Source organism: Micromonospora sp. NPDC051300 (assembly GCF_044455315.1).
Classification (GTDB): Bacteria; Actinomycetota; Actinomycetes; order Mycobacteriales; family Micromonosporaceae; genus Micromonospora; species Micromonospora robiginosa.
In genome coordinates this window covers 212,906-269,569 of sequence record NZ_JBITEP010000002.1, presented here as the reverse complement: position 1 = coordinate 269,569, position 56,664 = coordinate 212,906, and the positions used below count along the sequence as shown (strand labels likewise).

52 protein-coding genes (2 of these 52 only partly in view) are annotated in these 56,664 nt (G+C 75.3%); 26 read left to right on the top strand and 26 right to left on the bottom strand.

Translation table 11 applies throughout. The features are described from left to right. From ACIA5A_RS04325 to mraZ, 4 genes are all read right to left on the bottom strand, one after another. A protein-coding gene (locus tag ACIA5A_RS04325) for a peptidoglycan D,D-transpeptidase FtsI family protein (protein ID WP_396756284.1) crosses the window boundary here: on the bottom strand, positions 1-971 show its beginning. Its footprint begins 1,231 nt before the window's first position; the window shows 971 of its 2,202 coding nt (coding positions 1-971); its start codon is at positions 969-971; the stop codon falls past the left edge of the window. Between the two features lie 3 nt (positions 972-974). Then, a complete protein-coding gene (locus ACIA5A_RS04320; RefSeq protein WP_396756282.1) occupies positions 975-1,559 on the bottom strand; it encodes a hypothetical protein in 585 nt (194 codons plus the stop codon). After that, positions 1,556-2,614: a 16S rRNA (cytosine(1402)-N(4))-methyltransferase RsmH gene (gene rsmH, locus ACIA5A_RS04315; RefSeq protein ID WP_396756280.1), complete on the bottom strand. Its 1,059-nt coding sequence runs from the start codon at positions 2,612-2,614 to the stop codon at positions 1,556-1,558. Before rsmH ends, ACIA5A_RS04320 begins: the two co-directional genes overlap by 4 nt. A gap of 205 nt (positions 2,615-2,819) precedes the next feature. Further along, the gene (mraZ, locus tag ACIA5A_RS04310) at positions 2,820-3,251 is read right to left on the bottom strand and encodes a division/cell wall cluster transcriptional repressor MraZ (protein WP_091060154.1); all 432 of its coding nucleotides are present in this window, start codon (positions 3,249-3,251) and stop codon (positions 2,820-2,822) included. 356 nt (positions 3,252-3,607) lie between these two features. Here mraZ and ACIA5A_RS04305 point away from each other — a divergent pair, with 356 nt between their 5' ends. Genes ACIA5A_RS04305 through ACIA5A_RS04290 form a run of 4 tightly spaced genes read left to right on the top strand, consistent with a single transcriptional unit; the run spans position 3,608 to position 7,043 of the window. Continuing rightward, on the top strand, positions 3,608-4,855 hold the full coding sequence (locus ACIA5A_RS04305; protein ID WP_396756504.1) for a MurT ligase domain-containing protein: 1,248 nt from the start codon (positions 3,608-3,610) through the stop codon (positions 4,853-4,855). After that, positions 4,845-5,567: a type 1 glutamine amidotransferase gene (locus ACIA5A_RS04300; RefSeq protein ID WP_396756278.1), complete on the top strand. Its 723-nt coding sequence runs from the start codon at positions 4,845-4,847 to the stop codon at positions 5,565-5,567. The genes ACIA5A_RS04305 and ACIA5A_RS04300 overlap by 11 nt, the downstream gene beginning before the upstream one ends. Further along, a complete protein-coding gene (locus ACIA5A_RS04295) occupies positions 5,564-6,280 on the top strand; it encodes a TVP38/TMEM64 family protein (protein WP_396756276.1) in 717 nt (238 codons plus the stop codon). The genes ACIA5A_RS04300 and ACIA5A_RS04295 overlap by 4 nt, the downstream gene beginning before the upstream one ends. A 1-nt stretch (position 6,281) precedes the next feature. Beyond that, complete coding sequence (locus ACIA5A_RS04290) at positions 6,282-7,043, top strand: phosphotransferase (protein ID WP_396756274.1); 762 nt, start codon at positions 6,282-6,284, stop codon at positions 7,041-7,043. Between the two features lie 111 nt (positions 7,044-7,154). Here the strand turns inward: ACIA5A_RS04290 and ACIA5A_RS04285 are convergent, their stop codons facing one another. Both ACIA5A_RS04285 and ACIA5A_RS04280 read right to left on the bottom strand, forming a co-directional pair. Further along, positions 7,155-7,811: a response regulator gene (locus tag ACIA5A_RS04285; protein WP_396756272.1), complete on the bottom strand. Its 657-nt coding sequence runs from the start codon at positions 7,809-7,811 to the stop codon at positions 7,155-7,157. Continuing rightward, positions 7,808-9,001: a sensor histidine kinase gene (locus tag ACIA5A_RS04280; protein ID WP_396756270.1), complete on the bottom strand. Its 1,194-nt coding sequence runs from the start codon at positions 8,999-9,001 to the stop codon at positions 7,808-7,810. The genes ACIA5A_RS04285 and ACIA5A_RS04280 overlap by 4 nt, the downstream gene beginning before the upstream one ends. A 132-nt stretch (positions 9,002-9,133) precedes the next feature. On the opposite strand from ACIA5A_RS04280, the gene ACIA5A_RS04275 reads away from it, so the two are divergent. After that, entirely contained in the window at positions 9,134-9,865 is a 732-nt protein-coding gene (locus tag ACIA5A_RS04275) for an ABC transporter ATP-binding protein (RefSeq protein ID WP_396756268.1), read from the top strand. Then, positions 9,862-10,656 carry an ABC transporter permease gene (locus tag ACIA5A_RS04270; RefSeq protein ID WP_396756266.1) on the top strand — a complete coding sequence of 265 codons (795 nt, stop codon included), beginning with the start codon at positions 9,862-9,864 and terminating at the stop codon, positions 10,654-10,656. The genes ACIA5A_RS04275 and ACIA5A_RS04270 overlap by 4 nt, the downstream gene beginning before the upstream one ends. A gap of 49 nt (positions 10,657-10,705) precedes the next feature. Here ACIA5A_RS04270 and leuS read toward each other — a convergent pair whose 3' ends face one another. Continuing rightward, the gene (gene leuS, locus ACIA5A_RS04265) at positions 10,706-13,546 is read right to left on the bottom strand and encodes a leucine--tRNA ligase (protein ID WP_396756264.1); all 2,841 of its coding nucleotides are present in this window, start codon (positions 13,544-13,546) and stop codon (positions 10,706-10,708) included. Positions 13,547-13,896: 350 nt separating this feature from the next. On the opposite strand from leuS, the gene ACIA5A_RS04260 reads away from it, so the two are divergent. The 3 genes from ACIA5A_RS04260 to ACIA5A_RS04250 are packed head-to-tail and all read left to right on the top strand — an operon-like array spanning position 13,897 to position 18,734. Beyond that, positions 13,897-14,949: a MoxR family ATPase gene (locus ACIA5A_RS04260; protein ID WP_181569536.1), complete on the top strand. Its 1,053-nt coding sequence runs from the start codon at positions 13,897-13,899 to the stop codon at positions 14,947-14,949. Between the two features lies 1 nt (position 14,950). Next, positions 14,951-16,249, top strand: a complete 1,299-nt coding sequence (locus ACIA5A_RS04255; RefSeq protein WP_396756262.1) for a DUF58 domain-containing protein — start codon at positions 14,951-14,953, stop codon at positions 16,247-16,249. A 16-nt stretch (positions 16,250-16,265) separates the two neighbouring features. Continuing rightward, positions 16,266-18,734 carry a DUF3488 and DUF4129 domain-containing transglutaminase family protein gene (locus ACIA5A_RS04250; protein WP_396756260.1) on the top strand — a complete coding sequence of 823 codons (2,469 nt, stop codon included), beginning with the start codon at positions 16,266-16,268 and terminating at the stop codon, positions 18,732-18,734. Between the two features lie 486 nt (positions 18,735-19,220). On the opposite strand, the gene ACIA5A_RS04245 is transcribed toward ACIA5A_RS04250, so the two are convergent. The 9 genes from ACIA5A_RS04245 to ACIA5A_RS04205 form a co-directional block, all read right to left on the bottom strand. Further along, entirely contained in the window at positions 19,221-19,622 is a 402-nt protein-coding gene (locus ACIA5A_RS04245) for a DUF3040 domain-containing protein (RefSeq protein WP_181569539.1), read from the bottom strand. A gap of 115 nt (positions 19,623-19,737) precedes the next feature. Continuing rightward, positions 19,738-21,000 (bottom strand): DNA polymerase IV, encoded by a 1,263-nt coding sequence (locus ACIA5A_RS04240; RefSeq protein WP_396756258.1) that lies wholly within the window; start codon positions 20,998-21,000, stop codon positions 19,738-19,740. Positions 21,001-21,039: 39 nt separating this feature from the next. Continuing rightward, a complete protein-coding gene (locus tag ACIA5A_RS04235) occupies positions 21,040-22,197 on the bottom strand; it encodes an alkaline phosphatase family protein (protein WP_396756256.1) in 1,158 nt (385 codons plus the stop codon). Further along, positions 22,194-22,943, bottom strand: coding sequence for a class I SAM-dependent methyltransferase (locus tag ACIA5A_RS04230; protein ID WP_396756254.1), 750 nt, complete (start codon positions 22,941-22,943; stop codon positions 22,194-22,196). Before ACIA5A_RS04230 ends, ACIA5A_RS04235 begins: the two co-directional genes overlap by 4 nt. A gap of 34 nt (positions 22,944-22,977) precedes the next feature. Continuing rightward, positions 22,978-23,157, bottom strand: a complete 180-nt coding sequence (locus ACIA5A_RS04225; protein WP_089157237.1) for a hypothetical protein — start codon at positions 23,155-23,157, stop codon at positions 22,978-22,980. 96 nt (positions 23,158-23,253) lie between these two features. Continuing rightward, entirely contained in the window at positions 23,254-26,619 is a 3,366-nt protein-coding gene (locus ACIA5A_RS04220; protein WP_396756252.1) for an error-prone DNA polymerase, read from the bottom strand. A 105-nt stretch (positions 26,620-26,724) separates the two neighbouring features. Beyond that, positions 26,725-28,425, bottom strand: coding sequence for a DNA polymerase Y family protein (locus ACIA5A_RS04215; RefSeq protein WP_396756250.1), 1,701 nt, complete (start codon positions 28,423-28,425; stop codon positions 26,725-26,727). After that, the gene (locus tag ACIA5A_RS04210; RefSeq protein ID WP_396756248.1) at positions 28,422-29,180 is read right to left on the bottom strand and encodes a hypothetical protein; all 759 of its coding nucleotides are present in this window, start codon (positions 29,178-29,180) and stop codon (positions 28,422-28,424) included. Before ACIA5A_RS04210 ends, ACIA5A_RS04215 begins: the two co-directional genes overlap by 4 nt. A gap of 124 nt (positions 29,181-29,304) precedes the next feature. Then, entirely contained in the window at positions 29,305-29,832 is a 528-nt protein-coding gene (locus ACIA5A_RS04205) for an SAV_6107 family HEPN domain-containing protein (protein ID WP_396756246.1), read from the bottom strand. A gap of 546 nt (positions 29,833-30,378) precedes the next feature. Here ACIA5A_RS04205 and ACIA5A_RS04200 point away from each other — a divergent pair. From ACIA5A_RS04200 to ACIA5A_RS04155, 10 genes are read left to right on the top strand one after another with little or no spacing between them, the layout of a single operon-like run. Continuing rightward, entirely contained in the window at positions 30,379-31,776 is a 1,398-nt protein-coding gene (locus tag ACIA5A_RS04200; RefSeq protein WP_396756244.1) for a ferric reductase-like transmembrane domain-containing protein, read from the top strand. Between the two features lie 20 nt (positions 31,777-31,796). Then, complete coding sequence (locus tag ACIA5A_RS04195) at positions 31,797-32,333, top strand: FMN-binding protein (RefSeq protein WP_396756242.1); 537 nt, start codon at positions 31,797-31,799, stop codon at positions 32,331-32,333. Then, a complete protein-coding gene (locus ACIA5A_RS04190) occupies positions 32,330-33,127 on the top strand; it encodes an FAD:protein FMN transferase (RefSeq protein ID WP_396756240.1) in 798 nt (265 codons plus the stop codon). Before ACIA5A_RS04195 ends, ACIA5A_RS04190 begins: the two co-directional genes overlap by 4 nt. Positions 33,128-33,164: 37 nt before the next feature. Beyond that, positions 33,165-33,983: a TetR/AcrR family transcriptional regulator gene (locus tag ACIA5A_RS04185; RefSeq protein WP_396756238.1), complete on the top strand. Its 819-nt coding sequence runs from the start codon at positions 33,165-33,167 to the stop codon at positions 33,981-33,983. 50 nt (positions 33,984-34,033) lie between these two features. Next, positions 34,034-34,528, top strand: coding sequence for a YbaK/EbsC family protein (locus ACIA5A_RS04180; RefSeq protein ID WP_396756236.1), 495 nt, complete (start codon positions 34,034-34,036; stop codon positions 34,526-34,528). Further along, the gene (locus ACIA5A_RS04175) at positions 34,525-35,256 is read left to right on the top strand and encodes a monooxygenase (RefSeq protein ID WP_396756234.1); all 732 of its coding nucleotides are present in this window, start codon (positions 34,525-34,527) and stop codon (positions 35,254-35,256) included. Before ACIA5A_RS04180 ends, ACIA5A_RS04175 begins: the two co-directional genes overlap by 4 nt. Continuing rightward, positions 35,253-35,813 carry a GNAT family N-acetyltransferase gene (locus ACIA5A_RS04170; protein ID WP_396756232.1) on the top strand — a complete coding sequence of 187 codons (561 nt, stop codon included), beginning with the start codon at positions 35,253-35,255 and terminating at the stop codon, positions 35,811-35,813. Before ACIA5A_RS04175 ends, ACIA5A_RS04170 begins: the two co-directional genes overlap by 4 nt. Beyond that, positions 35,810-36,616: a carotenoid biosynthesis protein gene (locus ACIA5A_RS04165; protein WP_396756230.1), complete on the top strand. Its 807-nt coding sequence runs from the start codon at positions 35,810-35,812 to the stop codon at positions 36,614-36,616. Before ACIA5A_RS04170 ends, ACIA5A_RS04165 begins: the two co-directional genes overlap by 4 nt. Further along, the gene (locus tag ACIA5A_RS04160; protein ID WP_396756228.1) at positions 36,613-37,740 is read left to right on the top strand and encodes a glycosyltransferase; all 1,128 of its coding nucleotides are present in this window, start codon (positions 36,613-36,615) and stop codon (positions 37,738-37,740) included. Before ACIA5A_RS04165 ends, ACIA5A_RS04160 begins: the two co-directional genes overlap by 4 nt. A 12-nt stretch (positions 37,741-37,752) precedes the next feature. Next, entirely contained in the window at positions 37,753-39,240 is a 1,488-nt protein-coding gene (locus ACIA5A_RS04155; RefSeq protein WP_396756226.1) for a phytoene desaturase family protein, read from the top strand. 66 nt (positions 39,241-39,306) lie between these two features. On the opposite strand, the gene ACIA5A_RS04150 is transcribed toward ACIA5A_RS04155, so the two are convergent. Beyond that, on the bottom strand, positions 39,307-39,996 hold the full coding sequence (locus ACIA5A_RS04150; protein WP_396756224.1) for a CDP-alcohol phosphatidyltransferase family protein: 690 nt from the start codon (positions 39,994-39,996) through the stop codon (positions 39,307-39,309). A 45-nt stretch (positions 39,997-40,041) separates the two neighbouring features. Next, the gene (gene metF / locus ACIA5A_RS04145) at positions 40,042-40,959 is read right to left on the bottom strand and encodes a methylenetetrahydrofolate reductase [NAD(P)H] (protein WP_396756222.1); all 918 of its coding nucleotides are present in this window, start codon (positions 40,957-40,959) and stop codon (positions 40,042-40,044) included. 224 nt (positions 40,960-41,183) lie between these two features. Between metF and ACIA5A_RS04140 the strand changes: the two genes are divergently transcribed. Beyond that, positions 41,184-42,593: a helix-turn-helix domain-containing protein gene (locus tag ACIA5A_RS04140; RefSeq protein WP_396756220.1), complete on the top strand. Its 1,410-nt coding sequence runs from the start codon at positions 41,184-41,186 to the stop codon at positions 42,591-42,593. Beyond that, on the top strand, positions 42,590-43,672 hold the full coding sequence (locus ACIA5A_RS04135) for a polyprenyl synthetase family protein (protein WP_396756218.1): 1,083 nt from the start codon (positions 42,590-42,592) through the stop codon (positions 43,670-43,672). The genes ACIA5A_RS04140 and ACIA5A_RS04135 overlap by 4 nt, the downstream gene beginning before the upstream one ends. 108 nt (positions 43,673-43,780) lie before the next feature. Here ACIA5A_RS04135 and ACIA5A_RS04130 read toward each other — a convergent pair whose 3' ends face one another. Beyond that, positions 43,781-44,161: an Rv2175c family DNA-binding protein gene (locus tag ACIA5A_RS04130; protein WP_396756216.1), complete on the bottom strand. Its 381-nt coding sequence runs from the start codon at positions 44,159-44,161 to the stop codon at positions 43,781-43,783. A gap of 143 nt (positions 44,162-44,304) precedes the next feature. Here ACIA5A_RS04130 and pknB point away from each other — a divergent pair, with 143 nt between their 5' ends. Together pknB and ACIA5A_RS04120 are read left to right on the top strand one after the other, a co-directional pair. Beyond that, complete coding sequence (gene pknB, locus ACIA5A_RS04125; protein ID WP_396756214.1) at positions 44,305-46,290, top strand: Stk1 family PASTA domain-containing Ser/Thr kinase; 1,986 nt, start codon at positions 44,305-44,307, stop codon at positions 46,288-46,290. A 129-nt stretch (positions 46,291-46,419) separates the two neighbouring features. Beyond that, positions 46,420-47,283: a deoxyribonuclease IV gene (locus ACIA5A_RS04120; RefSeq protein ID WP_396756502.1), complete on the top strand. Its 864-nt coding sequence runs from the start codon at positions 46,420-46,422 to the stop codon at positions 47,281-47,283. A gap of 18 nt (positions 47,284-47,301) precedes the next feature. Here ACIA5A_RS04120 and ACIA5A_RS04115 read toward each other — a convergent pair whose 3' ends face one another. The 3 genes from ACIA5A_RS04115 to ACIA5A_RS04105 form a co-directional block, all read right to left on the bottom strand. Continuing rightward, complete coding sequence (locus ACIA5A_RS04115; RefSeq protein ID WP_396756212.1) at positions 47,302-48,321, bottom strand: threonine aldolase family protein; 1,020 nt, start codon at positions 48,319-48,321, stop codon at positions 47,302-47,304. Positions 48,322-48,451: 130 nt separating this feature from the next. After that, entirely contained in the window at positions 48,452-49,858 is a 1,407-nt protein-coding gene (locus ACIA5A_RS04110) for a class II 3-deoxy-7-phosphoheptulonate synthase (RefSeq protein ID WP_396756210.1), read from the bottom strand. Between the two features lie 91 nt (positions 49,859-49,949). Then, positions 49,950-50,435 carry a hypothetical protein gene (locus ACIA5A_RS04105; RefSeq protein WP_396756208.1) on the bottom strand — a complete coding sequence of 162 codons (486 nt, stop codon included), beginning with the start codon at positions 50,433-50,435 and terminating at the stop codon, positions 49,950-49,952. Between the two features lie 211 nt (positions 50,436-50,646). Between ACIA5A_RS04105 and ACIA5A_RS04100 the strand changes: the two genes are divergently transcribed. Beyond that, entirely contained in the window at positions 50,647-51,621 is a 975-nt protein-coding gene (locus tag ACIA5A_RS04100) for a helix-turn-helix domain-containing protein (protein WP_396756206.1), read from the top strand. A gap of 96 nt (positions 51,622-51,717) precedes the next feature. Here the strand turns inward: ACIA5A_RS04100 and ACIA5A_RS04095 are convergent, their stop codons facing one another. Beyond that, a complete protein-coding gene (locus ACIA5A_RS04095; RefSeq protein ID WP_396756204.1) occupies positions 51,718-53,358 on the bottom strand; it encodes a glycosyl hydrolase family 18 protein in 1,641 nt (546 codons plus the stop codon). A gap of 143 nt (positions 53,359-53,501) precedes the next feature. Between ACIA5A_RS04095 and ACIA5A_RS04090 the strand changes: the two genes are divergently transcribed. Further along, positions 53,502-53,990, top strand: a complete 489-nt coding sequence (locus ACIA5A_RS04090) for a glutathione peroxidase (protein ID WP_396756202.1) — start codon at positions 53,502-53,504, stop codon at positions 53,988-53,990. 60 nt (positions 53,991-54,050) lie between these two features. Here the strand turns inward: ACIA5A_RS04090 and ACIA5A_RS04085 are convergent, their stop codons facing one another. After that, positions 54,051-54,854: an SGNH/GDSL hydrolase family protein gene (locus ACIA5A_RS04085; protein WP_396756200.1), complete on the bottom strand. Its 804-nt coding sequence runs from the start codon at positions 54,852-54,854 to the stop codon at positions 54,051-54,053. Positions 54,855-55,069: 215 nt separating this feature from the next. Between ACIA5A_RS04085 and ACIA5A_RS04080 the strand changes: the two genes are divergently transcribed. Next, positions 55,070-55,753: an NADPH-dependent F420 reductase gene (locus ACIA5A_RS04080; protein WP_396756198.1), complete on the top strand. Its 684-nt coding sequence runs from the start codon at positions 55,070-55,072 to the stop codon at positions 55,751-55,753. Positions 55,754-55,808: 55 nt separating this feature from the next. On the opposite strand, the gene ACIA5A_RS04075 is transcribed toward ACIA5A_RS04080, so the two are convergent. Further along, entirely contained in the window at positions 55,809-56,159 is a 351-nt protein-coding gene (locus ACIA5A_RS04075) for a DUF2203 domain-containing protein (RefSeq protein WP_396756196.1), read from the bottom strand. A gap of 34 nt (positions 56,160-56,193) precedes the next feature. Further along, on the bottom strand, positions 56,194-56,664 hold the 3' portion of the coding sequence (gene proC, locus ACIA5A_RS04070) for a pyrroline-5-carboxylate reductase (RefSeq protein ID WP_396756194.1). 339 nt of this gene lie beyond the right edge of the window; only the last 471 of its 810 coding nucleotides appear in the window; its start codon lies beyond the right edge, outside the window; its stop codon occupies positions 56,194-56,196.

Sequence of the window (56,664 nt, the reverse complement as noted above, 5' to 3'; positions counted from 1 at the left end):
AGGCCGTTCATGTCCTGGCTGACGAAGCCGATCATGTTGGCGGCCAGGTCGCCGCCGGGCACCTCACGACGCTCGTCCCGGTGCACGTTGATGCCGGCCAGGTCCAACGCCATGATCTGCTTGGCGGTGCCGATCTCCACGCCCCGGGCCAGGTAGACGAACTCGGTGTCGCGTGCGGTGCCGGGCACCTTGCGGCGCTGCATCTTGTCGGCGAGGTCGGACACCGGCACGCCGAGCAGCGGGGAGAGCGCCCGCGCGGTGGCGAACCGGTCCTTGACCAGGGTCGGATCGGCGAAGACGTAACGCGCCTCGACGCTGTGCGCCAGCGGCTCGCCGTCCCGGTCGAGGATGGCGCCGCGCGGGGCCGGCAGCTCGATCACCTTGACCCGGTTGGGCAGGCCGCCGTCGGCGTACGCCGGGCTGTCCGCCGTCTGGAGATAGACCAGCCGGACGCCGATGCTGGCGAACAGCGTCAGGGCCAGCACCGTGGCGAGCCGCAGCCGCCGGCGCGGGTCGCCCAGTCGGGGCGGCCGGCGGGGCTTGCGGACCGGCCGGCGGGCCGCCGGGCGGCGCGGGCCGGGCCGGCGGCGCGGCGGCGGGTCGTCCTCGTCGTCGAACGGCTCGTGCACCGGGCGGGTGGAGACGGTCCGCACCACGCCGGCGCGACCGCCCGCCGTCCGGCGGCCGGCCCGGGCGCTCTCCCCGGCCGTGGCCGGCTCCCGCCGGCCGGCGCGGGCGGCCCGGCCGCCGTCGACCACCTGCAACGCCGGCCGGAACGGGTCGCCGGAGCGGCTGCTGCGCGGGGTACGACGTTGCTCGGCGCCACCCTCGCGGACGGTGCGCCCGCGCGGGGTGTACGCCCGCGCGTCGGAGATCCCGCCGACGCCCGGCTCACGCGGCTCGGACCCACGCGACGAGCCGCGCCGGGAGCCCGTGGCGTCCCGGCGCGGTTCGTCAGATCTCGGCGGCACTGCTCAGCCTCCGTTGCCCTGCTGGCCGGAACCGGCCGGCGCGCCCTCCGCGGGGTGCGGCACGCCGATCGTCCGCCCGTCCGGCAGCCGGATGTACGCCGGGTCGTCCGACTCCACCAGGCCCAGCTTGCGGGCGTTGGCGGTGAGGTTGCCCGGCGCCTTCTGGTCGGCGATCTCCTTCTTCAGCTCCTGCTCGTCCACGTCGAGCTTGGCCTGCTGCTGCTCCAGCCGCTCCAGCCGGAAGGCGTTCTCGTTGATCTTGGTGTTGACCGCCAGGATGCCGAGCACCCCGCCGACCACGAGCACCAGGATCATCCCGACGAAGGGCGCCCGCGGCACCCGGATCGGCGGCGGCGGGGCGACCCGCAGCCGCGGCGCCGCCGGCGCGGTGACCCGGGCCCGCTCGGCCGGACGCAGCGCGGCGGTGCCCGCCGTCGGGTACTCGCGCGCCCCCCGGGCGCGGGTCCCCTCCGGCCGGTCGGCCGCGGTCGTCGTGGTGTCTCGCATGGTGCGCGCCGTGGTCCGGCCCCCCGACCGCGGTGCGCGCTGCCCGACGGCCCCCCGGCCGTCGCGCTTCTCGACGTTCATGTCCCCTCCCCCTCCTCGTCCGTCCCGTTCCCCGGTTGGTGCATCGCCTTCTCCCGGCGGCGGTACCGTTCGCGGTCGGTACGCCCCTGCCGGGTCGCCTCCGGATCGAGCCGTTCCGCGGCCCGCAGCCGCACCGAGGCGGACCGCGGGTTCGCGGCCACCTCCGCCTCCCCGGGAAGCTCGGCGCCCCGGCTCAACAGCCGGAACGTCGGACCCGACCCGGGCAGTTCGACCGGAAGGTCGACCGGGCCCTTGCTGCGGACCCGGTCGGCGAGCGCCTGCTTGGTGAGCCGGTCCTCCAGCGAGTGGTAGGACAGGACCACCATGCGGCCGCCCACGGTGAGCTTGTCCAGAGCGGCCGGCAGCGCCGTCTCCAGCGCTGCCAGTTCTCTGTTTACCTCGATCCGTAAAGCCTGAAACGTTCTCTTTGCCGGGTGTCCGCCAGTTCGTCGGGCCGGCGCCGGAATCGCGTCCCGGACCAGCTCGGCCAGCCGGGCCGACGACGTGATCCGGGCCCGCTCGCGCTCCCGGATGATCGCCGAGGCGACCTTCCCGGCGAACTTCTCCTCGCCGTACACCCGCAGCAGGCGGGCCAGCTCCGGGTGGCCGTAGCTGTTGACCACCTCCTCGGCGGTCACCCCCCGGGTCTGGTCCATCCGCATGTCCAGCGGCGCGTCCTGCGCGTAGGCGAACCCGCGGTCGGGCGCGTCCAGTTGCAGCGACGAGACGCCGAGATCGAACAGCACGCCGTCGATCGCCGGATAGCCGAGCCGGTCGAGCACCTCGGGCAGCTCGTCGTAGACGGCGTGCTCCAGGTGGATCCGGTCGGCGAAACGGGCCAGGCGGACCCGTGCGTGGGCGAGCGCCTCGGTGTCCCGGTCCAGGCCGACGAGGATCGTCTCCGGGTGCGCCGTGAGCACCGCCTCGGCGTGCCCGGCCAGGCCGAGCGTGGCGTCGACGTGCACGGTGCGGCCGGGGCGGCCCAGCGCGGGGGCCAGCAGCTCGAGACACCGCTCGAGCAGCACCGGCACGTGCGTGCCGCGCAGCTCCCCCATGTCGACCCCCACTGCTCGAAAACCGAATCCGTCCACGTGTCCGTCGCCGTCACGACGCCTCGCCATACCGCCAGATCCCCATCCGCTCCCCGCCCGCCGGAGGCCGCGGCCCTCCGTGTCGGATCGTGCGCCTGGCACCGGGGAAGGGGTGCCAGGAACTCGAAAGCAGCTGGAGATCTCGCAGTACGTCGGGCGCCGTCACGCCCTACAGACCGCCGGGCAGCACCCCCTCCTCGATGTCGGCGAAGTCGTCTTCGCTCTCCGCGAGGTAGGCCTCCCAGGCCGCCCTGTCCCAGATCTCCACCCGGGTGCTCGCCCCGATCACGACCAGCTCCCGGTCGAGGGCCGCGTACGACCGCAGGTGCCCGGGAATCGTGACCCGGCCCTGCTTGTCCGGCACCTCGTCGTGCGCGCTGGCGAAGAAGACCCGGCTGTAGGCCCGGGCCGCCTTGCTGGTCATCGGTTGCGCGCGCAACTGGTCGGCGATGCGCTGGAACTCGGGCATCGGGAAGACGTAGAGGCAGCGCTCCTGCCCTTTGGTGATCACGACACCCCCCGCCAGCTCATCCCGGAACTTGGCCGGCAGGATCAACCGGCCTTTGTCGTCCAGGCGCGGAGTGTGGGTGCCGAGGAACATCGGCCCAACCCCCTCGCCCTGAGCGGCGTTCGCGGCGCCGCTGACCCCCCGGGCCGGTGTGGCCCTCCCGGCCTCACCATCGCGCCCCACTCTACTCCACTTCCCTCCACCTGCAACCAGAATCGCCGCTTCGGCGCGGCGTGTCCGCGCGTAAAACCGCACGTCAATGCGGGTGGGGCGGAGTGGAGGGGGTGGACACCCCCGCCGCGGCGTCCACTACCCGACATCGACCGCCGCCGTCCGGAGGAACACGCTCCGGCCGTCCACCGCGCGCTCCCCGGCCGAACGGTTCGCCGTCGGCGGCGATCTGGCGGCGGTCGTGGTCCGGTAACCTCGCTCGGGTGACGGACGCGAAGATGCCCATGCGGGCAAAGGTGGCCAGCTCCGTGTCGCGCACCGCCGCGGCGCTGTCGCGGGCCGCGGGTCGTGGCGACGGCTCGGTGATCGGCGGCTGGATCGGCCTCAAGATCGACCCCGACCTGCTCGCCCACCTCTCGGCCGGGCGCGCCATCGCCCTGGTGTCCGGCACCAACGGCAAGACCACCACCACCCGGCTGACCACCGCCGCGGTCGGCGTGCTCGGCCGGGTCGCCTCCAACGCCTTCGGCGCCAACATGCCCACCGGGCACACCTCGGCGCTGGCCAAGGCCGGCAGCACGCCCTACGCCGTGCTGGAGGTGGACGAGCACTACCTGGCCCAGGTGCTGGAGGCGACCGAGCCGCACGTGGTGGCGCTGCTCAACCTCTCCCGCGACCAGCTCGACCGGGCCAAGGAGGTCGCCATGATGGCGCAGCTCTGGCGCGCCGCCCTGGTCCGGCACCCGAAGGTGCGGGTGGTCGCCAACGCCGACGACCCGATGGTGGTCTGGGCCGCCACCCCGCCGGCCGACCCGGCCCAGGGGCACGTGCCGCCGCACGTCACCTGGTTCAGCGCAGGCCAGCGGTGGCACGACGACTCGTGGGTCTGCCCGGAGTGCGGCGCCACCATCCAGCGCTCCGGCGGCCAGTGGTGGTGCACCGGCTGCCCGCTGCGCCGCCCCGAGCCGCAGTGGACGGTCGAGGACGACGGCGTGCTCGACCCCACCGGCGCCTGGCACAAGATCCAGCTCCAGCTTCCCGGCAAGGTCAACCTCGGCAACGCGGCCACCGCGCTCGCGGTCGCCGCCGAGTTCGGCGTACGCCCGGTGGACGCGGTCTCCCGGCTGGGCACGGTCACCTCGGTGGCCGGCCGCTACGCCCAGGTGGAACGGGACGGGCGCAACATCCGGCTGCTGCTGGCCAAGAACCCGGCGAGCTGGTTGGAGGCGTTCGACATGGCCGACGTCGCGCCGACACTGCTCTCGATCAACGCGCGCGACCCCGACGGGCTGGACACGTCGTGGCTGTTCGACGTCGACTTCTCGCCGCTGGCCGGGCGGCAGGTGCTGATCACCGGCGACCGGGCGTACGACCTGGCGGTGCGCCTCGACGTCAACGGCGTGCCGTTCCGGCACGTGCGCACGTTCGACGAGGCGGTCCGGGCGGTGCCACCCGGCCGGCTGGAGGTCATCGCCAACTACACCGCCTTCCAGGACATCCGAGCGGAGCTGGACCGTGTCAACTGAGAGCCTGCGCATCGTCTGGGTCTATCCCGACCTGCTGTCCACCTACGGAGACCGGGGCAACGCGCTGATCCTGGCCCGCCGCGCCCAGTTGCGCGGCATGCCTGTCGAGATGCTGGAGGTCCGCTCCGACCAGCGGCTGCCCGCCACCGCCGACATCTACCTGATCGGCGGCGGCGAGGACGGCCCGCAGGCGCTGGGCGCCCAGCGCCTGCTCGCCGACGGCGGCCTGCACCGGGCGGTCGCCCAGGGCTCGGTGGTGTTCGGCGTCTGCGCCGGCTACCAGTTGCTCGGCACCTCCTTCTTCGCCAAGGGCACCCGCTGCGCCGGCCTGGAACTGCTCGACCTCTCCTCCGACCGGGGCCCGACCCGGGCGGTCGGCGAGCTGGCCGGCGAGGTCGACCCGCGGCTGGGCATCCCGCACCTGAGCGGGTTCGAGAACCACGGCGGGCGCACCCACCTCGGCCCGGGCGTGTCGCCGCTGGCCCGGGTGACCGCCGGGATCGGCAACGACGGCGCCACCGAGGGCGCCTGGCGGGGCAAGCTGCTCGGCACCTATTCGCACGGCCCGGCGCTCGCCCGCAACCCCGACCTGGCGGACCTGCTGCTGCGCTGGGCCACCGGCATCCACCAGCTCCCGCCGCTCGACGACACCTGGGCCGACCGGCTCCGGTCCGAGCGCCGCTCCGCGGTGGCCGCCGCCGCCCGGGCATGACCGGCGCCGCCCGACCGGGGCGGCGACCGGTGACCCGCCGGCTCGTCGGGCTGCTGCGGCAGCCGTCGGCGCGCCGGTTCGGGCTGTTGCTCCTGCTGCTCGCCGCGTTCGCGGTCACGCTGCTGGTGATCCCCCGGCCGGACGCGGCCGACCTGCCCCGGCTCGCCGACACGCTCGGCGGCTACGCCCCGGTCGCGGCCGTCGTCGGGGGCGCGCTGCTGCTTGTCGCACTGGTGCCCCGGACGTTCGTCACGCTGGCCGCTGGCGCGATCTTCGGCCCGGTGCAGGGCGCCGCGTACGCGCTCGGCGCGGCGCTGCTCGCGGCCGCGCTCGGCTTCGCGGTCGGCCGGCTGCTGGGCCGCGACTTCGTGGCCGAGCGGGTCCGCGGCCGGCTGGCCCGCCTCGACGGGTGGTTCGCCCGGCAGAGCGTGTTCGGGGTGATCACCGTGCGGCTGCTGCCGATCGCCGGCTTCGGGCTGGTCAGCTACGGCTACGGCACCACCGGGGCGCGGGTGCTGCCGTTCCTGGCCGGCAGTGTGATCGCCTCCGCCCCCACCGCCATCGGCTACGCCGCGATCGGCGCGGCGGTGAGCACTCCCGGTTCGATCAACTGGTACGCGGCCGCCCCGGCCAGCCTCGGCCTGATCGCCAGCGTGCTGATCATCCACCGCTGGTGGCGGGCCGAGCGGCAACGCCGGCTGGGGCCGAGCTGACGTGGCCGACAGCGGGGAGACGATGCCCGGCGGGTTCGTCGCCGAGGTGGTCCGGATCGGCGACACGGTCCGCCGCACGCCACCTGCCGCCGCCGACTTCGCCGCCGCGCTGCTGCGTCACCTGGCGGCGACCGCGCCCGGCGTCGCGCCCGCGTACCTCGGCACGGACGAGCAGGGGCGGCAGGTGCTCTCGCACGTCGACGGGCTGGTGCCCTGGCGCGACCGGGAGGACCCGGCCTTCTTCGCCGACGCCGCGCTGACCCACCTGGCCGGGTTGATCCGCTCGGTGCACGACGCCTGCGCCGGCACCGCCCTGGCCGGCGGCGCGGAGACGGTCTGCCACCGGGACCTGTCGCCGAAGAACACCGTCTACCGGGTCGGACCGGCCGGGCCGGTGCCGGTGACGCTGCTCGACTGGGACCTCGCCGGTCCCGGTCGGCGGATCGAGGACGTCGCGTTCGCCGGCTGGCACTGGGCCGCCCTCGGCGGCGACGCCGACCCGACCGAGCTGGGCCGCCGCTGCCGGCTGCTCTGCGACGCCTACGAGGGGCCGAGCGGCCACCTGCTCCCCCGCGACGAGCTGACCGGTGTCCTGCTCGACCAGGTCGGGGGCACCTGGCGGGGCATCGCCGCCGGTGCCGACCGAGGCGAGCCCGCGATGCGCCGGCTGCGCGCCGCCGGCGTGGTCGAGACGGTACGCGGTTGGCACGACTGGCTGCGCCGGCACCGCCCGACGATCGAGGCCGCGCTCGGCACGGGGTGAGAGCCGGCACGGCAGGGGCCGCCGGCGATCCGGCACCGCCGACGTCCGCGTCCGCTCGACAGCCCGCAGCGGTGGCACCGCACGGGCGGTCGGCCCGCCCGGCGGATCCGGTCAACGCGGCGGCACCACCAGGCCGGCCTCGTACGCGGCGATCACCAGGTGCACCCGGTCGCGGGCGTCCAGCTTGGTGAAGAGCCGGGCCACGTGCGCCTTGGCGGTGGCCGGGCTGATCACCAGCTCCGCCGCGATCTCCGCGTTGGACAACCCGCGCGCCACCAGACCGAGCACCTCCCGCTCCCGGTCGGTGACCCCGGGCAGGCCCCGGGGCCGGGGCGCCGGGGCGGGCCGGCGGGCGAACTCGGCGAGCAGCCGCCGGGTGACGCCGGGCGCGATCAACGCGTCGCCGGCCGCCACCACCCGCACCGCGCCCAGGATCTCCTCCAGGGCCATGTCCTTGACCAGGAAGCCGCTCGCCCCGGCGCGCAGCGCGGCGTGCACGTGCTCGTCGTCGTCGAAGGTGGTGAGCACCAGGACCCGGGTGGCTCCACCGGCCGCGACGATGTCCCGGGTGGCCGCGATCCCGTCGGTGCCGGGCATCCGCAGGTCCATCAGGACCACGTCGGGCGCGAGTTCCCGCGCCGACCGGACCGCCTCGGCGCCGGTTCCCGCCTCGCCGACGACCACCAGGTCCGGCGCGTCGGTCATGAGCACCCGCAGCCCGGCCCGCACCAGCGGCTGGTCGTCGACGAGGAGCACCCGGATCGTCACGCCGGTCCCACCGGCAGCACCGCGTCGACCCGGAAGCCGCCCTCCGGGCGTGGCCCGGCGACGCATCGACCGCCGAGCAGCGCGGCCCGCTCCCGCATGCCGACGATCCCGTGCCCCTCGCCGCCGACCGGGCCGCCGCGACCCTCGTCGACGACCTCGACGCGTACCCCGTCCGGCGCGTGCCGCACGGTCACCCGGCACCTGTCCACCCGCGCGTGGCGTACCACATTGGTCAGTGACTCCTGCACGATGCGGTACACGGCCAGCTCCACCTCGGCGGGCAGCGGGGCCGGCTCGCCGTCGACGGTGAGCGTCACCCGTACCCCGGCGTCGGCCCCGGCCGCGACCAGCCGGTCGAGGTCGGACAGTCCGGGCGCGGGGTCCAGCGACGCCGGCGCGCCGTCGGGGCGGCGCAGCGCGCCGAGGGTCCGCCGGAGCCCGGCCAGCGTCTCCCGGCTGGTCGTCTCGATGGTGGTGAGCGCGGCCCGCGCCTGCGCGGGTTGGCTGTCGATGACCCGGGCGCCGACGCCCGCCTGGATGGCGATCACGCCGATGCTGTGCGCCACCACGTCGTGCAGCTCCCGGGCGAGGCGCAGCCGTTCGGCGGTGACCGCCTCGGCGGCGGCGTGCGCCCGCAACTGCTCGGCGTGCGCGCGGCGGGCCAGCACCGAGTTGCCCACCACCCACGCCGCGAGGACCGCCGGCACGGAGAGGGTGGCCCGGTCCAGCGCGTCGGCGGCCGGGTTCACGAAGGCGGCGACCACCTGCACCAGAAGCACCATGACCGCCGCGGGCACCGACACCCGACGCGGCCCGCGGGCCGCGACCGCGCCGAGCATCACGTCCACGACGAGGAACTGCAGGTACCACAGACCGGCCAGGTAGCCCTGCTCCCACGCGTTCGTGGTGGCGGTGACGAGCGACGCCCCGGCGAGCATGAGGCCGAGGGCGAGCAACGGCCGGCGACGCAGCAGGCCGGCGGGCAGCAGCACCGCCAGGACCGGCACGAGGTAGCGCACCGGGAGCCCGGGCACGCTGTGGTCGGGGGTGGGCACGACGAGCACCGGCCCGCCGGCGCCCGAGGTGACCGCGAGCAGCAGCGCCACCGGCAGCAACGCCACCGCCGACCAGATCAGGACCGTCCGCACCCGTCGGGAAACGACGCGCGGACGCGGGACGACCGCCTCCATGGGCACACCGTAGCCAGCGACCGGCCTCCCGGTCATCGGCCCGGGGGCGTACGCCCAAGGGCGGGGTGTCACCGGCCGGGTGTGGTCCCCGGCACGACGACCCGGCGGCCGGGACACGGGATCGTCGAGGCCATGATCGAGCTCAGGGACCTCACCAAGCGGTACGGCGGGACGACCGCCGTCGACCGACTGACCCTCACCGTCCGACCCGGACACGTCACCGGGTTCCTCGGACCGAACGGCGCCGGCAAGTCCACGACGCTCCGGCTCGTCCTCGGCCTGCACCGGCCGACCGACGGCACCGCCCTGGTGGACGGGCGACCGTTCGCCGACCGACCGCGGGGGCTACGGTACGCCGGCGCGCTGCTTGACGCCGGTGACGTGCACGGCGGACGGAGCGCACGGGCGCACCTGACCGCGCTGGCCCGCAGCAACGGGATTCCCCGCTGCCGGGTGAGTGAGGTGCTGGACCAGGTCGGCCTGGCCGAGGTGGCGCGGCGGCGGATCGGCGGCTTCTCCCTCGGCATGCGGCAGCGGCTCGGGATCGCCAGCGCCCTGCTCGGCGACCCGCCGGTGCTGCTCTTCGACGAGCCGTTCAACGGCCTGGACCCGCACGGGGTGCGCTGGGTGCGCGGGCTGTTCCGCCGGCTCGCCGGTGAGGGCCGGACCGTGCTGGTATCCAGTCACCTGATGAGCGAGATGGAGCAGACCGTGGACCATCTCGTGGTGATCGGGCGCGGAGAACTGCTCGTCGACGAGAGCCTGGCGGCCTTCGCCGGGGCGAACTCCGGCGCCGCCTCGCTGGAGGAGGCGTTCATGGACCTCACCGCCGACCGACTCGACTACACCGCCGGAGGCCGATGATGGTCGCCCGGTTCCGCGACCTGATCGCCGCCGAGTGGATCAAGCTGTGGTCGCTGCGCTCCACGTACGGGTCGATGGCGCTGATCGCGGTGTCGGCCGTGCTGTTCAGCGTCCGCGCCGCGCTCGCCGACCACCACAACTGGCCGGGCTACTCCGCCGAGCGCCGGGCCTCGTTCGACCCGATCCACGACGCGTTCCCGGAGGAGGGCTGGTTGTTCATCATGCTCGCGGCCGGGGCGGTCGGCGCGCTGATGATCGCTGGTGAGTACGCCAGCGGCCAGATCCGCACCACGCTGATCGCGGTGCCGGACCGGCGGGCCGTGGTGACCGCCAAGGTGGTCGTGCTGGCCGCCGTCATGCTGGTGGTCGGCGCGGTGGCCGCCGCCGCGTCGTTCGGGGTGTCCCAGGCGATCCTCGCCGACGTGGGCGCCGGCGCGTCGATCGGCGAGCCCGACGCGCTGCGCGCCGTCGCGGCCTCGACGCTGCTGCTACCGGTCTGCGCGCTCATCGGGTTCGGCGTCGGCGCCCTGGTGCGGCACACCGCGCCGGCCGTCGTGGTCACCACGACGCTGCTGCTGCTCGCCCCGCTGGCCTTCGACATCACCGACCCGTGGACCGCCGCGGTCCACAACGCGCTGCCGGTGCCGGCCTGGGAACGCCTGGTCGGGAACCCGTACGTGCTGCCGAACCTGCACGTGGCGACCGTGCCCGGCTCCTGGGCGGTGTTCGTCGTCTGGCCGGTGGTGGCCGCGCTGCTCGCCGCGGTCGTCGTGCACCGCCGCGAACCCTGAGCCGCCGGTGGGTGGGCGCGCCCGCACCGGGCGCGCCCACGCACCGGCCTCAGGCGACGACCGAAACCATCCGGCCCTTCACCACGATCACCTTGCGCGGCTCCTTGCCGGCCAGCGCGCCGGCGACCGCCTCCAGCGCGGCCGCCCGGACCGTCTCCTCGGGCGCGTCGGCCGCCACCTCGACCCGGCCCCGGACCTTGCCGTTGACCTGCACCGGGTAGGTCACCGTCTCGGCCACCAGCAGCGCCGGGTCGGCCACCGGGAAGTCCGCGTACGCCAGCGAGGTGTCGTGGCCCAGCCGGCGCCACAGCTCCTCGGCCAGGTGCGGGGCGAACGGGGCGACCATCAGCACCAGCGGCTCGGCCACCTCGCGGGGCGTCTCGGCCAGTTGGGTCAGACCGTTCGTCAGCTCGATCAGCTTCGCGATCGCGGTGTTGAAGCGGATCCCGTCCATGTCGGCGCGGACCCCGTCGACCACCTTGTGCAGCAGCCGCCGGGTGGCCTCGTCGGCCGGCGCGTCGGTGACCCGCGACTCCCCGGTCCGCTCGTCCACGACCGCGCGCCAGACCCGCTGCAGGAACCGGTACGAGCCGACCACCGCCCGGGTCTCCCAGGGGCGGGACACCTCCAGCGGGCCCATCGACATCTCGTACACCCGGAACGTGTCGGCGCCGTAGGCCGCGCACATGTCGTCCGGCGTGACCACGTTCTTCAGCGACTTGCCCATCTTGCCGTACTCGCGTCGGACCTCGGTCTCGCCGTGGAACCAGCGGCCGTCGACCTCGACGACCTCCTCGGCGGGCACGTAGGCGCCCCGGCTGTCGACGAACGCGTACGCCTGGATCATGCCCTGGTTGAACAGCTTGCGGAACGGCTCGAACGACGACACGTGCCCCAGGTCGAACAGCACCTTGTGCCAGAAGCGGGCGTACAGCAGGTGCAGCACGGCGTGCTCGGCGCCGCCGACGTACAGGTCGGTGCCACCGCAGTCACCGGCCCGCCGCGGCCCCATCCAGTACGCCTCGTTCTCCGGGTCGACGAACCGGTCGGAGTTGGTCGGGTCCAGGTAGCGCAGCTCGTACCAGCAGGAGCCGGCCCACTGCGGCATCACGTTCGTCTCCCGGGTGTAGCGCTTCGGCCCGTCACCCAGGTCCAGCTCGACCTCGACCCAGTCGCGCCGCCGTGACAGCGGGGTCTCCGGGTTGCTCTGCGCGTCCTCCGGGTCGAACGTCTTCGGCGAGAAGTCGTCCACCTCGGGCAGCTCGACCGGCAGCATCGACTCCGGCAGCGCGATCGCCGCGCCGGACTCGTCGTACACGATCGGGAACGGCTCGCCCCAGTAGCGCTGCCGGGAGAACAGCCAGTCGCGCAGCCGCCAGGTGACCGCGCCGGCGCCGTGCCCGTTCGCCTCCAGCCACTCGATGATCCGGGCCTTGGCCTCGGTCACGCCCAGGCCGTCCAGGTCGACGCCGCGGTCCGGGGCGGCGCTGTTGATCGCCGGCCCGTCGCCGGTGAACGCCTTGCCGTCGAAGCCCTCCGGCGGCGCCACGGTGCGCACGATCGGCAGGTCGAAGACCTCGGCGAAGTCCCAGTCCCGCTCGTCCTGCGCGGGCACCGCCATGATCGCGCCGGTGCCGTAACCGGCCAGCACGTAGTCGGCGACGAAGATCGGGACCTGTCCGCCGGTCACCGGGTTGGTCGCCCAGGCGCCGACGAAGACGCCCGTCTTCTCCCGGCTGTCCGCCTGCCGCTCCAGGTCCGTCCGGGCGGCGGCGACCTTCCGGTACGCCTCGACGGCCGCGCGCGGGCTCGCGTGCCCGCCGGTCCAGGCGTCCTTCGTCCCCTCCGGCCAGGCGGCCGGCACCAGCGCGTCGACCAGCTCGTGCTCGGGCGCCAGCACCATGTAGGTGGCCCCGAAGATCGTGTCCGGCCGGGTCGTGAACACCCGCACCGGGCCGGCGGTGGTGGGGAAGTCGATGTGCGCGCCGGTCGAGCGGCCGATCCAGTTGCGCTGCTGCAGCTTGATCGGCTCCGGCCAGTCCAGCGTGTCCAGGTCGTCCAGCAGCCGGTCGCCGTACGCGGTGATCCGCATCATCCACTGCTTCAGGTTGCGCTTGAAGACCGGGAAGTTGCCCCGCTCGGAGCGGCCGTCGGCGGTGACCTCCTCGTTGGCCAGCACGGTGCCCAGCCCCGGGCACCAGTTCACCGGGGCCTGCGAGACGTACGCCAGCCGGTGGTCGTCCACGACGCGGCGGCGCTCGGCGACGGTCAGCTCGGCCCACGGCCGGCCGTCCGGGGTCTGCCGGTTCCCGCCCTCGAACTCGGCGATCAGCTCGGCGACCGGCCGGGCCCGCTTGGCGTCCGCGTCGTACCAGGAGTTGAAGATCTGCAGGAAGATCCACTGGGTCCAGCGGTAGAAGTCGGTGTCGATGGTCGCCACCGAGCGCCGCTCGTCGTGGCCCAGCCCCAGCCGGCGCAGCTGCGCCTTGTACCGCTCGATGTTCGCCACCGTGGTGGTCCGCGGGTGGGTGCCGGTCTGCACCGCGTACTGCTCGGCCGGCAGGCCGAACGCGTCGAAGCCCATCGCGTGCAGCACGTTGCGCCCGGTCATCCGCTGGTAGCGGGCGTAGCAGTCGGTGCCGATGTAGCCCAGCGGGTGCCCGACGTGCAGGCCGGCGCCGGACGGATAGGGGAACATGTCCAGCACGTACAGCTTCTCCGCGCCGGCGCGCGGGTGACCCGGGTCGGCCAGCGGGCCGGTCGGGTTCGGCGCGTGGAAGGTGCCGTCCCGTTCCCAGGTGTCCTGCCAGTGGCGCTCGATCTCGTCGGCCAGGGCGGCGGTGTAGCGGAACGGGGGAATGTCGGTGGCCGGTGCGGCTGCCTCACTCATGGCGTCTCCTCGGCGCGGGTCGGGTCAGGTGGTGGAGGTCTGCTTCGGGCACAAAAAAGCCCCTCGCGCAGGAGGGGCGGCCGTGCTGTCGCGCGTTCAGCGCATCAGCACGGCTCGGTAAGAAACAGGAAGACTCCGGCCATGGGTCGCAGTGTACCCCGGTCCCCCGTCCGGCGAATATTCCGGGCGTAACCGACCGACCACCTGCGGGAGTCGGCGATAGCGACAAACATGGTTAGCCTGAGAGGCCAGTGAGATGCGTGCGGCAGACGAGGCTCGGCGTCGCGAACCCAACGGCGGGTCCAGGTGCTCTATACAGAGCTGCCGTTCCGGCGACGAGGAGGAGGCCCGTGACACAACAGACCTGGGACGAGGTGGGCGGTCTGCTGCCGCACGACGAGTTCCGTGCCGCCAGCGAGGCCATCGTGGCCAACATCGAGCAGGTCATCGAGGGTAAGACGGCCACCGTCCGGCTCGCGCTGGCGGTCCTGCTCGCCGAAGGCCACCTGCTCATCGAGGACGTGCCCGGCGTCGGCAAGACCAAGCTCGCCAAGGCGATGGCCCGGTCCATCGACTGCTCGGTCCGCCGCATCCAGTTCACCCCCGACCTCCTGCCGAGCGACGTCACCGGCGTCAGCGTCTACAACCAGGAGACCCACGACTTCGAGTTCCGCCCCGGCGCGGTCTTCGCCAACCTGGTCGTCGGCGACGAGATCAACCGGGCCTCGCCGAAGACCCAGTCGGCGCTGCTGGAGTGCATGGAGGAGCGGCAGGTCACCGTCGACGGGGTGACCTACCAGCTCCAGACCCCGTTCATGGTGATCGCGACGCAGAACCCGATCGAGATGGAGGGGACCTACCCGCTGCCCGAGGCGCAGCGGGACCGGTTCACCGCCCGCATCGCGATGGGCTACCCGGACCCGAACGCCGAGCTGGCCATGCTCGACGGGCACGGGGCCACCGACCCGCTGTCGGGACTGCGACCGGTCTCCGACGCGGCCACCGTGCGCCGGCTGATCGGCCACGTCCGGCAGGTGCACGTCGCGGACGCCGTGAAGCAGTACGCGATCGCGCTTGTCACCGCCACCCGGGAGGCGCCCGACCTGCGGCTCGGCGCGTCGCCGCGGGCCACCCTGCAACTGCTGCGCACCGCCCGCGCGGTGGCCGCCCTCGAGGGTCGCGACTACGTCCTCCCGGACGACCTGCAGGCGCTCGCGGTGCCGGTGCTGGCGCACCGCATCATCCCGACGGCGGACGCGCAACTGGCCCGGCGCACCACCGACGCGATCGTGTCCGAGCTGGTGCACCGGCTGCCGTTGCCGCACGACCGGCAGCGTTCCCCGTACGACACCCGGCCCGGGGGCGGCAACGGCCGCGGGCCGTACGAGCCACGGAGGCCGTGACGTGCGTGACGGCCTGCGTGGGCTGACCACCCGCGGCCGATCATTCCTGGCGGCCGCGGTCGCCGCCGCGATCTCCGCCGCCATCCTCGGCGAGAAGGACCTGCTCCGGGTGGCCGTCCTGCTCGCCGTCCTGCCGCTGCTCGCGGCCGCGTACGTCGGGCGCAGCCGCTACAAGCTGGCCTGTCACCGCACGCTGGAGCCGCACCGGGTGCCGGTCGGCTCCAGCTCCCGGGTGGTGCTGCGGTTGCAGAACCTGTCCCGGCTGCCCACCGGCACCCTGCTGCTGGAGGACCGGCTGCCCTACGCGTTGGGCAGCCGGCCCCGGGTGGTGCTGGAACGCCTCGGCGCGCACCAGGCCAGCTCCGTGGCGTACACGGTCCGCGCCGACGTGCGCGGCCGCTACGACGTGGGTCCGCTGGTGATCCGGCTGACCGACCCGTTCGGGCTGTGCGAGCTGACCCGGTCGTTCCCCAGCACCGACCACCTCACCGTGATCCCGCAGGTCAACCCGCTGCCCTCGGTGCGGCTGCCCGGCGAGTACGCCGGCAGCGGCGACAGCCGGGCCCGCTCGGTCGCGGTGCACGGCGAGGACGACGCCGCCACCCGGGAGTACCGGATGGGCGACGACCTGCGCCGGGTGCACTGGAAGTCCACCGCCCGCACCGGTGAGCTGATGGTGCGCCGCGAGGAGCAGCCGTGGGAGAGCCGGGCCACCGTGGTGCTGGACACCCGGGCCACCGGCCACCGCGGCGAGGGGCCGACGGCCAGCTTCGAGTGGTCCGTCTCGGCCGCCGCCAGCATCGCCGTGCACCTGCGCCAGGCCGGCTACAAGCTGCGCCTGGTCACCGGCAACGGCGTGGACGTCGACGCCACCGAGGCCGGCGGCGAGGGGGTGCTCCTCGACCATCTCGCCGAGGTGCACCTGGACCGGCGGGGCGAGATCACCACGCTGGTGCAGCAGGTCCGGCAGCGGGCCGACGGCGGCCTGATCATCGCGCTGTTCGGCACGCTCGGCGACGCCGAGGCGGAGCTGCTGGCCGGGCTGCGTGGCAACGGCGCCACCTGCGTGGCGTTCCTGCTCGACAGCAACACCTGGCTGAACCTGCCGCCCAAGGCCCGGGTCGAGGCGGAGCGGGCGCACGGCAGCTCCGCCCTCGCCCTGCTGCAGAGCGGCTGGCGGGTCATCGGGGTGGAGCACGGCAACCGGCTGCCGGCACTGTGGCCGCAGGCCGGGCGCGGCTCCCAGGGCTTCGCCCTGCGGGCGGCGCTGGCCGAGACGGTCGCCGGCGGCATGCGATGACCGGAAGGACGATTCGGTGACCCCGCACCGCAACATCGGTTTCGTCGCCGCGGCGGCGACCCTGCTGGCGGCGGCCCCGCTGTCGGCGATCTTCGAGCGCTGGACGTGGCTGGTCCAGGCCGCCATCGTGGTCTCCGTGGTGGCCGGCGCGGCGGCGCTGAGCCGGCTGGGCCGGTTCCCGCTGTGGGGGCAGCTGCTCGCCATGCTGGCCGGCCTGACCCTGGGCCTGACCTGGGTCTTCCCGGGCGGCACCGAGCTGCTCGCGTTCGTGCCGACCCCGGCCACGTTCGCCCACTTCGGCGACCTGTTGCAGACCTCGTTGCAGGACATGCGGGCGTACGGCGTCAAGGTTCCCGACGTCGACTCGCTGCTCTTCCTCGCCGTGCTCGGCATCGGCGCGGTGGCCGTGGTGGTCGACGTGCTCGCGGTCGGGCTGCGCCGGCCGGCGCTGGCCGGGCTGCCGATGCTGGCCATCTACTCGGTGCCGGTCGCGGTCTACGTGGACAGCGTCCCCGCCACCCCGTTCGTGGTGGGCGCCGCCGGCTACCTGTGGCTGCTGGTGACCGACAACGTCGACCGGGTCCGCCGCTTCGGCCGCCGGTTCACCGGCGAGGGGCGCGACGTCGACGTGTGGGAGGCGTCGCCGCTGGCCGCCGCGGGTCGCCGGCTGGCCGTGGTCGGCGTGCTGGTGGCGGTGGTGCTGCCGCTGGCCGTGCCGGGGATGACCGGCGGCCTGATGAACAACGTCGGCGCCGGTCCCGGCGACGGCAACGGGCGGCCCGGCCAGGGCGGCAACACCGGCCGGATCGACCTGTTCGCGGCGCTGAGCGGCCAGCTCAACCAGAGCGAACGGTTCGAGCTGGTCAAGGTCACCACCAACGAGCCGAACCCGTTCTACCTGCGCCTGGGCGTGGTGGACGACCTGCGGCCGAGCGGCTTCCAGGCACGCGTGCCGGCCGGGCAGCCGGTCACCCGCGACCTGCCCGACCCGGCCGAACGCGCCCCCCGCGGGGTCGAGCAGCGGACCTACCGGGCCACCGTCGAGGTGACGAAGAACCTCAACATGCCGCTGCTGCCGGTCTACGCCGAGCCGGTCCGCACCGAGGACCTCAACGGCAACTGGCGCTACGACCCCAACCAGCAGGTGGTCTTCTCCAACCGGGACAACGCGCGCGGCAAGCGCTACTCGTTCGACTACGTGCGGTCCACGTACAGCCCCGGGGCGCTGCGCGCCGCGCCGGCCCCGCCGTCGGAGAGCGCGGTGATGCGGCAGCAGACCGCCACGCCGACGATCCCGGACGTCGACCGGCTGGTGGATCGGCTCACCCGGGGCAAGGAGACCAACTACGACAAGGTCCGGGCGGTCTACGACTACTTCTCGGTGGAGAACGGCTTCACGTACGCGCTCTCCACCCGCAACGGCAGCAGCGGCGCGGACATCACCGACTTCCTCGCCACCAAGGTCGGCTACTGCCAGCAGTACGCCGCCGCGATGGCCTGGCTGGTCCGGGCCGCCGGCGTGCCGGCCCGGGTGGCGGTCGGGTTCACCAACGGCAGCAACGTCGACGGTGGCACGTACGTGCTGACCAACCAGAACCTGCACGCGTGGACCGAGGTCTACTTCGGCGACAGGATCGGCTGGGTGCCGTTCGACGCCACCCCGGCCGCCAGCATCCCCGGCTCGGTCCGGTCCACCTGGGCGCCGGACGTCGACGCGCCGGAGGAGGCCACGCCGGCGCCGGGCAGCAGCGCCGCGCCCGACGCGACGAACCCGTCGGCCGGCCCGAACGAGCCGGACCGGCTCGACAAGGACGCCGACCAGGGCCTGGCGGTCGGCGAGAGCGGTCCGACCCGGCGGGACGCGGTCTGGCCGTGGTGGCTGGCCGGGGCACTCGCGGTGCTGGCGCTGCTCGCCGTGCCGGCCCTGCGCCGCTCGGCGCTGCGTCGCCGGCGCCGGGTCCGGGCGACCCCGCCGACGGCCACCGCGGTGGCCGTGCCCGGTCAGCGGGGCGGGGCCCGCGAGATCGTGGTCGGGGTGGACGCCGAGGCGGCCCGCGCCGACGCGCACGCCGCCTGGGACGAACTGCTGGACACGCTCGTCGACTTCCACGTCCCGGTCGACGGCACCGAGACCCCGCGGGCGACCGCCGAGCGGCTGACCCGGGAGGCGCTCGTCGAGGACGCCGGCGCGGCGACCGGGGTGCGACTGCTGGGCCGGGCCGAGGAGCGCGCGCGCTACGCCCGCGAGCCGCTCACCGACACCGGGTTGCAGCCCGCGCTGCGCACGGTACGGGTGGCGCTCGCCGCGCGCGCGGACCGGCGTACCCGGCTGCTGGCGGCGGTGCTGCCACCGTCGGTGCTGATGCGCTGGCGGACCGCCCTGGCCGAACGGTCGGCCCGGCTGGTCACCGCCAGCGGGCAGGCCCGGCTGTGGATGGCCCGCTGGAGCCCGCGTCGCCTGCTGGCGGGCCGCCCGGCCCGCTGACCGGTCCACCGGCGGCCGACCCGGGACGGGTCGGCCGCCGTCCGCCCGTCCCACCCCCAGCCCTCATCGATCAAGGGCTTCGCGTCACCACCGCGCGAACTCCTTGATCACGCGGGGCGGGTTGGGCGCTTTGAGATCTTGGTAGGAAATGGCCCCCTGGAGGGCCGGTTCGTTCCAAGATCTCGGCGGTCCCGGATTGCGGAAGATCCGTCTCTCGTCGAGAACGATGCCGGGTGGGGACGCGTCGGCGGCTACCGGTTGCCGGGCGGGCGGCTGGGACGCGCCGGAGCCCGACGAGCCGGAGCGAGCCAAGACGGGGCGGGAGGCAACCTACCGGCTCGGTCGACGGTGACTCTGGGGCGCAGCCGGAGGCGGCCGGCGTGAGTCGGGAGGTGGGCACGGGCATGACGGAGCCGGCGTGCTCGCCGACAGGTGTCGGCGAGCGCGGCCCGTCGTCGCCCGGCCCGGGTCAGGGACCGGACGTGGTCAGCGGTGGCCCTCCGGGCGCTGCCGCCAGCGGTCCTCCATCCGGTCGAGGAAGGAGCCCCGGCGGCCGCCGCTGCGGCCACGGGGACGACGCCGGCTCGTCGTGGTGCCGCCGACCACGTGCAGGTCGGGCGACTGGGATCGGCGGTGCGACTGCACCGCGTAGCCCAACGAGGCCAGCATGACGACAAAGCCCGCCACGGCCACCGCAGGAATCTTGATCACGGCCCCGTAGATCAACAGGGCCAGACCAGCGACGACCACGCCGGCAGCGACGAGCACGCGACGCCGCGCGTGGAAGCGCGGGTCGCTGGCGCGCACGGCCGAGGCGAACTTGGGATCCTCGGCAAGCGACCGCTCGATCTGCTCGAACAGCCGCTGCTCGTGCTCCGAGAGCGGCACGGCACTCCTCCCCGGTCACGTTGGTCGGCCCGGTCGGGCCGACAGACCGTGGCAGCCAGCCGGCTGCTTACCCGCAAGTCTACGAGGGCCCTCGCGCGTCGGAAAGCGGGACGACCTACGGCCGGGTCGGTTTTTCGACTCGCCGCTGCTCGCGCCGCCCGAGAAGACTGGCCGGACCTATGACGGACCGCCCGAATCGGGCGGCGGCCGCGTCCGCCGCGGCCTCCGCCTCCCGCCAGCCCCGCTCCGGCTCGCCCAGGGTGAGCTGCCGTGGCGTCTCCTGCGCCGGGGCGAGCCCCTCCATCCGGACGCCGACGAGACGGACCGGCTCGGTCGGGGCGAGAACGCCCCAGAGCGCCCAGGCAGTGTCGAACATCTCCCGGGCGGTGTCGGTCGGCACGGCGAGGGTGCGCGCCCGACTGATCGTGCGGAAGTCGGCGAACCGGACCTTCAGCGACACCGTCCGGCCCACCTGCCCGGCCGCGCGCAGCCGGGCGCCGGCCTTGTCGGCGAGCGCGAGCAGCGCCCGCCGGATCTCACCCGGGTCGGTCACGTCGGTCTCGAACGTGGTCTCCGCCCCTATCGACTTCTCCACGTGCTCCGGGGACACGCCGCGCGGGTCCCGCCCCCAGGCCAGCTCGTGCAGGTGCGCGGCGGACGCCTCGCCCACCGCCCGGCGCAGCAGGCCGGGCGGCGCCTCGGCCAGGTCGCGCACGGTGCGCAGGCCGAGTCGGCGCAACGCCTCCGCCGACCGCTCCCCCACGCCCCACAACGCCGACACCGGCAGCGGGTGCAGAAAATCCAGCACCCCGTCGGCGGGCACCACGAGCAGGCCGTTCGGCTTGGCCCGGGTGGAGCCGAGCTTGGCCACGAACTTGCTCGACGCCACCCCCACGGAGCAGGTCAGCCGCTGCTCCTCGGCGACCCGGCGGCGGATCAGCGCGGCGATGGCCGCCGGCGGGCCGAACAGCCGCCGGGCGCCCGCCACGTCGAGGAACGCCTCGTCCAGCGAGAGCGGCTCGACAAGCGGGGTGACGTCGCGGAAGATCGCCATGACCGCCCGGGACGCCTCCGAATAGGCGGCGAAGTCGGGCGGCAGGTAGACCGCGCCCGGGCAGAGCGCGCGGGCCCGGGCGGTGGGCATCGCGCTGCGGACCCCGTGCCGGCGGGCCTCGTAGCTGGCCGAGCTGACCACGCCGCGCGGGCCGACGCCGCCCACCACCACCTCCCGACCGCGCAGCTCGGGACGGCGGCGGACCTCCACCGAGGCGAAGAAGGCGTCCATGTCGACGTGCAGGATCGAACAGCCGGTGTCGTCGGCGTCCGGCCCGAAGCGCGGGTCACCGGCGCCCCGGGGCAACGACTGGCTGCGGCCCATGACCCGCAGGCTAGCCCGCCGGTCCGACACCCGCGCCGGTCAGCCCCGGACCACAAGCAACGGCACGGTCATCTCCGCGGCGGTGTCCGCGCCGTGGTACGCCACCAGCCGCGACACCATCGGCGGCTCCGACCGGGTGGCGACCACCGCGTACGTGTCCCGGCAGACCACCACCACGTCGCCGATCCGGGTCAGGTGCGCCTCCGGCACCGGCCCGAACCAGCCGGTCGCCACCGCCTCCGCCCGGGTCAGCACGTCGGCCGCGCCGCCCAGCACCGCCGTCCAGGCGGCCAGCACGTCGGCCTCCGCGCCCGGCTCGACGTGCAGGTAGCGGACCCGGGGCTCGCCGGCCACCACCCGGGCCCCGGCCCGCAGCCGGGGATCGGCGTCCAGGTCGATCCGGTGCCCGGCGGGGATGTCGAGCTGGCCGTGGTCGGCGGTGACCAGCAGCGCCGCGTCCGGCGGCAGCCCGTCGAGCAGCCGGGCCAGCAGCGCGTCCACCTCCGCGGCAGCCGACCGCCACGGCGCGGAGTCGACGCCGCTGAGGTGCCCGTGCCGGTCCAGGTCCGGGTGGTAGCCGGAGACCAGGGTGGGCCCGGCGCCGGCGGCCAGCGCGGCCAGCATCCGGGTGGCGAGCGCGTCGACGCCGGCCGCGCCCCGGTAGTCGCCGCCCCGGTTGGCGGCCAGGGTGAGGCCGCTGCCGGCGAACTCGGGGCGGCTGACCACCGTCACCGCCACCCCGGCCGCCCGGGCCCGCTCGTACCAGGTGGGGACCGGCTGCCAGCGGGACGGGTTCGGGTCGCCCGCCCAGTCGACGTGGGTGAGCACCCGGTCGGTGCCGGGCACCCGGACGGTGAAGCCGAGCACCCCGTGCACGCCCGGCGCGACGCCGGTGCCGAGGCCGACCAGGCTGGTCGGGGTGGTGGAGGGGAAACCCGCGGTGAGCGGGACGCCGGTGGTGGCGGCCAGCCCGGCCAGCGTCGGCGCGTACCGCGCGGCGGTGGGGATCTGGTGCCAGCCGAGCCCGTCGACGAGCAGCACGGCGAGCCGGCGCACGCCGGCCAGCCGGGGGGTCAGGCCAAGCAGGTCGGCCGCGCCCGGGACACCGAACAGCGACAGCGCGCTGGGCAGCACGTCGACCAGGCTGCCACCGCCGTAGCGGGGCGCGACCCGTGCCAGCGGCCCCGGGGCGGTCATGCCGGGCGGCGGGCGAACAGGTGCAGTTGGGCGGCGAGATCGCGGTACGGCGACTTCGCCGCCAGGGCGCGCTCCAGGTCGAGCAGGGCGGCCGGCTGGCCGTCGGCCACCGCGGCCGGGAGCAGGTCGGCGAGCACGCGTACCCCGTGGATCTCCTCGACGGCGAGCCCGGCGGCGGTGAGCAGCGCGCCCGCGCCCTCGGCGTCGTAGCGGCGGCGCAGGGTGTCCCGTCCGCCGGCGGTGCCGTGCGGGTCGGCGGCGAGCGCGGCGGCGGCGTCGAGCTGGCCGTTCATCGCCCGGCCCAGCACGGCGGCGGCCCGCGCGGCGACCAGCACGCTTGCCGCGCCACCCGGGCGCAGCGCGCCGGCCAGCGCCGCGATCACCGGCTCCGGGGCGTCGACCACCTCCAGCACGGAGTGGCAGACCACCAGGTCCACGGAGGCCGGCTCGACCAGCCCGGTCAGCGCGTCGGCGTCGCCCTGCGTCGCGCGTACCCGATCGGCGACCCCGGCCTCGGCGGCCCGGCGGGTCAGCGCGGCGAGCGCGTCCGGGCTGGCGTCGACCACGGTGACCCGGTGGCCGGCCTCGGCGAGCGGGACGGCGAAGCCGCCGGTCCCGCCGCCGACGTCGAGCACGGAGAGTCGTTCGCCGGCCCGCCGGTCCAGCTCGGCCCGGAGCACCGCCCAGATCACGGCGGTGCGGGGGGTGAGGGTTCGGGTCTGCTCCACGCCGCCGAGCCTAACCATGGCCAACAGGGCCGGTCACCCCCGGAAGCGGGGGTCAGGACTCGCCGCCGCCCGCCGGGTCCTCCTCGGCGCGGGAGCGCTGGGCGTTGGCCACCGGGCCGTCGGTCACCTGGTGCTCGCGCGGCTCGATCTCGTGGGTCGGCGCCCACCCGGCGCCGAGCCGGGTCCGTCGGGCGTTGGCCACGCCACCGGGGTACGTGCTGTGAAAGGTCATCGTTCATCCCCCATACCGGGGTGGGCGACTCTGCCCACCCGCGTCCGGGAGTCTCCCGTGTCCGGCCCCCGGAAACCGTAATGTGGATCACTACCATCAACGGAAGTCCCGGGACGCCGGCGTGACGGGCGGCTCGATCGCGTCCAGCCGGTCCGCGGTGAGGTTCGTGACGCCCTCGTGCCGCTGCAACCGGCCCCGCACCACCAGCGCGCCGCTGGTGCGGGCGATTCGACGGTAGCGCTGCCACAGCCCCGGCGAACACGTGACGTTGAGCATGCCGGTCTCGTCCTCCAGGTTGAGGAACGTGACCCCGCCGGCGGTCGCCGGTCGCTGCCGGTGGGTGACGATCCCGCCGACCCGGATCCGCTGCCCGGGCGGCACCTGGCCGAGCCGGGCGATCGGCACCGCGCCCAGCGCGTCGAGCCGGTCCCGGATGAACCGGGCCGGGTGGCTCTCCGGGGACAGGCCGGTGGCCCAGACGTCGGCGACCAGCCGGTCCACCGCCGCCATGCCGGGCAGGGTGGGCGGGTCCACGCCGGTCACCGTGCCGGGCAGCCGGCCGGGCCGGTCCTGGGCCGCCGCGCCGGCGGCCCAGAGCGCCTGCCGCCGGGTCAGCCCGAAGCAGGCGAAGGCGTCCGCGGTGGCCAGCGCCTCCAGGTGCGCCGCGGTGAGACCGGTCCGCCGGGCCAGGTCCGGCATGTCCCGGTACGGTCCGTGCGCCGCCCGCTCCGCCTCGATCCGCTCGGCCACGTCGTCGCCGAGGGTACGGACGCTGCCCAGCCCCAGCCGGACCGCCGGACCGCCCAGCCCCCAGGCGTGCGGCGGCTCACCCGGCAGGCTGCCCCACCGGGTCTCCGGCGTCGACTCCAGCACCGCCTTGGCGCCGCTGGCGTTGATGTCCGGCCGCCGCACCTCCACCCCGTGCCGGCGGGCGTCGTCGGCGAGCGTCTGCGGCGAGTAGAAGCCCATCGGCTGGGCGTTGAGCAGCGCGGCCAGGAACGGGCCCGGGTGGTAGCGCTTGAGCCACGAGCTGGCGTAGACCAGGTAGGCGAAGCTCATCGCGTGGCTCTCCGGGAAGCCGTAGCTGGCGAACGCGGTGAGCTTGCGGTAGACGTCGTCGGCCAGCTCACCGGTGATGCCCCGCTCGGCCATCCCGGCGTAGAGCCGGTCGGCGATCCGCGCCATCCGCTCCACCGAGCGTTTCGCGCCCATCGCCCGGCGCAGTTGGTCCGCGCCGGCCGCGTCGAACCCGGCCAGGTCGATGGCGAGCTGCATGAGCTGCTCCTGGAACAACGGCACGCCGAGCGTCTTCTCCAGCGCGTTGCGCATCAGCGGATGCGCGTACGTGACCGGCTCCTGGCCGTTCTTGCGCCGGATGAAGGGATGCACCGAGCCGCCCTGGATCGGGCCGGGACGGATCAGCGCCACCTCCACCACCAGGTCGTAGAACTCGCGGGGCTTGAGCCGGGGCAGGGTGGCCATCTGGGCCCGGCTCTCCACCTGGAACACCCCGACCGAGTCGGCCCGGCAGAGCATGTCGTAGACCTCGGGGTCGTCGAGCGTCATCTCGCCCAGGTCCAGGCTGGACCCGATCAGGTCGTAGCCGTAGTGCAACGCGGACAGCATGCCCAGGCCGAGCAGGTCGAACTTGACCAGCCCGACGGCGGCGCAGTCGTCCTTGTCCCACTGGAGCACGCTGCGCCCCGGCATCCGGCCCCACTCCACCGGGCACACCTCGATCACCGGGCGGTCGCAGATCACCATGCCGCCGGAGTGGATGCCCAGGTGCCGGGGGAACGTCTGCAGCTCGTTGGCGTACGCGACCACCTGCTCCGGGATGTCCGCCACGTCGACCGCGGCGACCGAGCCCCACCTGTCGATCTGCTTGCTCCACGCGTCCTGCTGACCGGGCGAGAAGCCGAACGCCTTGGCCACGTCCCGCACCGCCGAGCGCGGCCGGTAGGAGATGACGTTGGCGACCTGCGCGGTGTGCTCCCGGCCGTAGCGGGCGTAGACGTGCTGGATCACCTCCTCCCGGCGGTCGGACTCGATGTCCACGTCGATGTCGGGCGGGCCGTCCCGTTCCGGGGCGAGGAAACGCTCGAACAGCAGCCGGTGCCGCACCGCGTCCACGTTGGTGATGCGCAGCGCGTAGCAGACCGCCGAGTTGGCCGCCGACCCCCGCCCCTGGCAGTAGATGTCCTGCTCGCGGCAGAACGAGACGATGTCGTAGACCACCAGGAAGTAGCCGGGGAAGCCCAGCTCGTCGATCATCCGCAGCTCGTGCGCCAACTGCGCGTACGCCTCCGGGTGCGCCTCGGGCGGCCCGTAGCGCTCCCGGGCGCCGTCCATGGTCAGCCGACGCAGCCAGCTCATCTCGGTGTGCCCGGCCGGCACCGGGTACGCCGGCAACTGCGGCGCGACCAGGTGCAGGTCGAACGCCAGTTCCGCGCCGAACTCGGCGGCCCGCGCCACCGCACCCGGGTACGCGGCGAACCGCGCCGCCATCTCCGCGCCGCTGCGCAGGTGCGCGGTGGCCGCGGCGGGCAGCCACCCGTCGATCTCGTCGAGGCTGCGCCGGGCCCGGACCGCGGCCAGCGTGGTGGCCAGCCGACGCCGGCCCGGGGTGGCGTAGTGCACGTTGTTCGTGGCCACCGTGGGCAGCCCGGCCGCGGCGGCCAGCTCGGCGAGCGCGTCGTTGCGGTCGGCGTCGACCGGGTGCCCGTGGTCGGTCAGCTCCACCGCCACCGTCTCCGCGCCGAACAGCGCGGTGAGCCGGTCCAGCTCCCGGGCCGCCGCGTCGACCCCCTCGGTGAGCAGCGCGGCCGGCACGTGCCCCTTGCGGCAGCCGGTGAGCACCAGCACGTGGTCGCGCAGCTCGTCGGCGATCTGCTCCAGCTCGCCGTAGACCGGGCGGCCCTTCTCCCCGCCGCGCAACTGGGCTCGGGAGACGGTGGCGGCTAGGCGGGCGTATCCCTCGTGGCCGTGCGCGAGCACCAGCAGGTGCCGGCCGAGCGGGTCGGGCTCGCCGTTCTGCGGGCCGGGTAGCCCGAGGGACAGCTCCGCCCCGAAGATCGTCGGCAGCCGCAGCGCGCGGGCCGCCTCGGCGAAACGCACCACGCCGTAGAAGCCGTCGTGGTCGGTGACGGCGAGCGCGGTGAGCCCGAGACGGGCGGCCTCCTCGGCCAGTTCCTCGGGGTGGCTGGCGCCGTCGAGGAAGCTGAAGTTGGAGTGCGCGTGCAGCTCCGCGTAGGCCACCGTGCCGTCCGGGCGGTCCAGCTCGGGCGGGCGGTATTCCTGGCGCTTGCGGCTCCAGGCCGGGGAGTCGCCGCCGTCGGCGTCGACCGCGAGCGGGTCCACCACGTGCAGGTGCCGCTCGCCCCCGCCGCGCTCGCCCTTCGCCCGCCCGGAGAGCACCTGCTCCAGCTTCGACCAGGGCATCTTCGGGTTGTGGAAGCTCACCTGGCGCTCCCCCGGCCGAGATCCTGGTGCGAAACGGCCCCCGGAGGGGCACTTTCGGACCGGAAGGTGGGAAGAGTGCCGGCTCGACCGACCGGGCACCGCCACTCAGTCATAGATGGCCTCCACCAGCCACTGCCCGCCCTCGACCGCGAGCAGCAGCGCGGTGCCGTCGACCAGGCAGACCTGGAACCGGGCCCGGCGCCGCGCCTCGGCCGGCGCCCACCAGCGTTCGTCCACCGGCCACGGCCCGGCCCAGCCGGAGATCTCGGCCGGCCGGCCGGGGCCCACGGTCAACCGGGCCGGCGCCGCGCTGACCGCCAGCCGGGCGCTCACCACGACCGGCTCCCCCGCCGCGTCGCGCACCTCGGCCGACAGCGGGGTGGGCAGCACCACGGCCGGCGACGGCGGCGGGATCCGCCCCGGCCACGGCGGCTCGACCACCGCCCGACCCCGCCCGGCCCGGCCACCGCCCCGCCTCGCCACCGGGCCCGGACCGGCGGACGCGACCGGATCCGGCGACGGAAGGTCCGACGACGGGGCACCTGGTGGTGGGAGGGCCGGCAGCGGCGGCGGGCCGGGACGGGTGGGCACCCGTTCGTCGCCCCACGGGACCAGGCGCACCTGGTCGGCCGGGGAGCGCCCGCCGCCGAGCACGGCGGTGACCACCGCCTCCGGCCCGAGGATGCCCTGGACCCGGCTCAGCGCGCGGTGCGCCCGGTCCCGCTCCGCGCCGGTCTCCCCCCACAGCCCGGGTTGCAGGCCGGCCTGGGCGAGCACCCCGTCCGGCACCAGCCGCAGCCGGACGATGCCGGCGGTCGGCCGGGTCGGGCGGGCGCCGCCCCGGCCGTTGCTCCCGGAGAGCCAGCCGTCGAGCTGCCAGCGGACCCGGTCGGCGATGGCCGCGGCGGTGAGCAGGCCGTCGTGCCGCCACACCCGGTGCAGCTCCTGGCCGTGCGCGGTGACCGCCTCGATGCCGAGCCGGGTGCAGGCCAGCCCGTACGCGGCGAGCCGCTCGTGCAGGCGCTCGGCAAGCGTCCGGGCGGCGAACGCGGCGGCGTCGACCCGGTCGATCGGCTCGTCGTGCTCGGCGGTGACGGTCAGGTCGGCGGGCGGCTGCCGGACCGCGAGCGGGCGGTCGTCGCGCCCGGCGGCGAGCCGGTGCGCCAGCGCGCCGTCGAACCCGAACCGGGCCAGCACGTCCCCGGCGGGCAGCGCGGCGAAGTCGCCGAGGGTGCGGATCCCGAGCCGGCGCAGCAGGTCGGCCAGGGCGGGCCGGCCGAGCGCCTCGACCGGCCGGCCGGCCAGGAACTCCGTGGTGCCGCCGGGAGGCACGATCCGTCCCTCCCGGGCGGCCAGCCCGGCCGCGAAGACCCCGTCGGCGACGCCGACCTGGCTCTCCACCGCGCAGCTCTGGGCGACGTGCTCGACGATCCGCTCGGCCGCCGCCTCCTCGCCGCCGAGGTAGCGGCTCGGCCCCCGGGCGGCTGTCGCGCACGCGCCGGGCCGGATCACCTCGACCCCGGCGACCACCTCCTCGACGGCGGCCACCACCGGCTCGAACGCCCGCGCGTCCCGACCGGGGTCGTGGTCGACGACGACGAGCCCCGGACAACGGCCCTGCGCCTCCCGCCGACGCAGCCCGCGCCGGATCCCCTCGGCCCGGGCCCGCTCGGAGCAGGCGACCACCCGGTTGGCGTGCAGCACCACGACCGGGTCGGTGGCGGGCACCCCGTCGACGATCTCGGCGGCGAGGACGGGCCAGTCCGGGCACCAGAGCAGCAGCGCCCGGGGCGGGACGCCGCTCACCGGCCCGTCCCGGCCACGGTGAGCGGACGGGCGACCGGGGTCACCACGCGCAGCCGGCGGGTCGGGGCGGGGACGCCGGAGCCGACGGAACGGGGGATCACCCGGGTCAGCTCGTCGCCGGGCAGCCACACCTTGATCTCCTTGGGCCGGGCGGCGGCGCCCCGGCCGCGGGCCGAGACGGTCACCTCACGGCGGCGCAGCCGCCCACGGCCCGGCCCGAGCCCCTGCCAGACGCCGCGGACCACCCGCAGCGTCACGTCCGCGCCGTCCCACCTGCCGTACGGGACCAGCACGCTGCCACGCTGCCGGGCCCGGGCGGCCAGCCGGGCGGCGACCGAGGCGGCGACAGTGGTCGGCACGGCGGTGACCACCACGTCGACCCCGTCGATGAGCGCGGCCACCACGGTGGGCCACTCCGGCCCGGGGTCGGGCACCAGGGCGAGCCGGTCCAGGGCGATTCCGGCCTCGGCCGCCGCGCCGGCCCCGAAGGTGGGCACGCCCACCACGGCGCACCACGAGCCGGCCCGGGACGCCTCGGCGAGCAACGCCAGGATCAGCGAGGTGGCGCCGCTGTGCCGGGGCTGGCCGAGGCCGACCGCGACGGTGCTGCCGCGCCGCAGCCCCCGGTTGGGCAGCAGCCCGGTCAGCTCGGCCCGCACGGGGAGCATCCGATGGCCACCGGCCGGGTCGGGCGCGCTCGCCGGACGCACCAGCCCGGCCAGGGCGGCAGAACCGACCACCATGCGGCCCGCCATCGGACCAACCCCCCGTCGTGTTTCGCCACGGGCCCGGCCCGTGGATGGTGCTGTGGATCGTGTGGTGCGGTGGGAGCGGCGCCCGGCCACCCGGGTCCCGCCGATGGCGGCCGGGCGCCACGACTCAGGCCGCGGCCGCCCCGGAGCGCCGCGCGACGGCCGGACCGGAGCGCGGCGCGGCGTCGGAGCCGCCGGGCCGGAGCGGCCGGTGCAGGCCGTCGAACGCCGGTTGGTGCGCCAGGCCGAGCGCGGTCTCCACCACGGTCACGAACTGTTCGGCGGCGCGCAGCAGGTCGTCGGCCTCCCGGGCGGTGACCACCCGGGGGATGCCGGCCTCGGCGGCGGCCCGCTTGCTGGCGCCGGCGGCGAAGAGGGCGGCCCACTCGTCCAGCTCGGGGGCGACGGTGGCGAGCAGCACCCAGACGCTGGTGATCCGGTTGCGGCGGGTGGGCGCGGGGCGGGCCCGGGCGGCGAGCACGGCGGCGGCGGCGCGCAGCGCCGCGAGGTGGGCGGCGGCGTAGCGGAGGCCGTCGGGGCGGGTGTGGGCGGCCTCGGCCAACCCGTCGCGGGCCACCACGAGCAACTGGGCGGGGGTGCGGTGCGGCAGCACGTGCGCGGGCACCGTGGGCGCCTGGGCCGGACTGGTCGACATGGGTCTCTCCTCCGCGAGTGGCCGGGGCGGGCGGTCGCGCGACGGGGAAACCGTCGCCCGGTCGCCCGGAGCGGTCGGTGCGGAGGAAGACGCACCTCAGGGTGGCGGCCGGCCGGGTGTGGACGCTTCCCCACACCCACACCCGGCCGGCGTGCCGGCGGGTCCGTCGCCCGCCGCCCGGGGGTCGTGGGCGGCGGGCGACGACCTGCCTGACGGGCTCGGACTCGCGACTGTCCGAGGCCCGGTGCGGCCCGCGGAGCCGCACCTTCCGGAAGCCGGTGCCGCGAAACACCGCTTCCGGAGCGTGGTGAACGGTGTGCGCCCGACCGGGTCGGCGGGGAACCGATCGCGATCTAATCGAACACTCGTTCTAACTACCCTGACAGTACACCTCCCCACCGACGAAAACGCAATGTGTGACGCGCCGGGGACGCGCAGGCGGGCGGTACGGATTCTCAGCCGGGGCACAGCCTCGGCAAAGGAGAACCGGAACTCACCGGCAGACGGTTACCCCATGAACGTCCGCCGTACCGAGAAGACCGTCCGGTGAGCGCCGCCGTGGCCGACCCGCGGGTCGTACGCCCGACCCCGCCGGCCGCCCCGGCCTGGTGGGCCGACGTCGCCGGCACCCTCGCCGCGCTCAGCCTGCTGGTGGTCACCGCGCTGTGGACCGCCGACCGGGGGGTGCAGGAGCTGCTGGCCGGCGCGGCCACCGGGCTCACCTCGCTCGGCCGGCTCACCGGCCTGCTCAGCGCCGACCTGATGCTGATCCAGGTGGTGCTGATGGCCCGGGTGCCGCTGCTGGAACGCCGCTTCGGCCAGGACCGGATCGCCCGCTGGCACCGGCTCGCCGGCTTCACCTCGTTCCACCTGCTCCTGGCGCACGTGCTGCTGACCGTCCTCGGCTACGCCGGCGCCGCCCGGCAGGGCGTGCTCGCCGAGACCTGGGACCTCGTCGTCACGTACCCCGGGATGCTGCTCGCCACCGCGGCGCTGGCGCTGCTGGTGCTGGTGGTGGCGACCTCGGTCCGCGCGGCCCGGCGGCGGCTGCGCTACGAGTCCTGGCACCTGCTGCACCTCTACGCCTACCTGGGCGTCGCGCTGGCGCTGCCGCACCAGCTCTGGACCGGCGCCGACTTCCTCGCCTCGCCGCTCGCCCGCGCCTACTGGTGGACGGTCTACCTGCTGGCACTGGCCAGCGTGCTGATCTGGCGGCTCGGCCTGCCGGCCTGGCGCTCGCTGCGGCACCGGATCAAGGTGGCCGCGGTGGTGCCCGAGGCGCCCGGGATCACCTCGGTCTGGCTGCGCGGGCGGCACCTGCACACGCTGCCGGTCCGGGCCGGGCAGTTCCTGCTCTGGCGATTCCTCGACGGTCCCGGCTGGTCGCGGGCGCACCCGTACTCGCTGTCCGCGCCGCCGCACGGGGACCTGATGCGGATCACGGTCAAGGACCTGGGCGACGACAGCGCCCGGGTGGCCGCCCTGCGCCCCGGCACCCGGGTGCTGATCGAGGGGCCGTACGGGCGGCTCACCGGGCAGCACTGGCGCGGCGGCGGGATCACCATGCTGGCCTGCGGCGTGGGTCTCACCCCGCTGCTGGCGCTGCTCTGGGAGCTGCCGTACGCGCCGGGGCAGGCGGTGCTCGCCTACCGCGCGCGTACCCCGGAGGACCTGGCCTTCTCCGCCGAGCTGGACCGGCTGGCCGCCGAACGCGGGCTGGTCGTGCACCACCTGGTCGGGCCCCGGGCGGCGCAGCCGTCCTGGCTGCCCGCGTACGCCGAGGGGCTCGCCGACGCCGACGCGCTGCGCCGGCTCTCCCCGGACGTGGCCGGGCACGACGTCTTCCTCTGCGGTCCGGACGGCTGGGTCGACGCCGTCCGCGCCGCGACCCGCGCGGCCGGGGTGCCCGACGCGCACGTCCATCACGAACTGTTCGCCTGGTGACGGGCGCGAAGGGAGGATCCGTGCGACGGATCACCATCTGGCTGCTGTCCACCGTGGCCGCGCTGGTGCTGCTGTTCAGCTACCGGACCAGCACCATGGGCGCGGGCGGGGAGACCGGCGCGGTCGCCACCGGGAGCGACCCCGGCGGCGGCACGTGGAGCGGCGCCGACGGCGGCCCGGACGCGTCGGGCGGCGGCACCGGCTCCTCGACCGGGAGCGGCAGCGGCACGACCGGCGGCGGCTCCTCGACCGGTGGCGACGGCTCCACGACCGGCGGCAGCGGCACGGCCACCGGGTCGGTGGCGCAGACCCGGTGGGGGCCGGTGCAGGTGCGGATCACCGTCGCCGCCGGCAAGATCACCGACGTGACCGCCGTGCAGGTGCCCGACGGCAACCGGCGGGATCAGGAGATCAACGACTACGCGGTGCCGATCCTGCGGCAGGAGGCCCTCGCGGCGCAGAGCGCGCGGATCGACAGCGTCTCCGGGGCCACCGTGACCAGCGACGGCTACCGGGAGTCGCTCCAGTCCGCCATCGACGCGGCGCACCTGCGATGAGCGGGCCGGACCGCCGCGCCTGGGTGGAGCAGGTGATGGGGCTGCCGGTCAGCGTGCACCTGCGTGGCCCGGGGGTGCGTACCCCGGCGGTCGAGCGGCGGGTGGCGCGCGTCTTCGCCGAACTGCGCGCCGCCGACGCGGTGTTCAGCACCTGGCGGCCGGAGAGCGTGCTGGGCCGGCTGCGGGGCGCGCCGCCCGGTCCGGCGGCCACCGCCGACCCGCTGGTGCGCGAGGTGGCCGGGCTCTGCGAGACGGCCCGCGCGCGGACCGACGGGTGGTTCGACGCCCGCCGCCTGCCGCTGCCGCTGGGCGGCACCGGCTACGACCCGTCCGGCCTGGTCAAGGGCTGGGCGGTGGAACGGGCCGCCCGGCACCTGACCGACCTGGCCGACCACGACCTGTGCCTCAACGCGGGCGGGGACGTGCTGCTGCGGGTCGCGCCGGGCCGGCCGCCCTGGCGGGTCGGCGTCGAGGACCCGGACCGGCCCGAGCGGATGCTCGACGTCGTCGAGCGGGCCGGCGGCGCGGTCGCCACCTCCGGCACCGGGCGGCGCGGCGCGCACATCACCGACCCGCGCGCCGGGCGCCCGGCCGAGGCCCTCCGGTCGGTCACCGTGGTCGGCCCGGACCTGCTCTGGGCCGACGTGTACGCGACCGCGGCGGTCGCCCGGGGCGCGGACGCGCCGGACTGGTTGGCCACCCTGGACGGGTACGCGGCCCTGCTGGTGGACGCCGCCGGCCGGGTCCGGGCCACCCCGGGCTGGCCCGGGCGGGCCACCGTATCGTCTCCCTGACGGCGGACCCGGGCCGCCGGAGGCGGGAGGGCGATCCGTGCGGGCCGGTGAGGTCGACAAGAAGCGGCTGTTCGAGCTGCTCTGGGGCGCGCCCGCCGGCCCCCGGCGCGGGCCCCGCCCCACGCTCTCCCCGGCCGCCGTGGCCCGCGCCGGCATCGCCGTCGCCGACGCGGACGGGCTCGACGGGCTGACCATGCAGCGGGTCGCCGAGTCGCTGGGCGTCACCAAGATGGCGCTCTACCGCTATGTGCCGGGCCGGGCCGAACTGGTCGCCCTGATGCTGGACGAGGCGCTGGGCGAGCCACCCCCACCCGGCCCGGACGCCGACCGGGAGGCGGCCGGGGCCGACGCGGACTGGCGGGCGCGGCTCGACGACTGGACCCGGCGGCTGGTCGAGCGGTTCCGCCGGCATCCCTGGGCGCAGGCGGCGGCCGTCGGGGCCCGGCTGCCCGGCCCGAACGAGCTGTCCTGGGTGGACCGCGTGGTGGCCGCGCTCGCCGGGACCGGGCTCACCGCGACCGAGCGGCTCGACGTGGCGACGCTGCTGGTGGGGCACGCCCGCAACCTGGCCGGCCTGCCACCGGACTCCGGTCGGGAGGCGGCGTTCGCCGCGCTGGTGCACGGCCGCGAGGCCCGCTTCCCGGCCCTCGCCGCCGCCCTGGCCGCCCCCGCCACCCCCCGCTCCCCCACGGACCCCGCCTCCCCGACCCCCGACCCCACCCTCGACTTCGGCCTCACCCGCATCCTCGACGGCATCCAGACCCTGCTCCACTCCCGCGCCGCCGCCACGCCACCGTCGGTCGATCATGAGGTTGGCGGTCCGACACGCCGGGCGGCGACACCGCCAACCTCATGATCGACGCACCCGGCGAGGGTGGTCCGGCCGGCGGGGGGAGAATGGGGGGCATGCAGTCTGAGCCACATCCGAACGTGCGGGCGGTGCAGCGGGCGCTCGACGCGGCCGGGGCGCGGGACTTCTCCGGCGACGCCAGCGCCGTCCGCCTGCTGCCGGAGGCGGTGCACACCGCCGCCGCGGCCGCCGCGGCGCTCGGCGTCGACGTCGGCGCCATCGCCAACTCGCTGGTCTTCGACGCCGACGGCGCGCCGCTGCTGGTGCTCACCTCCGGCGCGCACCGGGTGGACACCGCCGGGCTGGCCGCCACGCTGGGCGTGGCCCACCTGCGCCGGGCCAGCCCCGACTTCGTCAGGCGGCACACCGGTCAGGTGATCGGCGGGGTCGCGCCGCTCGGCCACCCCGGGCCGCTGCGCACCCTGGTCGACACCGCGCTCGAGGGGTACGACGAGGTGTGGGCGGCCGGCGGCGTGCCGCAGGCGGTGTTCCCCACCACGTACGCGGAACTGCTGCGGATCACCGGCGGCGACCCGGCCGAGGTGGCGTGAACCCCGACCTCGTCACGCTGCACGTGTGGCGTGTCCCCCGGCGGGCGGTGCCCGGCGCGCTGGCCCGGATGGCGACCCACCCGGCACGGCTGCGCCGGCTGCCCGGCGTCCGCTTCGCCAAACTGCTCGGCACCGGGACCGGCACCGGCTTCGGCCCCGGCGACGCCGACCTGACCCGCTGGGCCGCGCTTGTGGTGTGGGACTCCCCCGACGCCGCGGCCGGCTTCGACGCCTCCCCGATCGCCCGCTCCTGGGCCCGCGTCGCCGACGCCGCCGTCCGGGTGGACCTGCGCCCGCTGACCAGCCGGGGCCTGTGGTCCGGCCGGGAGCCGTTCGGCGCGCCGACCGGCGGGCGGGTCACCGGCCCGGTGCTGGCGCTGACCCGGGCCCGGTTGCGGGCCCGCCGGGCGGCCACGTTCTGGCGGGCCGTCCCACCGGTCGCCGCCGAGCTGCACGCCGCGCCCGGGCTGCTCGCCCGATTCGGCGTCGGCGAGGCGCCGCTGGGCTGGCAGGGCACGGTGAGCGTGTGGCGTGACCCGACGGACCTGGTCGCGTTCGCGTACCGTTCCCCCGAGCACCGCGCCGCGATCACCCGCACCCCCACCGAGGGCTGGTACGCGGAGGAACTCTTCGCGCGGTTCGCGGTGGGCGACGTGGTCGGCGACCGCACGGTGCTCGGCTGGGTCGCCGCGGACGGCGACCCCGACTCGGCGAGAGGGAACGCATGAGGCTGGTCCGCTGGACGCCGGACGACCTGGTCCGCCGGCTGGACGACGTGGTCGCCGTCTACGGCGAGGCGATGGGCTACCGCGCCGACCTGCTGGAGGCCCGGCGTGGCTACATCGCCACCCACGTCCGGCGACCCGGCTTCCGCGCCGTCGCCAGCCTGACCTCCGAGGGCCACCTGGCCGGTTTCGGGTACGGCTACCTCGGCGCCACCGGCCAGTGGTGGCACGACCAGGTGCACCGGGCGCTGGACGCGAAGACCCGGCAACGCTGGCTGGCCCGCCCGTTCGAGGTGGTCGAGCTGCACGTGCGCCCGCCCGCGCAGGGGCACGGCGTGGGCGCCCGTCAGCTCCGCGCGCTGCTCGGCGTGGCCGAGGGGGACACCACGCTGCTGTCCACCCCGGAGGCCGACGAGCGGACGTCGCGGGCCTGGCGGCTCTACCGCCGCTTCGGCTTCGTCGACGTGCTGCGCCACTTCCACTTCCCCGGCGACGAGCGGCCGTTCGGCGTGCTCGGCCGGGACCTGCCGCTGCCCGCCGCAGGCCCGGAGAAGGCATGAGCCGAGTCCGGCTGCCCTGGGCGCTGCTGGCGGTGCTGGTCCTCGTCCAGATCTGCTATCCGCTCACCGGCGGCACGACCCGGGCCGGGCTGACCGTCGCCACCGTGGTGCTCGGCTGGCTGCTCTCCGTCGCCCACGCGCTGCTCACCCGAGGCGCCCGGGTCGCGGCCGCGCTGGTCGCGGTGGTGACCGGCGGCGGGTTCGCGGTCGAGGCGATCGGCGTGGCCACCGGGTTCCCGTTCGGCAGCTACGACTACTCGGGCGAGCTGGGCCCGAAGCTGGCCGGTGTGCCGCTGATCATCCCGCTGGCCTGGACCTGGATGGCCTGGCCGGCGTGGCTCACCGCGGTCCGGCTCACCGTCTCCCGGGCCGGCCGGGTCGCGCTGGCGGCGGTGGGGCTCGCCGCGTGGGACCTGTTCCTCGACCCGCAGATGGTGGCCGAGGGCTACTGGACCTGGCGCGACGCCACCCCCGCGCTGCCCGGGCTGCCCGGCATCCCGGTCAGCAACTACCTGGGCTGGCTGGGCTTCGCCGTGCTGCTGGCCGTCGTGCTGCGCCCGCTCGCCGGGCCGGCCGTCGACCGGGTCGACCGCCGCGACGGCCCGATGTTCGCGCTCTACCTCTGGACGTACGCCTCAAGCGTGCTGGCGCACGCGGTCTTCCTCCGGCTGCCCGCCTCCGCGGTGTGGGGCGCGGTCGGCATGGCGGTGGCCGCGGTGCCGCTGGCGGTGGTGCTGTGGCGGGGCCGTCGGGACCGGACCGTCGCGCCGGATCCCGCGCCCCGGGTCGACGCGCCGGCATGACCGCCGCCCTCGCGCTGGTGGTGGCGGTCGCCGCGCTCACCGGGCACACGCTCGTCAACGCCGTCGCCTGGCTGCGCCGCCCCACCGCCGGGCCGGTCGAGACCGCCGAGGCGGTGGCGGTGCTGCTGCCGCTGCGCGACGAGGCCGACCGGGTCACCCCGTGCCTGCGCGCGCTGCTCGCCCAACGCGGCGTGCCGGACCTGCGGATCGTGGTGCTCGACGACGGCTCGGACGACGGCACCGCCGACGTGGTCCGCGCGGTGGCCGGCGCCGACCCCCGGGTCACGCTGCTCACCGGCGTCGCCCCGCCGCCCGGCTGGCTGGGCAAGCCGCACGCGTGCTGGCAGCTCGCCACGCGCGCCGACCCGGCGCCGACCGTGCTGGCGTTCGTCGACGCCGACGTGGTGCTCACCCCGTACGCGGTGGCGGCGGCGGTGACCGAGCTGCGCGCGGCGGGCGCGACGCTGCTGTCGCCGTACCCCCGGATCGTGGTGCGGACGGCGGCCGACCGGCTGGCGCAGCCGCTGCTGCAGTGGTTGTGGCTGACGTTCCTGCCGCTGCGCGCGATGGAACGCTCGCGGCGGCCCTCGCTGGCCGCGGCCGGCGGGCAGTTCCTCGTCCTGGACCGGGCCGGCTACCTGCGGGCCGGCGGGCACGCGGCGGTGGCCGACAAGGTGCTGGAGGACATCGAGCTGGCCCGGGCGGTGAAGCGGGCCGGCGGCCGGATCGCCCTCGCCGACGGCTCCCGGCTGGCGTCCTGCCGGATGTACGACGACTGGCCGCAACTGCGCGACGGCTACACCAAGTCGCTGTGGGCCTCGTTCGGGCACCCGGCCGGCGCGGCGGCCGTGCTGACGCTGCTGCTCCTGCTCTACACCGCGCCGCCGCTGCTGGCGGTCGCCGCGCTGGCGGCCGGCGCGCCGGCGGTGGCCGGGGTCGCCGCGCTGGCCTACCTGGCCGGGGTCGCGGGCCGCGTGGTCAGCGCCCGGGCCACCGGCGGGCGGGCCTGGCCCGACGCGCTGGCGCACCCCGTGTCGGTCGTGGTCCTCGGTTGGTTGACCGTCCGGTCGTACCATCTGCGGAAGCGACGCCGGCTCACCTGGCGGGGTCGCCCGGTCACCTAGGAGGGGCACCCCATGGCGCGCATCGTGGTCATCGGCGCCGGCGTGGGCGGTCTCGCCGTCGCCGCCCGGCTGGCGGTCACCGGGCACGAGGTCACCGTCCTGGAACGGGCCGGCACGGTCGGCGGCAAGCTGGGCCGGTGGGCGCACCACACCCCGGAGGGGACGTGGCGCTTCGACACCGGGCCGAGCCTGGTCACCCTGCCGCAGGTCTTCGCCGACCTGTTCGAGGCCACCGGCGCGAAGCTCGACGAATACCTCGACCTGGTCCCGCTGGACCCGATCGTGCGGCACGTCTTCCCCGGCGGCGGCCCCGCGCTGGACTCCTGCGCCGACCCGGACGAGTTCGCGGCCCGCATCGGCGCCGCGTTCGGCGACCGGTCCGCGGCCGACTGGCGGAAGCTGTGGCGGCGCGCCGAGCGGGTGTGGACGGCGTCGCACCGGGACATCCTGCGCCGCGCCGTGGACTCGCCGCGCGACCTGGCGTCGCTGGCCTGGCGGCTGGGCGACCTGGCCGCCATCGGCCCCGGCCGCACGCTGCGCGGGCTGGGCCGCACGCACCTGTCCGACGACCGGCTGCGGATGTTGCTCGACAGGTACGCCACCTACACCGGCGCCGACCCGCGCCGCGCGCCGGCCGCGCTGGTCGCCGTCCCCTACGCCGAGCTGGCGTACGGCGGCTGGTACCTGCGCGGCGGGCTGGGCACGCTCGCCGACGCGCTGCTGTCGCGCTGCCTGGACCTCGGCGTGGTGGTCCGCACCGACGCGGCGGTCACCCGGATCGACGCCGCCGGCGGCCGGGTGCACGGGGTCCGTGTCGCCGGGTCGGCCGTCCCCGTCCCGGCCGACGTGGTGGTCGCCAACACCGACGCGCTCACCGTCTACCGGGACCTGCTGCCGCACCCGCGCCGGCTGGCCGCGTTGACCGACCGCAGCCTGGCCGGTTTCGTGCTGCTGCTCGGCGTGCGCGGCGACACCGGGCTGGCCCACCACACGGTGTTCTTCCCCCGCGACTACGACGCCGAGTTCGACGCCGTCTTCGGCGACCCCGGTCGCGGCGTGCGGGCCCGCCCGGCCCCCGACCCGACCGTGTTCGTCACCGCCGCCGACGACCCGGCGGCCCGGCCAGACGGCCACGAGGCGTGGTTCGTGCTGGTCAACGCGCCCCGCCACGGCACCGCCGCGGACGCGGTGAACTGGCGGCGGCCGGGGCTGGCGGAGGCGTACGCGGACCGGATCCTGGACGTGCTGGCCGAGCGCGGGGTGGACGTGCGGGACCGGCTGGTCTTCTCCGAGATCCGCACGCCGGCCGACCTGGACGCCTCCACCGGCGCGCCGGGCGGGGCGATCTACGGCACCGCGGGCGGCCTGCTGCGCCCGGCCAACCGGGGCCCGGTCGCCGGGCTGTGGCTGGTCGGCGGCTCCACGCATCCGGGCGGCGGCCTCCCCATGGTGACCCTGTCGGCGGAGATCGTCGCCGACGCCATCGGCCCGGCCTGGTGAAAGGAGGGGCCCCTTCTTAACGCCTCCGGTAGAGAAGGGGCCCCTTCCCACACCTCGTGCGGGCGGTCAGCCGGCGTCGACGAGCGCGCGGCGCACCGCGGACAGCAACTGACCGAGGCCGAAGCCGGCGAGCAGCACCCACACCGTGGTGGCCATGGTGATGGTGCCGGCGAGCAGGTCGACGTCGATCAGCCCGGTGAGCCCGGCGACCACCAGCCCGACCAGCGCCACGCAGACCCGGGTGGGCCGCTCCCCCACGGTCACCGCGCCGATCTCCCGCATCCCGGCCGAGACCGACCGGGCCCGCACGTACTCGTGCAGCCAGGACAGGCCGCCGGCCGCGGCGACCAGCGCGCCGGGCGCGCCGAGCAGCCAGAACGCGAGCAGCCAGGCCACCTCGCCGAGCCGGTCGGCGACCGAGTCGTAGACGTAGCCCAGCCGGGTGGTGCGGCCGGTGGCCACCGCCACCGCGCCGTCGACGCTGTCCGCCACGGCGGCCAGCAGCACGAACAACGCGCCCAGGAACGGTCCGTCGCCGGCCCGGCCCACCAGCAGGGGTACGCAGAAGCAGAGCAACACCCCGAACACGGTCACCGCGGTCGGGCCGACCCGTAGCCGGCCCAGCACGAAGCCCACGTGGTAGGCGAAGCGCAGCCAGGCGCGCACCACCGGCGCGGCGCTCCGGGGATCGAACCCACCGTGCAGCCGCGCCCACGCGGTCGCGTACTGGTCCCAGTTCAGCTGTGTGCCCACCACGGGCTCAACCGTAGAAGGGCGCTCCGGGTGTCGCGTGGCGGGTGGTCACACCCGCGCGTCGGCCCGCAGCCGCTGCCAGACCTCGCGGGTCGCGGTGGAGCGGTTGAGGGTGATGAAGTGGATCCCCGGCACGCCCTCGTCCAGCAGCTTGGCGCACATCTCGCCGGCCTGCTCGATGCCGAGCCGGTGGACCGCGTCGGGGTCGTCGGCCACCCGATCGAACCGTTCGGCCAGCGCGGGCGGGAACGGCGCGCCGGAGAGCTGCACCGAGCGCGCGATGGTGCCGATCTGGGTCACCGGCATCACCCCGGCCAGGATCGGGGTGTCGCAGCCGGCGGCGGCGACCCGGTCGCGCAGCCGCAGGTAGTCGTCGGCGTCGAAGAACATCTGGGTGATGGCGAACGAGGCCCCGGCCCGGCACTTGCGGACGAAGTGCGCGGTGTCGCTGGCCACGTCGGGCGAGCGCGGATGCTTGTACGGGAAGGCGGCCACCCCGACGCTGAAGTCACCGCTGTCGCGGACCAGCCGGACCAGGTCCTCGGCGTAGCTGACGCCCTGCGGGTGGGTGACCCACTCGCCGCCCGGGTCGCCCGGCGGGTCGCCCCGCACGGCCAGCACGTTGCGGACCCCGACCGAGGCCAGCCGGCCGATCACGTGCCGCAGCTCGGCGACCGAGTGGTTGACCGCGGTGAGGTGCGCCATCGGCAGCAGGGTGGTCTCGGTGGCGATCCGCTCGGTCACCGCGACGGTGGTGTCGCGAGTCGAGCCGCCCGCGCCGTAGGTGATCGAGACGAACGACGGGAGCAGCGGCTCCAGCTCGCGGATCGCCTGCCAGAGCAGCTTCTCGCCGGCGGGGGTCTTGGGCGGGAAGAACTCGAACGAGAAGGTGGGGCCGCCGTCACGGACCAGCTCCCCGATCGCCGGCTGCGGATTGGGGAGGACCGAGGGAAGACCGAGCGCCACCCGACGACTGTAACCGGATCGACCCGGTGTGCCGAGACGCTTCCCAGCCCGCGAGCGGGGCCGGTCGCGACGTCGTACCCCGGGGGTAGAACTGACGTCAGCGCGGTGGGCGGCCGACGGCCGGCCCGGGGGCCCGCGCGGGGGTCGTCACGACGGCGACGCGCCGGTGCGGCACGCACCGGGTGTCCGCGTCGCCACCCGCGCCGTCGCCCCGGAGGTCCCCGATGATCCCGTCCTCGCCGTCCGGTCCCGGCCTGCTGGGGCCGCTCCTGGCCGAGCTGCGGGCCGCCCGCGGCTGGAGCCAGCAGCGGGTCGCCGCCGAGCTATGCGCCGCCTCCGGCGTGCCCACGCTCACCCGGCACGAGGTGTCCCGGTGGGAACGCCAGCTCCGGCTCCCCGGCGACTTCTGGTCCGCCTGGCTGGCCGCCGTCCTCGGGGTGCCGGGTGAGCTGCTCACCGGGGCCGCCGCGCGCAGCCGCCGTCTCGGCGCGACGCCCGCGGCGGTCGACGCGGCCGGGTCCCGCGCCCGGCTGGCCCTGCTCACCCTCGCGCACCGCTGGGCGGCCGACCCGACCGGCGGCACGCTGGCCGGGCCGCTGACCGACGGCCTGCCACCACCGTCCGGGCCCGTCGGCGACCGCGTCCCGGCCGCCGGGTCGGACGACAGGCCCGGCGAGGTCGGGCTGGCCGTGCTGCGGCGGTGGGACGACCTGCTCGGCGGCGGTGACCTGGCCGCGCACGGCGCACGACGGCTGCGGCGCGTGGTCCGCGGCCACCGGCTCGCCGGGCCGGCCGGCCGCCGCCGGCTGCTGCCGGAGCTGGCCGAGTCGGCCCAGTTGGCCGGGTGGCTGGCCGCCGACGCCGGCGACCTCACCGGCGGCCTGGTCGCCTACCGGCTGGCGTTGCGGGCCGCGCTGGCCGCCGGGGACCGGCCGCTGGCCGGGCACGTGCTCGGGTCGGCGAGTCACCTGCTGGCCGGCGCCGGCGACCCGGCCGGCGCGCTCACGCTGGCCCGGATCGGATACGCCGCCGGGCGCGACGGCGCCTCCGCCGGGCTGCGGGCGCTGCTGCTGCACCGGGTCGCGCTCGCCGCGGCGCTGGCCGGGCGGGGCCGCGCCGCCGGGCAGGCGCTCGCCGGCGCGGGCCGGGTCGGCGCCCCCGATCCGCGGCGGGAGCCGCCCTGGCTCTACTGGCTCGACGAGGCCGAGCTGTCGGCGATGACCGGCCGCACGCTTGTCGCGGTGGGCCGTCCGACGGACGCGGTCGCGCTGCTGGCGCCGGTGGTGGCCGGCGGTCGGGGCCGACCCCGCCGGGCGGCCGTCTACGGCGCCTGGCTCGCCCGCGCGCACCTGCGGCTCGACGCGGTGCCGGAGGCGTGCGCGGTGGCCGGCGCGGCGCTGCTCGACGCGGTCCGCTGCGGTTCGCCACGGGCGGTCGGCCAGCTCACCGAGTTCCGCCGAGGGCTGGCCGACCGCCCGGACGAGCCGGCCTCCCGGCGCTGTGCGGAGCTGTTCACGGACGCCCGCCCCTACCTGCCGGCGCCCACCCCGGCCGGGCCCCGGCCCACGCGGGCGCGGCGCGCCGGGGCGGCGGCGGGGCGTGTCCCGCGGGGACCGACTAGCGTCGGGGCGTGACCCACGCTGCTCCTGTCTCCCCCGTCGACCGCGCCGGCCTGCGCCAGCGCATCGACAAGGCGCTCACCGAGTTCCTCGCCGGCCAGCGCACCTGGTTGGCCGCCGTCGACGACGGCCTGCTGCCGGTCGCCGAGGCGATCGAGGCGTTCGTGCTGGGCGGCGGGAAGCGGCTGCGCCCGGCCTTCGGCTACTGGGGTTACCGCGGGGCCGGCGGGATCGACTCCGACCAGGTCGTCGCCACCCTGGCCGCGTTGGAGTTCGTCCAGGCCAGCGCGCTGATCCACGACGACCTGATGGACCGTTCGGACACCCGGCGGGGCGAGCCGGCCGTGCACCGGCGGTTCGCCGCCCGACACCGCGCGGCGGGCTGGGGCGGTGACGCCGACGCGTTCGGTGACGCGTCGGCGATCCTGCTGGGCGACCTGTGCCTGGTCTGGTCCGACGAGCTGCTGCACTCCGGCGGCCTGGCGCCGGCGACGGTGGCGCGGGCCCGGCCGGTCTTCGACGAGATGCGCACCGAGGTGACCGTCGGGCAGTACCTGGACGTGCTGACCCAGGCCACCGGCGACACCTCGCTCGACCGGGCCGGCAAGGTGGCCCGCTACAAGTCGGCGAAGTACACCGTCGAGCGTCCGCTGCTGCTGGGCGCCGCGCTGGCCGGCGCGCCGACCGAGGTGCACGCGGCCTACTCGGCGTACGGGCTGCCGCTGGGTGAGGCGTTCCAACTGCGGGACGACGTGCTCGGGGTGTTCGGCGATCCGGAGCGCACCGGCAAGCCGGCCGGCGACGACCTGCGCGAGGGCAAGCGGACCTATCTGGTGGCGGCGGCCCTGGAGACGCTCGACCCGGCCGGCCGGGAGCTGCTGCTGGCCGGGCTGGGCGCGCCGGACCTGGACGCCGCCGGGGTGACCCGGCTGCGTGAGCTGATCACGGCCAGCGGCGCGTTGGCGCGCACCGAGCACCGGATCGCCGCGCTGACCGAGGGCGCGCTGGCCGCGCTGAGCGCCGTCGACCTGGACACCGAGGCGCGGCAGGCCCTGGTCGACCTGGCCATCGCCGCCACCCGCCGCGCCGACTGACCCACCCCACCCCCATTCACCCCCGTCGATCATGAAGTTGACGGCCGGATCGGAGATCGACTCAGCCGCCAACTTCATGATCGACCGCGTGGCGGCCCGGGGTGGGGGTCAGAAGGCTACGGCCTGGGCTCGGCGTTTGACCTCGCGGGCCAGGTCGCCGGCGAGCGCGGCGGCCGGGGTGCCGGGCAGGCTCGGGTCCTCCCGGTAGAGCCAGCGCAACGCCTCCTCGTCGTCGTACCCGGCGTCGGCGAGCAGGTTGAGCACGCCGGGTAGGTGCTTGAGCACGTTGTGGTTGGCCACCAGCTCGGCCGGGATCCGTCGGACGCCGTCGCGGCGCACCGCGAGCAGCTCGCGGTCCCGGATCATCTGGTGCACCTTGCTGATCGACAGCTCGAGGCGCTCGGCCACGTCCGGCAGGGTCAGCCAACCGGCCGGGTCGGTCGGTCCGGGCAGGTCGGCGCCGGTCTCGGCGGGTACGGAATCGGTCACCCGACCACCCTGCCACGCGCCCCTGCATCCGGGTGCACGGCACCCCTGGAACCGTCCGGCGCGCGTGCCGGTCCCCCCTCGTCGGATGCCGGCGGTAGCATCCTGTTCAACCTTCACCGTCCCGACACATAGACTGCCTGCCGATGGACACACAGGTCGCCGACACGTTGCTGGGCTCGCTGCTCGACGGGCGCTACCGCATTCGCGGTCGCGTGGCCCGTGGCGGCATGGCGACCGTGTACACCGCCACCGACGAGCGCCTGGAGCGCACCGTGGCGGTCAAGATCATTCACCCGACCCAGGCGCCGCAGGCGCGGGCCCGGATGGCCGGCTTCGTCGAGCGCTTCACCGACGAGGCGAAGACCATCGCCCGGCTCACCCACCCGAACGTGGTCGCGGTCTACGACCAGGGCATCCACGCCGGCCTGCCCTACCTGGTGATGGAATACGTCCGCGGGCGCACGCTGCGCGACGTGCTCGCCGAGCGGCGCCGGCTCGACCCGGACGAGGCGCTCACGATCACCGAGCAGATGCTCGCCGCGATCGCCGCCGCGCACCGGGCCGGGCTCGTGCACCGCGACGTCAAGCCGGAGAACGTGCTGGTCGCCGAGGCGCCCGCCGGCGGCAGCGGCAACCTCGTCGACAGCGTGGTCAAGGTGGCCGACTTCGGCCTGGCCCGGGCCGTCGAGGCCAGCGCCGAGGAGGAGAACGGCAACCAGCTCATGGCGACCGTGGCCTACGTCGCGCCGGAGCTGGTCACCCAGGGGCACGCGGACCCGCGCACCGACGTCTACTCCGCCGGCATCGTGCTGTTCGAGATGCTCACCGGCCGGGTGCCCTACGACGGCGACCGCCCGGTCGAGGTCGCCTGGCAGCACGTCGACCGCGACGTGCCGGCGCCGTCGACCCTGGTCCCGGCGTTGCCGCCGGTCCTCGACGCGCTCGTCGCCCGCGCGACCCGGCGGGACCCGGCCGCCCGACCGGCCGACGCCGGCGCGATGCTCACCCAGGTCCAGGCGGCCCGCGACGAGCTGGGCAACCCGCACGCGCACACCGCCGTGCTGCGCCAGATCAGCGACGACACGGCGGTGCTGAGCCAGCCGACCCAGGTGGTGGCCGCGGTCCGCCCGGCCGAGCGGCCGGCCTGGGCCCGGCTGCCCGAGGGCGGCGGCGGGCAGCGCCCGCACCGACGCCGGGCCGACGAGCCGGAAGGGCTGGGCGCCCGGCTGGCCGCCCTGCGTACCCGGGTGATGGGCTCGCCGCGCGGCCGGCTGGCCGTCGCCGCGGCGGTCGTGGTGCTCGGCCTCGTCGCGGCGATCGGCGGCTGGTGGTTCGGGGTGGGCCGCTACACGGTCGCGCCGCAACTGGTCAGCATGACCAAGGCCGAGGCCGAGGCGCAGGCCCAGCGCGGCGGCTTCACGCTGCGCTACGCCGACCCCCGCTACGACGAGAAGGTCCCGAAGGACACGGTCCTCGGACAGGCGCCCGGCTCGGCCGCCCGGATCGTCAAGGGCGGCACGATCACCCTGACGCTGTCGCTCGGGCCGGAGCGGCTGCCGGTGCCGGACGTGGTCGGCAAGGACTACGACCTCGCGCAGACCGAGTTGAGCGGCGCCAAGCTGGTGCCCGCCAAGGGCGCCTCCCGCTACGACGACGCGCTGCCGGCCGGCGTGGTGCTGGCCACCGACCCGAAGGTGGGCACGGTGGTCAAGCCCGGGTCGAAGGTGACCCTGATCCTCAGCAAGGGCCGCGCCCCGGTCACCGTGCCCAACCTGGTCGGCAAGAACATCAACGAGGCGCGTGGCATCCTCGCGAAGCTCGGACTGACGCCGGAGGAGACCCCCAAGGACTCCGACAAGCCGAAGGACGAGATCCTCGGCCAGAGCCCGGCCGACGGGACCGGCGTGGAGAAGGGTGCCAAGGTCAAGCTGGAGATCAGCAAGGGCCCGCCCCAGGTCGCCGTCCCCCGGGTCATCGACATGCCCTGTCAGCAGGCCAAGCAGACGCTGGAGAGCCAGGGTTTCCCGGTCAACGTCCAGCTCAACCCGAACGGCATCGCCCGGCTGCAGAACCCGGCCGAGAACACCCCGGTCCCGCCGGGCACCACGGTCACGGTGACCTGCCTGTGAGCGCGAGGAGTGAGCCGGTCCTGCGAGCCCCGCAGTCGCGAACGAAGGGAACCCTGTGAGCGCGAGGAGTGAGCCGGTCCTGCGAGCCCCGCAGTCGCGAACGAAGGGAACCCTGTGAGCGCGGGGCGGGTGGCGGGCGACCGCCGCCGGGTGGGCTCGCACACCCCCACCTCCGGCGGGCTGGCCCGGGCGGCGCTGCCGTACGCCGACGCGGCCGGCTCGGAGGTCGTGCAGGTCTACGTCTCCAACTCCCGAGGCTGGGCGCTGCCGGCCGGCGACCCGGCGCAGGACACGCTGTTCCGCGACGGCTGCGGCGAGCGGGGCCTGCCCGTCTTCATCCACGCCTCGCTGCTGGTCAACCTCGGCTCCCCCACCCCGGCCACGGTGGACCGGTCGGCGGAGACGCTCGCCCACGCGCTGCGCCGGGGTCGGGCGATCGGCGCCGAGGGCGTCGTGTTCCACGCCGGCAGCGCGGTCGACGCCGGGCACGCGGAGGCGGCGCTGCGGCAGGTACGGGAGTCGCTGCTGCCGCTGCTGGACGAGACGGCGGCGGCCGGCGGGCCGATGCTGCTCGTCGAGCCGAGCGCCGGGGGTGGTAGGTCGTTGGCCTCCCGGGTCGAGCACCTCGGCCCCTACCTGGACGCGGTCGACCGGCACCCGATGCTCGGCGTCTGCTTCGACACGTGCCACGCCTGGGCCGCCGGGCACGACCTGGCCGTCGAGGGTGGCATGACCGCGACGCTGGACACGCTCGTCGCCACCGTGGGCGCCGACCGGCTGCGGCTGGTGCACGCCAACGACTCGAAGGACCTGTGCGGCTCCACCCGGGACCGGCACGAGAACATCGGCAAGGGCAACATCGGCGAGCCGGCCTTCACCGAGCTGATGCGCCACCCGGCGACCGCCGGCGTGCCGGTGCTGGTGGAGACGCCGACCGAGAAGCACATCGGCCACGCCGCCGACATCGCCACCCTCCGGCGCCTCCACCCCTGACCCCCGCCGGGCGGGAGGTCAGGCGCGCAGCGCGGTGCCCAGGATCTCCGCGGCGTGGTCGACCTGCGCGTCGGTGACGTCCAGGTGGGTGACCAGCCGGGCGGTACGCGGGCCGAGCACCGAGATCAGCAGGCCCTCCGCCCGGGCGGCGGCGGCGACCGCGTGCGCGTCGAGCGGGTGCTTGGTCAGGTCCAGCGGCACGATGTTGGTCCGCACCTCGCTCGCGAGCACGCCGTGCGGGGCGACCGCCTCGGCCAGCCGGGCCGCCTTGGCGTGGTCGTCGGCGAGCCGCTCGACGTGGTGCGCCAGCGCGTGGCGGCCGGCGGCGGCGAGGATGCCTACCTGCCGCATGCCGCCGCCCATCCGCTTGCGCAGGAACCGGGCCCGGGCGATCTTCTCGGCGCTGCCCACCACCAGCGAGCCGACCGGCGCGCCGAGCCCCTTGGAGAGGCAGACGGAGAGCGTGTCGAAGAGCGCGCCGTAGTCCGCGAGCGGCACCCCGTCGGCCACGTGCGCGTGCCAGATCCGGGCCCCGTCGCAGTGCAGCGCGAGCCCGTGCTCGTCGGCGACCCCGCGCAGCCGGCGCAGCGTCGACAGCGGGATCACCCCGCCACCGCCCCGGTTGTGGGTCTGCTCCACGGCGATGGCCCGGGTGGGCACCGCGAAGTAGCCGTCCGGCCGGATCATCCCGACGACCACGTCGGGGTCGAGCGCCGCGCCGACCGCCGGCCAGGTCCGCGACGAGATCCCGGAGTACGCAGCCGCGGCGCCCACCTCGTACGTGACGACGTGCGCGTCGGCGTCGCAGAGCAGCTCGTCGCCGGGCGGGACGAGCAGTTGCAGGGCGAGCTGGTTGGCCATCGAGCCGCTCGGGGCGAACAGCGCCGCCTCGTGCCCGAACCGGGCCGCCACCTCGGCCTCGAGCGCGGCCACGGTGGGGTCCTCGCCGTAGACGTCGTCGCCCACCTCGGCGGTGGCCATCGCCTCCCGCATCGCCGGCGTCGGCCGGGTCACGGTGTCGGTCCGAAGGTCGATCACGGGCACACTCCTCGCGTCAGCCACAGTGTTTCTCCGGCCGCCGACTGCGGGGCTCGCAAGCTCACTCCTCGCGTCAGCCACAGTGTTCCTCCGGCCGCCGACTGCGGGGCTCGCAAGCTCACTCCTCGCGTCAGCCACGGAGCATCTCCGCAACCAGGAAGGCCAGCTCCAGCGACTGCTGGGTGTTGAGTCGCGGGTCGCAGGCGGTCTCGTACCGGTCGGGCAGGTCGAGGTCCTCGATGCCCTGGGCGCCGCCGAGGCACTCGGTGACGTCCTCGCCGGTCAGCTCCACGTGCAGGCCGCCCGGATGGGTGTCCAGGCCGCGGTGCACCTCGAAGTAGCCGAGCACCTCGTCGACGATCCGGTCGAAGTGCCGGGTCTTGTAGCCGTTGGAGGACTCGTGGGTATTGCCGTGCATCGGGTCGCACTGCCAGACCACCTTGGCGCCGGCGGCGGTGACCTTGGCGACGATCGGCGGGAGCGCGTCGCGCACCCGGTGGTTGCCCATCCGGCTGATCAGCGTGAGCCGGCCGGGGACGTTCTCCGGGTTGAGCTTCTCGCACAGCTCGATCGCCTCGTCCGGCGTGGTGGTGGGGCCGAGCTTGACGCCGATCGGGTTGGCGATCCGGGAGATGAAGTCGATGTGCGCGCCGTCGATCTGCCGGGTCCGCTCGCCGATCCACAGGAAGTGCCCGGACAGCCCGTACGCGCGGCTGTCCGAGATGCGGGTGAGCGCCCGGTCGTACTCCAGCGCCAGCGCCTCGTGCGAGCAGTAGAGCGTGACCGTGCGCAGCGCCTCCTCCTCGGTCATCCCGCAGGCCCGGATGAAGGCGATGGCCCGGTCGATCTCCCGGGCGATCGCCTCGTAACGCTCCCCGGCCGGGGACTGCCGGACGAAGTCCTTGTTCCAGTCGTGCACGGCGTGCAGGTCGGCCAGCCCGCCGGCCAGGTAGGCCCGGAGCATGTTCATCGCGGCGGCCGAGTTGGCGTACGCGCGGATCATGCGCTGCGGGTCGGCGACCCGCGCCTCCGGCGTGGCCTCCAGCGAGTTGATCATGTCGCCGCGGTAGGCCGGCAGGCCCCGCGCGTCGGTGGGCAGGGACCGGGGCTTGGTGTACTGGCCGGCGACCCGGGCCACCTTGACCACCGGCAGCGACGCGCCGTAGGTGAGCACGATCGCCATCTGGAGCAGGGTGCGGGCGTTGGCCAGCAGGTGACTCTCGGTGTTGTCGACGAAGGTCTCGGCGCAGTCACCGCCCTGGAGCAGGAACGCCTTGCCCTCGCAGACCAGGGCCAGCCGCCGCCGCAACTGGTCGACCTCGTAGGGCGCGACCACCGACGGCACCGTGTCCAGCACCCGGCAGACCCCGGCGACCTGCGTCGGATCGTCCCAGGGCGGGGTCTGCGCACGCGGCAGCTCCCGCCAGCGGTCGAGGCCGAGGGCGACGTCCTCGGCGGAGTCGGCGGTCGGGCGGCTGGTCTGCAGACCCGGACTGCCCACGGCGGGGTAACTCAGCTGATGCCACTCATGGCGCATGCAGGAAAGCGTACGGCGACCGCCCGGCCCGCTCGATTCCGAGGGGGACGGTTCCGGTGCGTGGGAGACCGGCGCCACAGCCGGCCGGAGGTCAGGGCGTGCCGGCCGGCCGGGCGGAGTTGCCACCCGGCGCCTCGCCGGCGATGCACCAGTCCGCGCCGGTGCGGGTGACCGTGAACAGCAGCGAACGGGTGGCCTTTCGCGTCCCGGCGGCCACCGTGATCGAGGCGCTGACCTCCTGGCCGCGCGGCCCGGTGCGGACGTCGGTGATGGTGGCCTGCGGCACCGTGAAGTGGTCGGCGAAGTCACCGTTCGGGCCGGTGGCGGCGGTGTCGAAGGCCGCCTGCATGGGCGCGCAGAGCTGGCTGCGGCCGGCGGCGGCGTCCCGGGCGGCCAGCGCGTCCAGGTATGCCTGGACCCGCTCCCGGCTCTTGGCGGCGGCCTCCTCGGCGGGCGCCCGACCGGTGGGCACGGGGGCGCCCCCACCCTCGTCGCCCGAGCCGCAGGCGGCCAGGCCGGCGGGCAGGAGCGCGAGCAGGACGGCGGCGGTCGCCACCCTCCGGTGCTGCTGACCCATCGGTCCCTCCCATCGGCGTCGCGGCGTGCTCGACCGGCGAGTCTGTCACACCGCACGGTGCGCCGGTCGCCGGCCTCCATCCTCGCCTCGATCGCCCGGCCCGGCCAGGCGGCACGCCCGCCGGCCGCGCCCCGGCTCGACGATCACTAGTCTCGGATGGCGCGGCGGCACCGGACCGCGCCCGCACCGGAGGTGACGAGCCATCCTCACCGTGACGTCCGTCGACACGGCCGGGCTGCCGCCGGCCGAGCGGTTCGACTTCTGGCAGGACCTCGTCGCGCGGCAGTCGTCGACGGCCACCATCCGCAGCGCGTACGCGGACGACTTCACCGCCTCGGCCCGCGTGGTCGATCTCGGCACGCTGCGCCTCGGCGTCTGGCGCTACCCGTCCCTGGAGTTCACCCGGCCGGCGCACATGATCGACAGCACCGACCCGGAGCTGTACCAGCTCGCCCTGCCGCTGTCCGGGCGCGGGGTGGTGACCCAGCAGCGCCGCGAGGGACCGCTCGAGAAGTCCGCGTTCGCGCTCGTCGACACCGTCCGACCGCACGGCTCCCGGCTGCGGCCGGACGACGGAACGCCGGGCGCGGTGGAGACGTTGACCGTCCTGGTGCCGCACCGGGCGTTGCCGTTGGCCCCGCAGCGGCTGGCGGAGCTGTGCGCCGCCGAGATCCCGGCCCGGACCGGGATGGGCGCGCTGCTCGCCGCGTTCCTGCGGCGGATCGTGACACACCCGGAGCAGTACGCGGCGGGTGACGCCCCGCACCTCGACCGGATCGCCCTGGACCTGATCGCCGGCACCCTGGCCGGGCGGCTGGACGTCGCGCGGGACCTGCCGGTGGACACCCGGATCACCGCGCTCCGGGCCCGGGTGACCGCGTTCGTCCGGCAGCACCTGACCGATCCGACGCTCACCCCGGCCGCCGTCGCGGCGGCGCACCACCTGTCGTTGCGGTCGCTGCACCGGCTCTTCGAGGGCACCGGTACGACGGTCGGCGGGCTGATCCGCGCCGGCCGCCTGGAGCGGGCGGCCCGGGACCTGAGCGACCCGCGGCTGCGGCGGCTGGGCGTCGCGCAGATCGGCCGGCGGTGCGGGTTCGCGCACCCGGCGCACTTCAGCCGCGCGTTCCGGGCCGCCCACGGGTTGTCCCCGGGCGAGCACCGGGAACGAGCCGCCCGGGGTTGAGCACGCGGGCGGGGAGGGGCCGGTGCGGCCCCTCCCCGCCGGGTGGGTGGTGCGTCGGCCCTCAGCCAGGCCGAGGGTTGGTGCGTCGGCCTCGGCTCAGCCGAGACCGCCCTTGATGGCGCCGATCAGCTCACCGTTGCTGGTGTCTCCGGAGAGCTCCCAGAAGAAGGCGCCACCGAGGCCCTGGGTGTTGGCGTAGCTCATCTTCCCGCCGATGGTGGCCGGGGTGTCGTAGCTCCACCAGTTGCTGCCGCACTTCGCGTACGCCGTGCCGCCGACCGTGGCCGTGGCCGGGCAGGTGTTCTTGAGGACCTTGTAGTCCTCGATGCCGGCCTCGTAGGTGCCGGGCGCCGCGCCGGTGGCGGTGCCGCCGGGAGCGGTCTGGGTCACCCCGGTCCAGCCCCGGCCGTAGAAGCCGATGCCGAGCAGCAGCTTGTTGGCCGGCACGCCCTTGGACTTGAGCTTCTGGATCGCCGCGTCGGACCAGAAGCCCTGCTGCGGGATGCCGGTGTACGAGTAGAGCGGCGAGTGCGGGGCGGTCGGCCCCTGGGCGTTGAACGCGCCGAAGTAGTCGTACGTCATCGGCATCAGCCAGTTGAGGTTCGACGCCGCGCCGGCGTAGTCGGTCGCGTCGATCTTGCCGCCGTTGCTGCCGTCGGCGGTGATCGCCGCGGTGACCAGGAAGCTGGAGCCGAACTTGGTCCGCAGCGCTGAGACCACGTTCTTGAACGCGTTCGGGCCGCTGGCGTCGCACTGGAGGCCGCAGGCGTTCGGGTACTCCCAGTCGACGTCGATGCCGTCGAAGACGTCCGCCCACCGCGGGTCCTTGACCAGCGAGTAGCAGGAGTCGGCGAACGCGGCCGGGTTCTGCGCGGCCTGGGTGAAGCCGGCCGACCAGGTCCAGCCGCCGAAGGACCAGAGCACCTTGAGGTTCGGGTACATCTTCTTCAGCTTGCGGAGCTGGTTGAAGCTGCCGCGCAGCGGCTGGTCCCAGGTGTCGGCGACGCCGTCGACGCTGTCCGCCGCGGTGTACGCCTTGTCGTAGTCGGCGTAGCTGTCACCGATGCTGCACCGCCCGCCGGTGGTGTTGCCGAAGGCGTACAGGATGTGGGTCAGCTTCGCGGCCGAGCCGCTGGTGTGGATGTTCTTGACGTGGTAGTTGCGGCCGTAGACGCCCCACTCGGCGAAGTAGCCGACCACCTTCTTGCCACCGGTCGGCGGCGTGGTGGTGGGGGGCGGCGTGGTCGGCGGCGGCGTGGTGGGCGGCGCCGTCGTCGGCGGCGTGGTGGTCGGTGGCGTGGTGGTGGGCGGGGCGGTGGTCGGCGGGGTGCCGCCGCCGGCGCACGAGCCGCCGTTGACGGTGCAGTTCAGCGGCCCCTTGTACGCCCCGGTGCCGTTGTAGCCCCAGTTGAAACTGGCCCCGGGCGCGAGCGACCCGGCCCAGCTCTTGTTGACCGCGACGTAGTGGTCGCCGGTGCGGGTCACGTCGGCGTCCCAGGAGCTGCTGATCGAGGTGCCGGAGGGCAGGTCGAACTCGATGCGCCAGCCGTTCACGCTCGCGCCGGTGCCGTTGGTGACGGTGACCCGTCCCTCGTGACCGGTCCCCCAGTCCTGCACCTTGGTGAACGTGGCGGTGACGCTGCCGGCGGCCGAAGCGGTGGTCACGGGCACCGCGGCGACCGCGAGCGCGACCACGGCGCCGGTGGCCCAGAGGGCCCGGCGGAGCGATCTCTTCATACGGCGTCTCCCCAATAGTTAGGAAACTTTCCAAATTGATTGCTGAGACGCTACTCACGCCGTCATCAGTTCGTCAAGATGTAGATGCGTCGATTTCACGGGTGGCGCGGGGCGAGCCGCGCGGCGGCCCGTAGCCTCGTCGCATGACCGTTTTCGACGTACCCATCGCCGCCCTCACCGGCGGTCCGGCCGACCTCGACAGCTACCGCGGCCGCGCCCTGCTGGTGGTCAACGTGGCCTCCCGCTGCGGCCTCACCCCGCAGTACGCGGGCCTGCAGGCGCTCGCCGACGGCTACGCCGGGCGCGGGCTGACCGTGCTCGGGGTGCCGTGCAACCAGTTCGCCGGCCAGGAGCCGGGCGAGGCCGCGGAGATCGAGGAGTTCTGCCAGGTCAACTACGGCGTCACCTTCCCGCTCACCGAGAAGGTCGACGTCAACGGGCCGGACCGGCACCCGCTCTACGCCGAGCTGGTGTCCACCCCGGACGCCGAGGGGCACACCGGCGACGTGCGCTGGAACTTCGAGAAGTTCCTGGTCGCGCCGGACGGCGCGGTGGCCGCCCGGTTCGCCCCGCAGGTGACGCCGGACGATCCCGCCCTGCGCGCCGCGATCGAGAAGGTCCTCCCGGCCTGAGCGCACGCGCGAGCGGCATGCCTCGCCGGAGGCATGCCGCTCGCGGATCGGGTGCGCCGGTCAGCCGGCCGCCGACCGGAAGACCGGGTAGTAGCCGCCGGACTGCCCCGCGGCGGTCGGGTGGTAGGAGATGGTCAGGTTCAGCACGTTCAACGCGTGCAGCCACTTCGTCCCGTAGCTGCAGAGCTGGTGCCCGACGAAGATGGACCGGACGTCGGCGAACGTGAAGCCGGCGGAGGTGGCGGCCGTCCGGGTGATGTCGTCGAGCAGGTTGATGCCCTCGTTGATCTTCGCCCGCGAGGTCGCGGTGAGCCCGACGCAGACGGTGCCGAGCTGGTAGAAGACCGGGTAGCCGACCACCACGACGCGGGCCGAGGGGGCGCGGCCGCGGATGCCGTTGTAGACGTTGGCGAGCCGGCCCGGCATCTGGGTGCGGGCCACGTTCATGGCCGCGTTCACCGCCGCCACGCACTGCGTCTCACCCTGGAGCACGCAGGTGCTCATGATGTTGGCGAAGCCGACGTCGTTCCCGCCGATCGTGACGCTGACCAGCGTGGTGGTCGAGGAGAGCGCGGAGAGCTGGCTGTTGATCACGTCCGCGGTGGTGGCGCCGGAGCAGGCGACCGAGCGGTAGGAGGCCGGTCGGATGTTGGCGTTGTAGAGCGCCGGGTAGGCGTTGGTGCTGCGTAGACAGTTGCCACTCTCGGAGGTGTAGCTGTCGGCGCCGACGCCGGAGGCGTACGAGTCGCCGAGCGCGACGTAACGGTCGGACGGGGACGCCTGGGCGGGGGCGGCCAGGGACAGCGTGAGCCCGACCGAGGCGGCCAGGGTCAGGGCGAGGGTGGCAAGACGGGATCTCCGCACGTCGCACTCCTGGGGTGGGGAAGTGGTGGTGTGAGATTGATATCAATAAGATCCCCAAACGCGGAAGATCATCGATTGGCAGTCCACGTCCATAGAGACTTGTCCATACAAATCGATGCCGCTCTCCGGCGCGCGAGTGAAGGTTTTCGCCAAGGCGGACAACCTACCGCCGCGGTCGGGAATGCCACGGCACGCCACGGTGGTTGGCACCGGACATGACGACTGTGGGATTGATCGGCAGCGGCAACATCGGCGGCACGGTGGCCCGGCTCGCGGTGGACGTCGGCCACGACGTGGTGCTCAGCAACTCACGAGGCCCGGAGACGCTCCAGGACCTGGTCTCCGAACTGGGGCCGCGGGCCCGGGCGGCGACCGCGGCGGAGGCGGCGGACGCCGGCGACCTCGTGGTCGTCACGATCCCGCTGCGGGCCTACCGCGAGGTGCCCGCCGCGCCGCTCGCCGGGAAGATCGTGATCGACACGAACAACTACTACCCGGACCGCGACGGGCACCTCCCCGAGCTGGACGACGAGTCCACCACCACAAGCGAACTGCTCCAGCGGCACCTGCCGGAGTCACGCGTGGTCAAGGGCCTCAACAACATCTACTTCGCGCACCTGCGCACCCTGGGCCGCCCGGCCGGCGCGGCGGACCGCACCACCCTGCCGATCGCCGGCGACGACGACGCGGCCAAGGCCACCGTCACCGCGTTCCTCGACTCGCTGGGCTACGACACGCTCGACGTCGGGCCGCTCGCCGAGGGCTGGCGGTTCCAGCGCGACACCGCCGCGTACGCCGGTCTCTACGCCGCCGACGGCGACTGGGAGCGGCCGGCGCCGGCCGGCGCGGGACGGTTGCGCGCCGCCCTCGCCGCCGCCCGTCGCTACGCGGACAGCTGACCCACGCCGACCCGGCGGCCGGCCATGACCGGTCGCCGGGTCGGACCGGCGGCGTTCAGACCGGGCGGCGGCCGGCGAAGCCGCACTCCACCCGGTGATACCAGCGGACGTCGGTGTCCCCCTCCAGCCAGCACCAGAGCACCGCCCGGCCGTCGCGCTCACCCGGGAAGTCGAGCAGCACCGGGGCGATCCCCTTGACCTCGATCTCGTGCTGGTGGAACTCCTCCACCACGGCGTGCAGCCGAGCCTCCAGCGCCTTGACCTCGGCGAGCCCGCCGAGCGCGCTGACGCCGTGGTCCGCCAGGTCGACCCGCAGCTCGGCGAGGTCGGCCCGCAACTTGATCAGCTCGTCGACGCGGGGGCGCAGGGTGGCCACCAGGTGTCGCGCCTGGGCGAGAGTGAACACCGGGCCAGTATGGGGCACGCGAGCGGAGCGCGACCTACACCTGGGCGGCGAGTTCGCGGGCGCGGTCGCGCGCCGCCTCCAGCGCCGCCAGCATGGCCGCGCGTACGCCGTGGTTCTCCAGCTCGCGGATCGCGGAGATGGTGGTGCCGGCCGGCGAGGTGACCGCCTCGCGCAGCTTCACCGGGTGCTCGCCGGAGTCGCGCAGCATCACCGCCGAGCCGATCGCGGTCTGCACAATCAGCTCGTGTGCCACCTGACGCGGCAGGCCGAGCAGGATGCCGGCGTCGATCATGGCCTCGACCAGCAGGTAGAAGTAGGCGGGGCCGGAGCCGGAGAGCGCGGTGACCGCGTCCTGCTGCGACTCGGGCACCCGGACGGTCGAGCCGAGCGGGGAGAACATCTCCTCGGCCAGCGCCAGGTGCGCGCCGGTGGCGTGGGCGCCCGGCGAGATGGCGGTCATCGCCTCGTCGACCAGGGCCGGGGTGTTGGTCATCACGCGGACCAC

What these genes read in the sequence shown, in the direction of transcription:
- ACIA5A_RS04160 (WP_396756228.1), top strand. Translation starts at nt 36,613, where the DNA reads ATGACCGCCGCCCTCGCGCTGGTGGTGGCGGTCGCCGCGCTCACCGGG.
- ACIA5A_RS04240 (WP_396756258.1), bottom strand. Translation starts at nt 21,000, where the DNA reads ATGGGCCGCAGCCAGTCGTTGCCCCGGGGCGCCGGTGACCCGCGCTTC.
- ACIA5A_RS04080 (WP_396756198.1), top strand. Translation starts at nt 55,070, where the DNA reads ATGACGACTGTGGGATTGATCGGCAGCGGCAACATCGGCGGCACGGTG.
- ACIA5A_RS04235 (WP_396756256.1), bottom strand. Translation starts at nt 22,197, where the DNA reads ATGACCGCCCCGGGGCCGCTGGCACGGGTCGCGCCCCGCTACGGCGGT.
- ACIA5A_RS04270 (WP_396756266.1), top strand. Translation starts at nt 9,862, where the DNA reads ATGATGGTCGCCCGGTTCCGCGACCTGATCGCCGCCGAGTGGATCAAG.
- ACIA5A_RS04155 (WP_396756226.1), top strand. Translation starts at nt 37,753, where the DNA reads ATGGCGCGCATCGTGGTCATCGGCGCCGGCGTGGGCGGTCTCGCCGTC.
- ACIA5A_RS04205 (WP_396756246.1), bottom strand. Translation starts at nt 29,832, where the DNA reads ATGTCGACCAGTCCGGCCCAGGCGCCCACGGTGCCCGCGCACGTGCTG.
- ACIA5A_RS04280 (WP_396756270.1), bottom strand. Translation starts at nt 9,001, where the DNA reads ATGGAGGCGGTCGTCCCGCGTCCGCGCGTCGTTTCCCGACGGGTGCGG.
- ACIA5A_RS04170 (WP_396756232.1), top strand. Translation starts at nt 35,253, where the DNA reads ATGAGGCTGGTCCGCTGGACGCCGGACGACCTGGTCCGCCGGCTGGAC.
- ACIA5A_RS04140 (WP_396756220.1), top strand. Translation starts at nt 41,184, where the DNA reads ATGATCCCGTCCTCGCCGTCCGGTCCCGGCCTGCTGGGGCCGCTCCTG.
- mraZ (WP_091060154.1), bottom strand. Translation starts at nt 3,251, where the DNA reads ATGTTCCTCGGCACCCACACTCCGCGCCTGGACGACAAAGGCCGGTTG.
- ACIA5A_RS04180 (WP_396756236.1), top strand. Translation starts at nt 34,034, where the DNA reads ATGCAGTCTGAGCCACATCCGAACGTGCGGGCGGTGCAGCGGGCGCTC.
- ACIA5A_RS04305 (WP_396756504.1), top strand. Translation starts at nt 3,608, where the DNA reads ATGCCCATGCGGGCAAAGGTGGCCAGCTCCGTGTCGCGCACCGCCGCG.
- pknB (WP_396756214.1), top strand. Translation starts at nt 44,305, where the DNA reads ATGGACACACAGGTCGCCGACACGTTGCTGGGCTCGCTGCTCGACGGG.
- ACIA5A_RS04090 (WP_396756202.1), top strand. Translation starts at nt 53,502, where the DNA reads ATGACCGTTTTCGACGTACCCATCGCCGCCCTCACCGGCGGTCCGGCC.
- rsmH (WP_396756280.1), bottom strand. Translation starts at nt 2,614, where the DNA reads ATGGGGGAGCTGCGCGGCACGCACGTGCCGGTGCTGCTCGAGCGGTGT.
- ACIA5A_RS04320 (WP_396756282.1), bottom strand. Translation starts at nt 1,559, where the DNA reads ATGAACGTCGAGAAGCGCGACGGCCGGGGGGCCGTCGGGCAGCGCGCA.
- ACIA5A_RS04225 (WP_089157237.1), bottom strand. Translation starts at nt 23,157, where the DNA reads ATGACCTTTCACAGCACGTACCCCGGTGGCGTGGCCAACGCCCGACGG.
- ACIA5A_RS04165 (WP_396756230.1), top strand. Translation starts at nt 35,810, where the DNA reads ATGAGCCGAGTCCGGCTGCCCTGGGCGCTGCTGGCGGTGCTGGTCCTC.
- ACIA5A_RS04105 (WP_396756208.1), bottom strand. Translation starts at nt 50,435, where the DNA reads ATGGGTCAGCAGCACCGGAGGGTGGCGACCGCCGCCGTCCTGCTCGCG.
- ACIA5A_RS04295 (WP_396756276.1), top strand. Translation starts at nt 5,564, where the DNA reads ATGACCGGCGCCGCCCGACCGGGGCGGCGACCGGTGACCCGCCGGCTC.
- ACIA5A_RS04230 (WP_396756254.1), bottom strand. Translation starts at nt 22,943, where the DNA reads ATGGTTAGGCTCGGCGGCGTGGAGCAGACCCGAACCCTCACCCCCCGC.
- ACIA5A_RS04275 (WP_396756268.1), top strand. Translation starts at nt 9,134, where the DNA reads ATGATCGAGCTCAGGGACCTCACCAAGCGGTACGGCGGGACGACCGCC.
- ACIA5A_RS04110 (WP_396756210.1), bottom strand. Translation starts at nt 49,858, where the DNA reads ATGCGCCATGAGTGGCATCAGCTGAGTTACCCCGCCGTGGGCAGTCCG.
- ACIA5A_RS04095 (WP_396756204.1), bottom strand. Translation starts at nt 53,358, where the DNA reads ATGAAGAGATCGCTCCGCCGGGCCCTCTGGGCCACCGGCGCCGTGGTC.
- leuS (WP_396756264.1), bottom strand. Translation starts at nt 13,546, where the DNA reads ATGAGTGAGGCAGCCGCACCGGCCACCGACATTCCCCCGTTCCGCTAC.
- ACIA5A_RS04210 (WP_396756248.1), bottom strand. Translation starts at nt 29,180, where the DNA reads ATGGCGGGCCGCATGGTGGTCGGTTCTGCCGCCCTGGCCGGGCTGGTG.
- ACIA5A_RS04190 (WP_396756240.1), top strand. Translation starts at nt 32,330, where the DNA reads ATGAGCGGGCCGGACCGCCGCGCCTGGGTGGAGCAGGTGATGGGGCTG.